48 protein-coding genes, 1 pseudogene and 2 riboswitches (2 of these 51 only partly in view) are annotated in these 57,671 nt (G+C 35.5%); of the genes and pseudogenes, 42 read left to right on the plus strand and 7 right to left on the minus strand.

Annotated elements, in window-relative coordinates; all coding sequences use genetic code 11:
• A protein-coding gene (locus tag LPC09_RS06520) for a dimethylarginine dimethylaminohydrolase family protein (protein WP_231309265.1) crosses the window boundary here: on the minus strand, window positions 1-175 show its start. It extends 674 nt beyond the left edge of the window; the window shows 175 of its 849 coding nt (coding positions 1-175); the start codon lies at window positions 173-175; the stop codon falls past the left edge of the window.
• A gap of 344 nt (window positions 176-519) precedes the next feature.
• Here LPC09_RS06520 and LPC09_RS06525 point away from each other — a divergent pair, with 344 nt between their 5' ends.
• The 16 genes from LPC09_RS06525 (at window position 520) to LPC09_RS06600 (ending at window position 17,485) form a co-directional block, all read left to right on the plus strand.
• Window positions 520-1,830 carry an ABC transporter substrate-binding protein gene (locus tag LPC09_RS06525; RefSeq protein WP_231309266.1) on the plus strand — a complete coding sequence of 437 codons (1,311 nt, stop codon included), beginning with the start codon at window positions 520-522 and terminating at the stop codon, window positions 1,828-1,830.
• A gap of 189 nt (window positions 1,831-2,019) precedes the next feature.
• Window positions 2,020-2,880: a carbohydrate ABC transporter permease gene (locus tag LPC09_RS06530; protein ID WP_212137457.1), complete on the plus strand. Its 861-nt coding sequence runs from the start codon at window positions 2,020-2,022 to the stop codon at window positions 2,878-2,880.
• Window positions 2,880-3,695, plus strand: coding sequence for a carbohydrate ABC transporter permease (locus LPC09_RS06535; RefSeq protein ID WP_098796739.1), 816 nt, complete (start codon window positions 2,880-2,882; stop codon window positions 3,693-3,695). The genes LPC09_RS06530 and LPC09_RS06535 overlap by 1 nt, the downstream gene beginning before the upstream one ends.
• A 102-nt stretch (window positions 3,696-3,797) precedes the next feature.
• Window positions 3,798-4,820: a LacI family DNA-binding transcriptional regulator gene (locus tag LPC09_RS06540; protein ID WP_231309267.1), complete on the plus strand. Its 1,023-nt coding sequence runs from the start codon at window positions 3,798-3,800 to the stop codon at window positions 4,818-4,820.
• A 205-nt stretch (window positions 4,821-5,025) separates the two neighbouring features.
• A complete protein-coding gene (locus LPC09_RS06545; RefSeq protein WP_098796730.1) occupies window positions 5,026-6,699 on the plus strand; it encodes a glycoside hydrolase family 13 protein in 1,674 nt (557 codons plus the stop codon).
• 156 nt (window positions 6,700-6,855) lie between these two features.
• On the plus strand, window positions 6,856-7,569 hold the full coding sequence (locus tag LPC09_RS06550; protein WP_098796727.1) for an MBL fold metallo-hydrolase: 714 nt from the start codon (window positions 6,856-6,858) through the stop codon (window positions 7,567-7,569).
• Window positions 7,570-7,593: 24 nt separating this feature from the next.
• Window positions 7,594-8,166, plus strand: coding sequence for a TetR/AcrR family transcriptional regulator (locus LPC09_RS06555; RefSeq protein ID WP_098796724.1), 573 nt, complete (start codon window positions 7,594-7,596; stop codon window positions 8,164-8,166).
• A gap of 251 nt (window positions 8,167-8,417) precedes the next feature.
• Entirely contained in the window at window positions 8,418-9,770 is a 1,353-nt protein-coding gene (locus LPC09_RS06560; protein ID WP_098796721.1) for an MATE family efflux transporter, read from the plus strand.
• Window positions 9,771-10,149: 379 nt separating this feature from the next.
• Window positions 10,150-11,247: a glutamate 5-kinase gene (gene proB, locus LPC09_RS06565; protein ID WP_231309268.1), complete on the plus strand. Its 1,098-nt coding sequence runs from the start codon at window positions 10,150-10,152 to the stop codon at window positions 11,245-11,247.
• A gap of 11 nt (window positions 11,248-11,258) precedes the next feature.
• Window positions 11,259-12,506 (plus strand): glutamate-5-semialdehyde dehydrogenase, encoded by a 1,248-nt coding sequence (locus LPC09_RS06570; RefSeq protein ID WP_231309269.1) that lies wholly within the window; start codon window positions 11,259-11,261, stop codon window positions 12,504-12,506.
• Between the two features lie 251 nt (window positions 12,507-12,757).
• Window positions 12,758-13,609, plus strand: coding sequence for an HAD family hydrolase (locus tag LPC09_RS06575; protein ID WP_231309270.1), 852 nt, complete (start codon window positions 12,758-12,760; stop codon window positions 13,607-13,609).
• Between the two features lie 52 nt (window positions 13,610-13,661).
• Window positions 13,662-13,856: a YwbE family protein gene (locus LPC09_RS06580; protein WP_121660899.1), complete on the plus strand. Its 195-nt coding sequence runs from the start codon at window positions 13,662-13,664 to the stop codon at window positions 13,854-13,856.
• A 148-nt stretch (window positions 13,857-14,004) separates the two neighbouring features.
• Entirely contained in the window at window positions 14,005-15,018 is a 1,014-nt protein-coding gene (locus LPC09_RS06585; protein ID WP_231309271.1) for a DUF3231 family protein, read from the plus strand.
• Between the two features lie 688 nt (window positions 15,019-15,706).
• Complete coding sequence (locus LPC09_RS06590; protein ID WP_231309272.1) at window positions 15,707-16,534, plus strand: DUF2935 domain-containing protein; 828 nt, start codon at window positions 15,707-15,709, stop codon at window positions 16,532-16,534.
• 165 nt (window positions 16,535-16,699) lie between these two features.
• Window positions 16,700-17,119 (plus strand): SRPBCC family protein, encoded by a 420-nt coding sequence (locus LPC09_RS06595; protein ID WP_231309273.1) that lies wholly within the window; start codon window positions 16,700-16,702, stop codon window positions 17,117-17,119.
• Window positions 17,120-17,485 (plus strand): ArsR/SmtB family transcription factor, encoded by a 366-nt coding sequence (locus LPC09_RS06600; RefSeq protein WP_231309274.1) that lies wholly within the window; start codon window positions 17,120-17,122, stop codon window positions 17,483-17,485.
• Window positions 17,486-17,528: 43 nt separating this feature from the next.
• Here the strand turns inward: LPC09_RS06600 and guaC are convergent, their stop codons facing one another.
• Window positions 17,529-18,512 (minus strand): GMP reductase, encoded by a 984-nt coding sequence (gene guaC / locus LPC09_RS06605; protein ID WP_231309275.1) that lies wholly within the window; start codon window positions 18,510-18,512, stop codon window positions 17,529-17,531.
• Between the two features lie 241 nt (window positions 18,513-18,753).
• Window positions 18,754-19,200 (minus strand): hypothetical protein, encoded by a 447-nt coding sequence (locus tag LPC09_RS06610; RefSeq protein WP_231309276.1) that lies wholly within the window; start codon window positions 19,198-19,200, stop codon window positions 18,754-18,756.
• A gap of 126 nt (window positions 19,201-19,326) precedes the next feature.
• Here LPC09_RS06610 and LPC09_RS06615 point away from each other — a divergent pair, with 126 nt between their 5' ends.
• The 5 genes from LPC09_RS06615 (at window position 19,327) to LPC09_RS06635 (ending at window position 26,043) form a co-directional block, all read left to right on the plus strand.
• The gene (locus LPC09_RS06615; protein ID WP_231309277.1) at window positions 19,327-19,656 is read left to right on the plus strand and encodes an aminotransferase yhxA; all 330 of its coding nucleotides are present in this window, start codon (window positions 19,327-19,329) and stop codon (window positions 19,654-19,656) included.
• Complete coding sequence (locus LPC09_RS06620) at window positions 19,656-20,774, plus strand: glutathionylspermidine synthase family protein (RefSeq protein ID WP_269217422.1); 1,119 nt, start codon at window positions 19,656-19,658, stop codon at window positions 20,772-20,774. The genes LPC09_RS06615 and LPC09_RS06620 overlap by 1 nt, the downstream gene beginning before the upstream one ends.
• 147 nt (window positions 20,775-20,921) lie before the next feature.
• Window positions 20,922-21,326, plus strand: a complete 405-nt coding sequence (locus LPC09_RS06625) for a DUF350 domain-containing protein (protein WP_098796699.1) — start codon at window positions 20,922-20,924, stop codon at window positions 21,324-21,326.
• An 804-nt stretch (window positions 21,327-22,130) separates the two neighbouring features.
• On the plus strand, window positions 22,131-24,875 hold the full coding sequence (locus LPC09_RS06630) for a GTPase domain-containing protein (protein WP_231309278.1): 2,745 nt from the start codon (window positions 22,131-22,133) through the stop codon (window positions 24,873-24,875).
• Between the two features lie 133 nt (window positions 24,876-25,008).
• Complete coding sequence (locus LPC09_RS06635; RefSeq protein ID WP_098796697.1) at window positions 25,009-26,043, plus strand: SepM family pheromone-processing serine protease; 1,035 nt, start codon at window positions 25,009-25,011, stop codon at window positions 26,041-26,043.
• Window positions 26,044-26,346: 303 nt separating this feature from the next.
• Here LPC09_RS06635 and LPC09_RS06640 read toward each other — a convergent pair whose 3' ends face one another.
• The 4 genes from LPC09_RS06640 to LPC09_RS06655 form a co-directional block, all read right to left on the minus strand.
• Window positions 26,347-27,426: a Gfo/Idh/MocA family protein gene (locus LPC09_RS06640; RefSeq protein WP_098796696.1), complete on the minus strand. Its 1,080-nt coding sequence runs from the start codon at window positions 27,424-27,426 to the stop codon at window positions 26,347-26,349.
• A gap of 27 nt (window positions 27,427-27,453) precedes the next feature.
• Window positions 27,454-28,191: a ThuA domain-containing protein gene (locus LPC09_RS06645; protein WP_098796695.1), complete on the minus strand. Its 738-nt coding sequence runs from the start codon at window positions 28,189-28,191 to the stop codon at window positions 27,454-27,456.
• A gap of 18 nt (window positions 28,192-28,209) precedes the next feature.
• Window positions 28,210-29,370 (minus strand): Gfo/Idh/MocA family protein, encoded by a 1,161-nt coding sequence (locus LPC09_RS06650; RefSeq protein WP_098796694.1) that lies wholly within the window; start codon window positions 29,368-29,370, stop codon window positions 28,210-28,212.
• Window positions 29,371-29,473: 103 nt separating this feature from the next.
• Complete coding sequence (locus LPC09_RS06655) at window positions 29,474-30,502, minus strand: LacI family DNA-binding transcriptional regulator (RefSeq protein WP_098796693.1); 1,029 nt, start codon at window positions 30,500-30,502, stop codon at window positions 29,474-29,476.
• Window positions 30,503-30,907: 405 nt separating this feature from the next.
• Between LPC09_RS06655 and LPC09_RS06660 the strand changes: the two are divergent.
• The 21 genes and pseudogenes from LPC09_RS06660 to uca all read left to right on the plus strand — a co-directional run.
• Window positions 30,908-31,599: pseudogene (locus LPC09_RS06660) on the plus strand (response regulator transcription factor).
• Entirely contained in the window at window positions 31,577-33,781 is a 2,205-nt protein-coding gene (locus tag LPC09_RS06665; RefSeq protein ID WP_098796691.1) for a HAMP domain-containing sensor histidine kinase, read from the plus strand. The pseudogene LPC09_RS06660 and the gene LPC09_RS06665 overlap by 23 nt, the downstream one beginning before the upstream one ends.
• A 138-nt stretch (window positions 33,782-33,919) precedes the next feature.
• Entirely contained in the window at window positions 33,920-34,705 is a 786-nt protein-coding gene (locus LPC09_RS06670) for an alpha/beta fold hydrolase (RefSeq protein ID WP_098796690.1), read from the plus strand.
• 228 nt (window positions 34,706-34,933) lie between these two features.
• A complete protein-coding gene (ppc, locus tag LPC09_RS06675) occupies window positions 34,934-37,696 on the plus strand; it encodes a phosphoenolpyruvate carboxylase (RefSeq protein WP_098796689.1) in 2,763 nt (920 codons plus the stop codon).
• A gap of 384 nt (window positions 37,697-38,080) precedes the next feature.
• Entirely contained in the window at window positions 38,081-39,451 is a 1,371-nt protein-coding gene (locus tag LPC09_RS06680) for an NAD(P)-dependent oxidoreductase (RefSeq protein WP_231309279.1), read from the plus strand.
• Window positions 39,452-39,485: 34 nt separating this feature from the next.
• Entirely contained in the window at window positions 39,486-40,772 is a 1,287-nt protein-coding gene (gene preA, locus LPC09_RS06685; RefSeq protein WP_098795987.1) for an NAD-dependent dihydropyrimidine dehydrogenase subunit PreA, read from the plus strand.
• A gap of 15 nt (window positions 40,773-40,787) precedes the next feature.
• Window positions 40,788-42,206: a dihydropyrimidinase gene (hydA, locus tag LPC09_RS06690; RefSeq protein WP_231309280.1), complete on the plus strand. Its 1,419-nt coding sequence runs from the start codon at window positions 40,788-40,790 to the stop codon at window positions 42,204-42,206.
• Between the two features lie 132 nt (window positions 42,207-42,338).
• A complete protein-coding gene (locus LPC09_RS06695; RefSeq protein ID WP_231309281.1) occupies window positions 42,339-43,817 on the plus strand; it encodes an NCS1 family transporter in 1,479 nt (492 codons plus the stop codon).
• 19 nt (window positions 43,818-43,836) lie between these two features.
• Window positions 43,837-44,055: a hypothetical protein gene (locus LPC09_RS06700; RefSeq protein WP_098795984.1), complete on the plus strand. Its 219-nt coding sequence runs from the start codon at window positions 43,837-43,839 to the stop codon at window positions 44,053-44,055.
• Window positions 44,056-44,185: 130 nt separating this feature from the next.
• Complete coding sequence (locus tag LPC09_RS06705; RefSeq protein ID WP_231309282.1) at window positions 44,186-45,802, plus strand: PucR family transcriptional regulator; 1,617 nt, start codon at window positions 44,186-44,188, stop codon at window positions 45,800-45,802.
• 95 nt (window positions 45,803-45,897) lie between these two features.
• Window positions 45,898-46,047 (plus strand): hypothetical protein, encoded by a 150-nt coding sequence (locus tag LPC09_RS06710; protein WP_231309283.1) that lies wholly within the window; start codon window positions 45,898-45,900, stop codon window positions 46,045-46,047.
• A 156-nt stretch (window positions 46,048-46,203) separates the two neighbouring features.
• Window positions 46,204-46,839: an FMN-dependent NADH-azoreductase gene (locus tag LPC09_RS06715; RefSeq protein ID WP_231309284.1), complete on the plus strand. Its 636-nt coding sequence runs from the start codon at window positions 46,204-46,206 to the stop codon at window positions 46,837-46,839.
• Between the two features lie 185 nt (window positions 46,840-47,024).
• Window positions 47,025-48,488 (plus strand): CoA-acylating methylmalonate-semialdehyde dehydrogenase, encoded by a 1,464-nt coding sequence (locus LPC09_RS06720; RefSeq protein WP_231309285.1) that lies wholly within the window; start codon window positions 47,025-47,027, stop codon window positions 48,486-48,488.
• Window positions 48,489-48,600: 112 nt separating this feature from the next.
• On the plus strand, window positions 48,601-49,962 hold the full coding sequence (locus tag LPC09_RS06725) for an aspartate aminotransferase family protein (RefSeq protein ID WP_231309286.1): 1,362 nt from the start codon (window positions 48,601-48,603) through the stop codon (window positions 49,960-49,962).
• Between the two features lie 250 nt (window positions 49,963-50,212).
• Window positions 50,213-50,317, plus strand: a riboswitch (guanidine-I (ykkC/yxkD leader).
• Window positions 50,318-50,447: 130 nt separating this feature from the next.
• A complete protein-coding gene (locus LPC09_RS06730) occupies window positions 50,448-51,452 on the plus strand; it encodes an ABC transporter substrate-binding protein (protein WP_231309287.1) in 1,005 nt (334 codons plus the stop codon).
• 21 nt (window positions 51,453-51,473) lie between these two features.
• Window positions 51,474-52,292 carry an ABC transporter permease gene (locus LPC09_RS06735; protein ID WP_231309288.1) on the plus strand — a complete coding sequence of 273 codons (819 nt, stop codon included), beginning with the start codon at window positions 51,474-51,476 and terminating at the stop codon, window positions 52,290-52,292.
• 1 nt (window position 52,293) lies between these two features.
• The gene (locus tag LPC09_RS06740; RefSeq protein ID WP_231309289.1) at window positions 52,294-53,088 is read left to right on the plus strand and encodes an ABC transporter ATP-binding protein; all 795 of its coding nucleotides are present in this window, start codon (window positions 52,294-52,296) and stop codon (window positions 53,086-53,088) included.
• A gap of 274 nt (window positions 53,089-53,362) precedes the next feature.
• Window positions 53,363-54,712: an APC family permease gene (locus LPC09_RS06745; RefSeq protein ID WP_231309290.1), complete on the plus strand. Its 1,350-nt coding sequence runs from the start codon at window positions 53,363-53,365 to the stop codon at window positions 54,710-54,712.
• Between the two features lie 108 nt (window positions 54,713-54,820).
• Window positions 54,821-54,953: riboswitch (guanidine-I (ykkC/yxkD leader) on the plus strand.
• A gap of 70 nt (window positions 54,954-55,023) precedes the next feature.
• Window positions 55,024-55,764 carry an urea amidolyase associated protein UAAP1 gene (locus tag LPC09_RS06750; protein WP_231309736.1) on the plus strand — a complete coding sequence of 247 codons (741 nt, stop codon included), beginning with the start codon at window positions 55,024-55,026 and terminating at the stop codon, window positions 55,762-55,764.
• Window positions 55,765-55,803: 39 nt separating this feature from the next.
• Window positions 55,804-56,454 (plus strand): urea amidolyase associated protein UAAP2, encoded by a 651-nt coding sequence (locus LPC09_RS06755; protein WP_231309291.1) that lies wholly within the window; start codon window positions 55,804-55,806, stop codon window positions 56,452-56,454.
• A gap of 55 nt (window positions 56,455-56,509) precedes the next feature.
• A protein-coding gene (gene uca / locus LPC09_RS06760) for an urea carboxylase (RefSeq protein WP_231309292.1) crosses the window boundary here: on the plus strand, window positions 56,510-57,671 show its 5' end (the start). 2,471 nt of this gene lie beyond the right edge of the window; the window shows 1,162 of its 3,633 coding nt (coding positions 1-1,162); the start codon lies at window positions 56,510-56,512; the stop codon falls past the right edge of the window.

Raw genomic sequence — 57,671 nt, forward strand, 5'->3', positions numbered from 1 at the left:
AGTCTTTATGTTGCTGTTGAGCAAGTTTTGTGTCGATATTTTCTTCTAAAAATCTTTTTTGGATTTCATTTATTGGTTCTTTAATCGTCATAAATTCTGGTGAACATAAAACCACTTTTTTTAGAGTGTTATATTCAGAATTACAAGAGCATTTTATGTAATCAAGATTTTCCATGTTTTCCTCCTCATTTCATTCTTAATGTGTAATATTCCCTAACTCAGAAAATTATTAAACGTTTGCAATTTAATCAAGCTTAGAAAAAATAATAATTTTTTGTTGTACAAATAAAAAATCTATGATATATTTCTTTATGCAAGGTTAGTGCAAACGATTTCGCAAGCTGTTGCACAATATAACATAGGAAAATTCTCACGGTAGCCTTATTAGTCATTATGAAATAGTAGATTAAGAGGTTGTAAGTAAGGATCTCTATGTTTTTTTAAAAGGGTTTGTGCAAACGTTTCCTCACTCGCCTGAAATAGCGCAAGAGCGCAAATAAATAAAACGGGGGTAAAAAAATGGGAAGTAAAAAAATATTTTTAAGCTTTTTCTCGATTCTATTTCTTGTAAGCGTTGTATTAGCTGGTTGTTCCGGCAGTGACTCTTCTTCTGAAAAAGAAGGATCAGGTTCTGAAGGAGATCAAGTAACTCTAGATATTTTCCAATTTAAAGTAGAATTCAAAGATCAGTTTGAAGCAGTAGCAGAGCAATACCAAGAAGCTAATCCAGGGGTAAAGATTAATATCCAAACTGTAGGTGGCGGAGAAGATTATGGTGCAGCGTTAAGATCTAAATTTGCATCTGGTGACGAGCCTGCAATTTTCAATATTGGTGGTCCGACTGACGTCATTGACTGGGAAGATAGTTTAGCTGATTTAACTGACTCTGCTGCAGCTGGTGCGGCACTTGAAGGTACACTTGACGGTGTAACGAAAGATGATCAAGTACTAGGCTTACCATTCAACCAAGAAGGTTATGGTCTAATTTATAACACTGAAATTTTTGAGAAAGCGGGAATTAACCCTGCAGATATTAAAGATATGGCTTCTTTAGAAGCAGCTGTTAAAACTTTAGATGAAAAGAAATCAGACCTAGGTTTAGAAGCAGTATTTGCATTACCTGCAAAAGAAACTTGGGTAACAGGTTTACACTTATCAAACGCATTTATTTCTCCAGAATTTGATGGAAACGTAACAAGTGCATTTGAATCTAAAACAGTTGATTTTAAATATGGCGATGCAATGAAAAACTTTATTGATCTTCAAAATAAACACTCAGTTCAACCTGTTGTAAGTCTTGATTATTCTCAACAAGTTGAAGAATTATTCTCTACTGGAAAAGTAGCAATGATTCAACAAGGTAACTGGGTATACGGTTCAATCGCTGGAATTGACGAAGAGTTAGCAAACAACAAGGTTGGGATCTTACCTATCCCGGTTCCAGGATACAAAGAAGATGCAATTCCAGTAGGAGTTCCAATGTACTGGGCTGTTAACAAAAACAAAGATGAAAAAGTAATTGAAGAAGCTACAAAATTCCTAGATTGGTTATACACATCTGATGAAGGTAAAGAAGTTGTAATAAATGATTTCAAATTTGTTCCAGCTTATGAAGGCTACGATGCATCAAAAATTACAGATCCACTTTCAAAACAAGTCTATGAGTATGCAGAAGCAGGAAAAACAATTGGATGGGTATTTATGGGTTATCCAGCGAACTGGGGTCAAGATAAACTAGGCGCTAATATCCAAAAATACTTAGCTGAAGAAGCTACTTGGGAAGAGATTGTTGAAGATTCAAAAGCTGCTTGGGCAGAGTCTAAAGAATAAGGTGGAGATGGATAAAGCAAAGTAGCAGATTGTTGCTACTTTGTTTTATTAATCCATGTAAGGAGTGGCTTTGTTATAAGCTGCTCCATAAACAAAGGTGCTTATAACCTTCGTTTATGGAGCGACTTATAGATTGAGCGCTTGACTACTACATTAAAAAAGCAAAAAAGTGTTGGAGGGATTCACATGATGCGTACTCGGGATCTATCATATTGGTTATTCTTAGCACCTGTCCTGTTTGCATTGGCAATGGTTATAATCATACCTTTAATAATTGGTGTTTATTATTCATTTACAGATTGGAACGGAATTAAGATTGGTTCATTTGTTGGACTTGAGAATTATATTGATGCTTTTAAGGATGAAGAATTTCTAGCATCACTTTGGTTCACAACGAAGTTTTCCGTTGTATCTGTTTTATTAACAAATGCTATTGGATTAGGTTTAGCGTTAATTGTCACAACAAAAATTAAATCAAGTAAATTCTTAAGAACTATTTTCTTTATGCCTAACTTAATTGGTGGATTAATTTTAGGTTTTATCTGGCAGTTTATTTTCATTAAGGTTTTTGCCGGAATTGGAGATGTATTAGGTATAGAATCATTAAAAGGCTGGTTATCAACGACAGAAACTGGATTTTGGGGATTAGTCATTTTAATGAGCTGGCAAATGTCAGGCTATATCATGATTATTTATATTGCTTACTTAGAGGGTCTGCCAAGTGAGTTACTTGAAGCTTCTGAGATTGATGGAGCAGGACCTTTCCAACGATTCAGATATATTATTTTCCCACTTGTTGCACCAGCATTTACAGTAAGTATGTTCTTAACTCTATCAAACTCGTTTAAGCTATACGATCAGAACTTATCCTTAACAAGTGGTGGACCGTATAATTCAACACAAATGGTTGCGATGGAAATCTTTAAAACAGCTTTTGGTGAAAGAGATATGGCTTACGCTCAAGCAAAAGCAGTTGTCTTCTTTATTATTGTTGCCGTCATCTCATTAACTCAGGTGTATATGAACAAGAAGAAGGAGGTTGAAGTATAATGAGAAGTAAATATCAATTTCCTGTTGAAATCTTGGGTGTTGTTTTAGGGATTATCTGGTTAGCACCTTTTTACTTAATGATCGTTAACTCGTTAAAAACAAAGAGAGAAATCTTTACTGATGTATTGAAGTTACCGGAAGAGTTTACACTTGATAATTATTTTCAAGCTTTTGAAGAGCTTGACTTTATTCAAACATTTTTCAACTCATTACTTATTACTGTGATTAGTGTTGCGATTATCATTATTTTCTCATCAATGGCAGCCTATGCACTTTCAAGAAACAAGAGCAAAACAAGTACCATTCTTTTTATGCTATTTGTAGCGGCGATGTTAATTCCTTTCCAGTCAGTAATGATTCCGCTTGTTACTGTGTTTGGACAAATCGAAATGTTAAACAGAGTCGGATTAATCTTCATGTATTTAGGTTTTGGTAGCAGTTTATCAATTTTCTTATTCCACGGTTCATTAAATGGAATTTCTAAATCATTGGATGAAGCTGCAACAATTGATGGATGCAATAAGTTCCAGGTTTTCTGGTACATCATTTTCCCAATATTGAAGCCTATTACTGTAACGGTCGCAATTCTAAATATCATTTACATTTGGAATGATTACCTATTGCCTTCATTAGTTATAAATCAAGAAGGACTTCAAACAATACCTTTAAAAATGTTTTTCTTCTTTGGTGAATATACAAAGCAATGGCACTTAGCTCTTGCGGGCTTAACAATTGCGATTATTCCTGTTATTATCGTGTATTTCTTTGCACAACGTGAAATTATTAAAGGAATTTCTGAAGGTGCAGTAAAATAATTGAAGTGAAAGTAGAAAAGCGTTTCCATTATCCTTCTCGACGTATTATGATAGAAATAAGAATTGGTGTTTCTAACACCTGCAATTAGTAAGGAGGCAGCAATGATCGTAACAATTAAAGATGTTGCAAAACGAGCGAATGTAGCTCCTTCAACTGTGTCGAGGGTTATTGCAAACAGTCCTCGTATTAGTGAGCAAACAAAAAAACGAGTTCGAGAAGTAATGGAGGAACTAGGATATCATCCAAATTTTCAGGCGCGCAGCTTAGTTGCAAAAAGTACTCAAACAATCGGTGTGGTTATGCCAAATTCAGCGTACTATGCCTTTCAAAATCCCTTTTTCCCGGAAGTATTAAGAGGGATTAGTACAAGCGCACATGAAAATAAATATGGAATTTATTTATCTACAGGATCGGATGAAAACGAAATCTTTAATGAAGTTGTATCGATGGTCCAAGGTAGACGTGTTGATGGCATTGTCCTTCTATATTCAAGAATTAACGATAAAACAATGAAATTTTTACATGACTCAAATTTTCCTTTTGTTGTTGTGGGCAGACCTTTTGAAAATGAGGAAAGAATTTCATTTGTTGATAACGATAATATTTATATAACAAAACAAGTCACAAAATATTTAATTGAACTTGGGCACCGTCATATTGCATTTGTTGGAGGTAGTCTTCATTTTGTCGTAACTATTGATCGTTTAAATGGATATAAGTTGGCACTAGAGGAAGCTGATATTCCGTTTAATGAAGAATATATGGTCCACGAAGAATACATTAAGGAAAACGGGAGAGAAGCGATCAGGCTTCTTATGTCCTTAGACTCTCCACCAACGGCACTTGTGACGCAAGATGATTTAATTGCATATGAAATGATTAGTCATTTAGAGGATATGAATGTAAGTGTTCCAAATGATATCTCTATTATAAGCTTTAACAATTTAATGCTTTCTGAACATTCAAAACCGCCTTTAACTTCAGTTGATATTTGCATTTATCAACTAGGCTTAGAAGCAACAAATTGCTTAATTGAGAAAATGAACAAACCAGATTCTTTGCCGAAAAGAATTACAATTCCTACTAAATTCATTGAACGTAAATCATGTGAAAAAAAGAAATAGGTTTATTGTAAAAAGGATAATTGATCGCAATGTATTGAAATGTGTACATACATTTGATCATTTGTCCTTTTCTTTTATAACATGAACGGTTCTGCATTCACATAATAATAAATGTGTATGCCTCATGATAATGGAGAAAACTAGGAAAATGAACAGTACAGAAAACTATGAGCCCAAAATTAATTCGCATAAGAGAGGAAGTAACATGAACAAGATATGGTGGAAAGAAGCGGTTGCCTACCAGGTGTATCCTAGGAGCTTTATGGATTCAAATGGTGATGGAATTGGCGACCTTCAAGGAATGATTTCAAAATTAGATTATATTAAAGACTTAGGAATAGATGTTATATGGATTTGTCCAATGTATAAATCGCCTAATGATGATAATGGCTATGATATTAGTGATTATCAAGACATCATGGAAGACTTCGGAACGATGGAAGACTTTGATCAGTTGTTAAAAGAAGTTCATAGCCGAGGGATGAAATTAATAATCGATTTAGTTATTAACCACACAAGTGATGAGCATCCTTGGTTTATTGAATCACGCACATCTAAAGATAGTGAAAAACGTGATTGGTATATTTGGAGAGATGGTCTAGGCGGAAAAGAGCCAAATAACTGGGAAAGTATTTTTAGTGGTTCAGCATGGGAATATGATGAAAAAACAGAGCAATATTACATGCATATTTTTTCAACAAAACAACCTGACTTAAATTGGAGAAATCCTGAAGTTCGCCATGCACTATACGATATGATCAACTGGTGGCTTGATAAAGGAATAGATGGTTTCCGTGTTGATGCAATTAGTCATATTAATAAAGAAGAAGGATTAGTGGATATGCCAAATCCAGAGGGACTAAAATATGTTCCTTCTTTTGATAAGCATATGAATGTTAAAGGTATCCATACCTACCTGCAAGAATTAAAAGAAGAAACGTTCTCGAAATATGACATCATGACTGTTGGTGAAGCAAACGGAGTCAAAGTGGAAGATCACGAAGATTTAGATCAATGGGTTGGAACGGAAAATGGTAAATTTAATATGGTGTTTCAATTCGAGCATTTATCATTATGGAATGCAACAAAAGAAAATAGTTTAGATATTTTAGGACTAAAAAATGTTCTAACAAAGTGGCAAAAAACTCTCGAACATAATGGATGGAATGCCCTTTTTATAGAAAATCATGACCAGCCACGCCGTGTTTCAACTTGGGGAAATGATAAGGAATACTGGTATGAGAGCGCTACGGCACTTGGTGCTATGTACTTCCTCATGCAGGGAACTCCTTTTATTTATCAAGGGCAAGAAATTGGGATGACAAATGTGAAGTTCAATTCGATTGAGGAATATAATGATGTTGCCGATCGAAATATGTACCGAATTAAGCGTGAAGAAGGCGTACCACATGAAGAGATTATGGAAGTAATCTGGTCATCCAGTCGTGATAACTCAAGAACCCCAATGCAATGGTCTTCAGAGCCAAATGCAGGCTTTACAACGGGTACACCATGGTTAGGTGTAAATGAAAATTACCATCATATTAATGTTGAAGTACAACAACAAGACAAAGGATCTATTCTACATTTTTATAAGAAAATGATTAAGATTAAAAAGGAAAATGATGTGTTTACGTATGGAACATATGAGTTGATCTTAGAAGATCATCCACAAATTTTTGCGTACACACGAACATTAGAGGATGGAAAAGTTGTCATTCTCACAAACCTTACGGGAGATTCAGCAACTTGGGAAGAAGATTTAGAATTTAATGTTGAATCAAATCAACTGCTACTTTCCAATTATGAAGTAAAGGAACATCAAGCAATATCAAAATTTGAACTGAAACCTTATGAAACAAGAGTTTATTGGGTTTAATGTTTAATGAAGGCATATTACTTTTAGTGATATGTCTTTTTTTCTGTTTTAGAATAATCATTTAGAAAATAATGGTTGTAAAACTAATGGAGTTAGTTTATTATAAAACTAATAGTGTTAGTTTTAATCCTAATTTAGTAAAGGAGAGGGATCATAATGAAGGTAACAAAGGTAGGGAATGTTTATCAATTAACGTTTTTACCAGGCTTCTTTCCAGTAAATTGCTATATGATTGAAGAGAGTTCAAGCCTTACTCTAATAGATACAGGGCTTCCTAATAGTTATAAAGGAATTGTTAAGATAATTGATTCCATTGGTAAGCCACTTAAAAACATCATGCTAACACATGCTCATGGAGATCATGTTGGTTCGTTAGTTAGTCTTAAAAAACAATTTCCTGATGTACCCATATCTGTTTCGAAACGCGACTGCCGTTTATTAAGAGGTGATACATCCTTAGAAGATAATGAGCCACAAACGCCTATAAAAGGTGGTATTCCAAAGAATATTAACTTAGTACCTGAACAGCTTTTAAAGGAAGGAGATCAAATAGGCTCATTAGTTGTTATTACAACACCTGGGCACACACCTGGATCTATTTCCTTTTTTGATACGCGTGATCAAGCAATTATTGCTGGAGATGCTCTGCAAACTAGAGGAGGAATTGCAGTAAGTGGTCAGATTCGTCCGTTCTTTCCGTTTCCTGCAATGGCTACATGGCATAAAGAAACATCTCTTGAAAGTGTTAAAAAGGTTAAAGCATTACAACCACGTTTACTTGCTGTAGGTCACGGTGAAATGATTGAAAATCCAGGAGAATCTATCCAGCTTGCTCTTGATCAGGCAGAAAAGAGATTAGCAACTAATTAAGAAATAATAGAAAGGTAGAGACGTATGCCTAGAATGGGACTTGACTTACAAACAATTTTACAAGCTGCAGCAGAAATAGCAGATGAACAAGGAATAGAGGCCGTGACGTTAGCAACTTTGGCTAAAAAACTTAATGTTCGTTCTCCTTCTTTATATAATCATATCGAAGGGTTAACAGGACTTCGAAAAAAATTAGCTATTCATGGTATGGAATTACTCTATAACAAGCTAGCCGAAGCTGCAATTGGTCGGTCACAGGATGATGCCATTCATTGTGTTGCCGATGCATATATTGCATTCGCACGTAAACACCCTGGACTTTATGAATTAACATTAAGTGCATCAGATCCAGATGACCAAAACATTCAACTGGCAGGGAAAAGAATTGTTGACTTAACTGTTCAAGTATTAAATGGGTATGGACTTGAAAATGATGAAGTCATTCATGCTGTTCGTGGTATCCGAAGTATATTACATGGCTTCTCTTCACTTGAACAAAAGGGAGGATTTGGTTTACCTCTTGATCTTGATAATAGTCTACATTTATTAATTGATAGTTTTTTAGCTGGTATTCATAAAATGAAAAACGGGGGATAAGTGTTAGAAATGATAAAAAGTAAATCGGAGATAAATTTGAATAATCGAAGATAAACTTCCAATAATCGAAGGTAAACATGGTGTTCATCATTTTTTAATAGTCATAAATATAAAAATCTAAACTGTAACTTCCTCGTGAACCTCAAATCATACCTTGTGCAAGGTAGCAAAGGTCTGTGATAACATAAAAGCAATCAAAAAGTGAATAGTAGTATTAGCTAAAATTCACTTTCGAGGGGAAGTTAGTAAATATGAAGGAACAGCATGATTTTACGAACGGAAATATTGTTAAGCAAATCTGGATTTTTTCACTTCCAATTATGCTGACAAACTTATTGCAGGTTTCTTATCAATTTATCGACAGCTTATGGGTGGGGAATTTACTTGGTGCCACTGCATTAGGTGCAATTGCTGTATCGGGAACCGTCATTTTTACGATTTTATCGTTTATTATTGGTATAAATAATGCTACATTGACCATTCTTTCTCAACAAAAAGGTAAGCAAAATGAAGCAGGATTAAAAAACTATATTAACGCCTTTATCGTTGTCTTGACAGCTATGTCGGCTTTGTTGGGTGCAATCGGCTTCATTCTATCTGAAGAGATTTTAAAATGGCTTTCAACACCATCGGCAATGATTCCGGAAGCAACTGCCTATCTCCAAATTAATTTTATTGGAATACTTTTTCTATTTGGTTATAACCTTATTAGCACCGTCTTAAGAGCATTAGGAGATAGTAAAACACCGATTCGATATGTCATGATTGCTGTGATATTAAATGCAGTGTTAGATCCACTTTTCTTGTATGTGTTTGATATGGGAATAGAGGGAGCTGCTTATGCGACTATTTTATCTCAGGGGATTTCATTTATATACGGTGTTTTTGACACAATAAAAAGAGGATTAATTCCATTTATTTTTCCTAAGTTGCCTACAGCTGATGAAGTGGCAACTATTATGAAGCTAGGGCTACCTTCAGGATTGCAAATGACTGTCATATCAGCGGGTGTGATGGCAATTATGAGTGTTGTTAACTCGTTTGGAAGTGATGTTGTAGCAGGCTTTGGTGCTGCACAACGATTAGACAGTGTGATTATGCTGCCTGCAATGGCACTTGGAACAGCTGTAAACAGTATGGCAGGTCAAAATATTGGGGCCAATAAATGGAGCCGTGTTCATGATATAGCAAAATATGGTGTTTTATTTAATTTGTTTATTATGATTATGATTAGTACAATCGTATTTTTTTGCGCAGAAATGGCTGTTAGACTTTTTATTAAAGAACAAGATGCTTTACAATTCGGAAAAGAATATTTACGTATTATTGCCTTTTTCTACCCGTTTTTAGGTATTAATTTTATTTTAAATGGCATTGTGAGGGCTGCAGGCGCCATGTTCCAAGTACTAATATTGAATATTATTTCTTTCTGGATACTAAGGTACCCCCTTTCATATTTTTGTTCCTTATGGCTGGGTGACAAAGGAATTGCCGTTGGAATGGGGGTTAGCTTTGTGATAAGCAGTGTGATTGCTTTTGGATATTATAAGCTTGGGAAATGGAATAAAATAGAACTGGAACCTTCAAGAGTAGCTCAAAAATAATTCATCTTCATCTTGACACCACGAAAAATACTCGGCATAATAAATTAAAATAAAATGGAACGTTATAAAAAGAGGACCAGTATGCGAGGCCTTTTCAATTCAGAGAGTGAAGTTTAGTAGCTGAAAGACTTCATATTGAAAAGCCGCAGAACCTACCTTTTGAGTCCTGTGCAAACATAGGCGCATCCCTAGCGTTATAGGGTAAGTGGGATGTTGAAAAAACATCCAATCAAGGTGGTACCACGGAAGCAAAGCTCCTTTCGTCCTTATTATATAGGGATGATTGGGGCTTTTTTGTACGATTAGAAGCTTTCGTCATTAGGATTTGGCGATAAGACAAGTTTTTTTAATTGAACGAAGAAAAGTGGAGGAGAAGAACATGGATAAAAAGCGAATTGTTGTCAAAATTGGAAGCAGCTCTTTGACAAACTCAAAAGGGCAAATTGATCACGAAAAATTTACTGATCATGTTCAAGCTGTCGCAGCATTACGTGAGGAAGGGCATGAGGTATTATTAGTTTCATCAGGTGCTGTTGCAGCCGGATTTGCTCGTTTAGGTTATCCAACTCGTCCGTCTACGTTAAAGGGAAAACAAGCTGCTGCAGCTGTAGGCCAAAGCTTGCTTGTTCAATCTTATATTGAGCAATTTAGTCAATTTAGCATTGTTCCAGCCCAAATTCTTCTTACACGTAAAGATTTCTCAAAACAAGAGCGTTATAAAAATGCCTATGCCACCTTAACTGAATTGTTAGAACGGGGGATATTACCGATTATTAATGAAAATGATACGGTTTCAGTTGAGGAGCTTACCTTTGGTGACAATGATATGCTTTCCGCCCTTGTTAGCGGTTTAGTTCATGCAGATCAGCTCATTATCTTAACTGATATTAACGGACTGTATGATTCAAATCCTACTAAAAATCCTGATGCCAAAAGAATTGATTTTCTATCAGAAGTAACCGATGAGATGCTTAGTGCGGCAGGTGGCTCAGGTTCTAAGGTGGGCACAGGTGGAATGAAATCAAAACTAATGGCAGCCAAAACAGCGATATCACTTGGTGTTCAAGTATTTATTGGGTTAGGTAAAGGGAAAAACAAGCTTGTAAATATTATCAATGGACAAGGAAATGGTACTTATATCGGTAAGGATGGATTGCAATCGATCAATAATAGTCGTCAATGGATCGCCTTTCATTCTGAAATATCCGGTACTATTTATGTTGATAAAGGTGCTGAAGATGCCTTGCTTTATAAAGGGAAAAGTCTTCTCCCAGCAGGTATTTACGATATAAAAGGGTCATTTCAAAAAAATGAAGTTGTAGAAGTAGTCGGTCCAAATGGCTTACTTGGTAAGGGAGAGGTTCTTTTTTCATCAGGTGAGTTAAAAGCAGCAATGGGAAAAAGAAGTGAAGAACTAAGTAAAGATGTTCTATCTTCAATAGTGGTCATTCACAGAAATAAATGGGTAAAAGCATAGGAGGTTAAAAAATGGGTGAGGTTTTAGTGAAGGGGAAAGCGGCAAAAGAAGCTAGCTTTGCATTGGTTGATATTTCAACAGAGGAAAAAAACGAAGCATTAGCTAAAATTGCCGATCAATTGATTGTTGATCAGAGTTTTATTATAGAAGAAAATAAGAAAGATCTTGAAGCCGGAAAGCAAAATGGATTGAACGATAGTGTGTTAGATAGAATTATGTTAAATGAAAAACGAATTGGTGATATGTCTGAGGCAATTCGTTTATTAATTGAGCTAAAAGATCCAGTCGGTGAAACGATTGAAACAATTGAAAAAGAAAATGGTCTGCTTATAAAGAAAAATCGAGTACCAATTGGCGTTATTGGAATGATTTATGAAGCAAGACCAAATGTAACAGTCGATGCTGCTACGTTGACTTTGAAAACAGGGAATGCTGTAATTTTACGAGGCAGCTCTTCAGCTAGCTTTTCAAATCAAGCCTTGATGAATTCAATTCATAAAGCGCTTGAAAAAAGTAACGTTCCAATTAATGCGATACAACTTATTGAAGACACAAGTAGAGAAACAGCAAAAGAACTATTTCATCTTAAAGAATATTTAGACGTTCTTATACCACGTGGAGGAAAAAATCTAATTGATACCGTCGTGAGAGAAGCAACAGTACCTGTATTAGAAACAGGCGCAGGAAACTGTCATGTGTTTATTGATGAAACAGCTGATTATCAAATGGCTGAAAGCATTGTAGTTAATGGTAAAACTCAGCGTCCGTCAGTATGTAATGCAATTGAAACTATATTAATAGAAGAAAAATGGTTTGCACAACATGGTAAAGATCTTTTAGAAAAGTTAGCTAATCTTCAGGTTGAAATTTATGGAGATGAGACTGTTCGAAGTGTCTTTAACTCCGCGAAACTAGCTACGGAAGAAGACTGGTACACAGAATATCTTGCATTATCAGTAAGTGTGAAGGTCATTAAAAATGTGGACGAGGCGATCTCTCATATTAATAAATATGGAACAAACCATTCTGAAGCAATTGTGACAAAGAATGAGGAAAATGCAACAAAGTTTCTTAATAGAGTCGATGCTGCAGCTGTTTACCATAACGCTTCAACACGTTTTACAGACGGATCTGAATTTGGTTATGGTGCTGAAATTGGAATCAGTACTCAAAAGTTACATGCCAGAGGGCCTATGGGGTTACAAGCATTAACATCTAGCAAGTTTTTTGTTTATGGTACAGGTCAGGTTCGGGATTAATAGAAAGGTGCCTAGTGCAAAAATTAAAAATGTATAAGAAATGACCATCAAATTAAATACTATTGATGGTCATTTTTGTTTTTATGTAGTTATCCTCAAACAATTTATACTTATGTTTGAAGTTCATCGTACTCCTTTGTGTGAGTCTTAATATAGTATAATTAAAATTTTAAATAGGATGATATATTTGAGCAGTTTACAAGCTCAGTGTATACTAAGCAATAACTCAATTGCATAAGGGGGAGCACAGTATGGAATTCAAGCCAAAAGCAATTTTCTTAGACATGGATGGGACCATTTTAAACCATCAAAACTTTGTGAGTGTTAACACAAAGGAAATCATTGATAAGATAAGACAAAAGGGAATTTATGTTTTCATTGCAACAGGGAGAGCTGTTGATGAAATAGAAAGAGTCGTACCAGAGGGATTTGAAGTAGACGGGGTTGTTACATCTAATGGAATGTCAGGATACTTAGGTGAAGAATCTCTTTTTGAACATTCACTTGAGCGGAAGTTAGTTGAAAAAATTATAGAAAGAGCAAGAAATCATAAAATATATTATGAGCTTTTTCCGTATGGATCTTCCCGTGTAACATTGAAGCAAGATCAAGAGTATGTTGAAGCCGAGATTAGTGGTGATAAACCTGAAAGTGTCGGAATAAATGAATGGCTTTCAAGGCAACAAGCAATCAAGGAAGAAATTGAATGGGCAGAAAAGATAGAAGGAGAAAAATTCTCTAAATTTTATTTCTTTGCTAAATCAAAAGAGCAAATTAATAAGTGGAAAGATGAGCTTGATGAAGTAAAAAAAGAAATAGACTTTACTACCTCTATTTCATCTCACCATAATGTTGAGGTAATGGTGGCAAATGTAAACAAAGCAACTGGCATTCAGCAAATGTTAGAGAAATTTGGTGTGTCAGTTGATGAAACTCTTGCAATCGGTGATAGTGACAATGACATACCTATGTTAAGGTTAGTAAAATATCCAGTTGCAATGAAAAATGCATCAGATCACATTAAAGAGCTAGCTGTAGATGTAACTGAGTACACTTGTGATGAAGATGGGGTATATCACTATCTGAAATCTAAATTTGAATGAAGTTATATGTGCATTTGCGTCTATTTTAGAAAAATAAAAGGAGCAATTAGTTATGTCAGGGACAATAAGAGAACATATAAAACCGGGAATAAAGGTGAATGTCGTACAAAAGCAAGATCAGCGTACAGGAAAATTAACTGAAGGAGTTGTTGCGAAAATTTTAACAAACTCCTCGTCTCATCCACATGGTATCAAGGTTATGCTCCAAAGCGGAATTGTTGGTCGAGTGAAAGAAATTATTGATTGATATGTTGAGTTGAATTTTATGGTGGCTATCTTGAATTGAAGATATTTCGTTGAATTGTAAAAGTGTAAATATTTGTAATTAGCAATTATCCTCAATAATTTAATATATTTTTAGACATTCTAAAAATAAAAAAGTTAGGTGAGCACAGATGAATTACCACCATAAACCTAAACTCACATCAACCGAAATTTCATTTTTATGGACAACATTTATTCAAGATTCTCTGGCCATTTGTATTTTAGAATATTTTAAAGCAACAAGAATGGATGAAGACCTTGATCCAAGTATTGACTATGGCTTACACGCTTCAAATTCTCATCTTAATCATATAAAGACAATATTTAATAATGAAGAAATTCCAATTCCTATTGGATTTAAAGTAGAGCAAGATTTTTTCACAAATGGTTCTAGACTATTTCCGGATGTTTATATGTTCCGCTTTCTTGAACATATGGCGCGTGGAGGGTTAACCAACTATGCGATGGCAAGATCAACTACATATCGAAAAGATGTTAGACAGTTTGCTCAAAGTTGTTTAGATCATTCTTCAAATCTTTATGATTTAGTGATTGAAACAGCACAAAATAAAGGGATCTTAGTTAGAAGCCCATCAATTGCTTACCCTGTTAGAGTTGAATATGTTCAGAAGGCCAAATTCTTTTCAGATGGATTTCTTGATGAAGATCGACCGTTATTAGGTGTGGAAATTTCACATTTAGGAACCAATATTGAGGCGAGTTATGTAGTAGCAACAACATTACTTGGTTATGCTCAAGTAGCAAGTGATAAAAAACTTAGTCAGCTTTTTGTTAGAGGATATGAGATTGCAAAAAAACATTCTGAGATTTTTTCTTCGATTCTTCGAAAGGAAAACGTTCATGCACCTGCAGATTGGGACAGTTCCATTACTAATGCAACAAAACCTGGTTTATCTGACCGCTTAATGGTAAATAATATTGCCTCGATGATTAGCATAGGAATGAGTAATTATGGGACCGCAGTTGGGGCAACGTTAAGAAAGGATCTGTTGATTCATTATGCCAGACTTTCGGCAGAATTGGGTCAATATGCAGAAGATTTAGCTGAGTTAATGATTCGAAATAGATGGATGGAAAAGCCACCACAAGTTATAAATAGAGAAGAGTTAATCAATAAAGATTGAACTAAAAAAAGTCTTCAAATTTAAAATTGGAAGACTTTTTTTGTGTGATTTTTTAAGTGAAATAAGTTTGTTTACTCAGAAGTAAAATTCAATTGACTTCTTCTGAAAATCTTTTCATAGAGTACTTGAAATCCATACATCAAAATGGATTTTACTAAAAATAAAAGAGAAAGTTGGAGCCTTGAAAGTTTTACAAGAGTTACGTATCCAATTTTTTTAAACCAGGATATAGCTATGTAAGTAAAAATTGAGTCGATGATTATATTTATAAAAATATATAAGTTGAATTTTCCAAAAGTGTATTTAAAAACCCATAACGAGCCAATAAAGAAAGGTCCAATTATTAATGGTAGCTCAGCTAAAACATTAGGCTTTACCGAAAACGGAAACCACCACCATTTTTTCTTTTGTGCTAACGACCCTTCTGCTAACAGGTATAAGCACATAAATAGAGAACCTGGGAGAAATCGTTTCAATGTTTTTTTATTTAATAATGGTAAAGAAAGCCAAGGTAATATGGTCATTAAGGTGATGTACAGTCTAGTGTGCCGCATTTATAAACATCCTTTTCCCTATTCGTATATCATTATTTTTCCAAATTTAAATGAGATTATGTAAATATTTGAAGATCAAATCATTTCTTTCAATATTTTATCGTAAATATATACATAATAGGGGAGGGAGCAGTATGAATGATAATTTGATACCCGTGTGGGATGAACATTTGTTTTGGTTAGAAATTCTGCAAGATCATGCCTATTTTGTTAGAGATCATCTGTCTGTGAGTGAAGTTGAATATGTTCGTACATCTCAGCAGTATATTTATCTCTTTGGAGAACTTATTACCTTATTAAATTCAATTCCACGAAAAGGTCTTTATTATGATGAAGTAATGATTTCTTTTGCAAAAAGAGCATGGCCGGTGGTAAAAGGTTATTTTGAGTTTGAGGGGAACCTGCAATCACTTAGAATTGATAATAAAGTGAATTTAAATTTATCTCCAACTTATTTGAATGGTACACTTGCTGAAAATCAGGAATATTTACGTATATTGACTTTCCTAGTACAAGGACAAGAACCTGTACCTCTTCCATTAGCAGATTTAATGGATTTGTGGTTGGAAGATCAACTAGGACATGTACTTCTATTTGAAGATTTACTAGATCCGATAGAATTAATTGCAACTAAGCAGGCGGAAGCCTATATAAATAGGTATCAAGCATTTATTATACAAAATCGGCATTTAAAAGGCTATTTACGATTTAAGGAACCGAATTTTGCACGGCAAAGAGAATTTGCCAATGATGTAGGGCAAACGACGATTGAGATGAGTAAGTTTATTTATAGTATGATGATTAAATATAAGGAAAACAAACTTTTGAATAAAACAACACTTCGTTTTCTAGAACATCATTTTCCAGAAACCTGTTATTTTATTAAAAAGTTAAGTTATTATGCACCAGGATTAAGTGACGAAGCTAGTAAATGCTCTCTTAAGAGACCATCTTATTCATAAAAGGACAAGAAAGGTACGTTGCAGACAACGTACCTTTCTATTGTACAATCATTGACAAGAAAAAAGTAAATCAGTAAACATTATGAATTTGACATATAACCATTTAGTGTTATATTATTCAAATGACACCAAATGGTTATATTTAATAATAAAGGAGAAAATGATATGGAAATGTTACAAGATATAAAGAAAACAATTACTTTTGAAGCACCTATTCAAAAGGTATGGAACCAAGTATCTACAGCAAAAGGTATTGAAGCTTGGTTTATGCCTAATGATTTTGAACCGATTGTTGGTCACGAGTTTCATATTCAATCCCCATTTGGACCTTCTCCTTGCAAAGTTTTAGAGGTAGATGAGCCGAATAAGATTTCTTTTTCATGGGATACAGATGGATGGTTTGTAACATTTAGCTTAAAAGATTTAGGTGATAATAAAACAGAATTCACACTCATTCATGGTGGGTGGAAAGCTGATGATGACGTTATTTCAAAAGCAAATGAAAAGAGTTCAGTTATTCGTGATCGGATGGACAATGGTTGGACAGGCATTGTTCATAATCTTAAAAAGGTTGTTGAGGGATAAGTGGCAGCTGCAGTAAAGTATGATGTTTTTCAAGCAATAGCCGATCCAACTCGTAGAGATGTTTTGAGATTACTGACACACAATGATATGGCTATCTCAGAAATCTCCTCTCATTTTCCTGTTAGTAGAACAGCAATTGTAAAACACCTTCATGTTCTTTCAGAAGCAAAATTAGTTAGTTCAAGAAAAGTAGGGAGAGAAAAGCTATACTCACTACAGCCAGAATCATTAGCAGAATTAAAAGACTGGCTTTTTTACTTTGAACAGTTTTGGACAAATAAGCTGTCTATGCTTAAATCTGTAGTGGAAAATGGTGAGAATGTTACTTTAGGAGATGTAATGTTGAAAAAAGATAGTAAAGAGTAAGTAGAAAAGAGCTAGTACAAATTTGTACTAGCTCTTCTTTGTATTAATAAACTTTATCACCATTAAAAATGGAGTTCTTGACAACAACATAATCCACGTGACGAATAGCGTCTAAGCTAGTACCGCCAGCATATGAGATGGAGGATTGAAGGTCTTGTTCCATTTCAGTTAATGTATCTTGTAGTGCACCTTTGTGTTCTACATACATTTTTTTTCCTTCAACATTTTTCTTTTCACCTTTTTGATATTCAGATGCTGAACCAAAATACTCTTTGAAAAGCTTTCCGTCTTTTTCTATTGTTTGGCCTGGAGATTCTTCATGACCAGCAAATAGAGAACCTATCATCACCATAGTTGCACCGAATCTAACTGATTTTGCGATGTCACCGTGTGTACGAATACCACCGTCAGCAATAATGGGTTTACTTGCTGCTTTAGCACACCAGCGAAGTGCTGCTAATTGCCAGCCACCAGTTCCGAATCCTGTTTTGATTTTTGTAATACAAACTTTTCCAGGTCCAATTCCAACTTTAGTAGCATCAGCACCTGCATTCTCTAATTCTCTAACCGCTTCAGGAGTACCAACATTACCAGCAATAACAAAGCTTTGTGGTAAATACTCTTTAATATGTTTGATCATTTTGATTACCGCGTTAGAATGACCATGGGCAATATCGATTGTAATAAATTCTGGTACAAGCTTTTCTTCAGCTAATTGTTGAACGAAATCATACTCTTCTTCTTTCACTCCAACACTAATTGAAGCTATTAACCCACGTGCATGCATATCTTTAATAAAATCTTGGCGTTTCTCTGGCTCAAAACGGTGCATCACATAAAAATATCCATTTTCAGCTAAGTAAACAGCAATTTTTTCATCGATAATTGTTTGCATATTTGCAGGTACAACAGGTAATTTAAATTTATGCCCGCCTAATGATACAGTCGTATCACACTCAGAACGGCTATTAACCACACATTTTGCAGGAATTAGTTGGATATCTTCATAGTCAAATACGTTTTCCATTGTATAACACCCCTAAATACGAATATTAAAAGTTTTTGATAATATAATTGTTCGTCCCTTAGGTAATTTACATCATTTTTGAAGGGTTGTCAAAGACTTTTTAAAGCATTTTCATTAAATTCAGGTAATTTTATATAAAATTGGCTGTCATAAATATGAAAATAATAAAACCTCACAAACTTCAATACTTTGTTTGTGAGGTTTTATCGCCTAAGTTTCAAAAAGGAAGAACTTACATTTACTATAAAGTTGTTTTACTCATATACATCACGTACGTAGATCGATCTTCATCTATCTCCGCAGAAATCTTTTCATACTCTTCATTTTGAATCCATAAATAATCATTTCCAAGAAGTGATAATGCTTCTTCATGGGAATATAAATCATATGTAAAGATGAGAGGTGACTCACTAAACTCTTTGAAGTCCCTGACTTCAAGTGTAACATGTGAATAGCGATCAGCTTGATCAAAAACATATTCATCAGTGTCTTCTTCCACATAAATGACATAATATTCTTCTTCAAGGCTTGAGGAGGTTTTTTGATAAACCTTTTTTCCTTTAATAAAAAAATCACATAAACGACGACAGTAGATTTCGTATGGATCAGCAAACTCATAATGATATAAAGCTGGATATCCATTGCGTTCATCATTTAGCCGATATTCCAATTTATAACTTTTTTTCATATTTACCTCCAAATTTGTGATTGTTTTTACTATACTATAAAAGGGTAGTTCATGACGGGGGAATTTTCCGGAATCTTGTCAAAAATATTGGTACAATTCTTATGCTTTTTAAGGAGGGGTGTTTTCTTGAGCAAAACAAGTAAGCTATTAACTGGTATTATTTCCGCTTCGATGATTACGGCAGCAGGCTGTGGGAATAATCAATCATTACCGCCTGTCCCAGAAGATTCAGAATGTGGCGATTGGGAGTGGGAAGCGGATGAAGGTGTCTGGGAATGTGATGACGACTATTCTTCACATTACGGACACTATTATTATGGGGGTAAATATTATTCTACGAAAAGCAACCTTAAATCAAGCTCTGCTTATAAAAGCTATCAGTCTAGCAGTTCATTTAAAGGAGGGGGCTCTAGCTCGGGCTTTGGAAAGGGATCTAGTGGAGGATTTGGTGGGTAATGTCTCAACCATTTAATCTAACAGAACATCAAAACAACCGAAAAAGAATGTATCAAAAACTAGATTCCTTCTGGCATGACCTTTATGAAAGTGAATATGCATTATATGATATAGCCCTTATGACAAGTGAAGAAATCGAGGAAATACGCCTAGCCACAAATCGCATTGGCCATATTTTTTTAAAAATGGGGAATCTACTTAGAAGGTCTCCTGATGAATCTTTGCTTCAGCTGGATATTCCAAAGAATATGCTTCCGTTCATCCGACATCGTGCTCTGCCAATTGACACAGTAATATCCAGGGTCGACTTAGTTAAAACAAGTGAAGGTTTAAAGGTACTTGAGTTAAATAGCGATACACCAACATTTGAAAAAGAAGTCTATGATGTGAATAGCTTTTTATGCCAAGAATTTGGGGTTGATGATCCAAATGAGGGGTTGTCCGAAAAGCTTGGAAGTGAAATGAGAAAAGCGATAGCTGAAGCTCTACATCGCAGCAAACATAATGAATCTCCATATATTGTTTTTACCTCCCATGAAGAACATGAGGAAGATAAGTTCACAACGATCTTTCTAAAAGATCGGGCTAATGTAGGAGCAAATTATGTTCCATTACATAAATTAAGGATTCAAGAGGGTGAAGGGCTATATGATGACGAAGGAAACAGAATCGATGTATTGTATCGTCAAACCTACCCGTTGGAGCATTTAATTGAAGATGTGAGTGAAGGGTCAGGAGATCCGATTGGTGAGCAATTACTTCAACTTGTTTGTTCCAATAAGTTAATTATGTTAAATCCGATTTCGGCATTTCTCCTTCAATCAAAAGCAGTTCAGGCTGCTATTTGGGGGATGAAGGAGCTTGATTCTCCTTATTTTACAGAAACAGAAAAACAATGGATTTCTCAATATTTTTTACCAACATACCTTGAGGAAGATATTTTTATTGAAAATGGATTGAAATATGTAAAAAAACCTAGTTTTGGTAGAGAAGGAGATACGGTTTCTGTGTTCCAAGGCACTGAAAAACTATTTGAGGACAAACATAAATCGTATGAGAAATCACTACCAGTTTATCAAAAATATGTGGACCTTCCCTCTCAAAAAATCAAACGATGAATGGTATTCTTGAAGGAAAAGTATTAATAGGAAGTTTTCTTATTAACGGAAAAGCAAGTGGAATAGGACTAAGAGCAGGCAAGCAAATTACAGACAATAATGCCTACTTTTTACCTTTAGGAATTAAAAAAGGAAGGGAATGAGAAGATGACATTTTTAGATTTATTTTTATCAACGGTTTCTTATATTGGATTGGCGATTGTTTTGTTGATTATTGGTATTATTTTGTTTGAAGTAACAACAAAGAACAAAGAATTTGAACTAATTAAAAACGGGAATAAAGCAGCTGTTTATGCGTTTGGTGGTAGAATTTTAGGGCTTGCGATTGTTCTTTATTCATCAATCTCTAATTCTGTCAATATTTTTGATATGGTGATTTGGGGAAGCATTGCGATTGTCATGCAAATTATTATTTTCTATTTAGCAGAGCTATTAACTCCTAAGTTTAATATTACAAAAGCAATTGATGATGATAACCAAGCGGTTGGATTATTTTTATTATTTTTGTCGATATCAATCGGACTTATTATTGCAGCATCATTAACATATTAATAGAAAAAAGCGGGGGAACTAAGGTTTTATAGGTTCGGTTTTAAAATGCAAATTAGAAATAGCCATACTTTCGAACGGTAATTCGCACTTAAATTAACAGATCATTTGATTAGCAAAAATGCTTGGAACATTGTGTCTCCAAGCATTTTTTACATTATTTTGCACTCTATAGTTGAATTTTTACTAAATTTTAAAAAATAAACGGAAAAATTCCGTTTAAATTGAGAAATATCAACATTCCCCACAGAATAAGGGGAATTTATCCGCTTATATGAACGTAATCTTTTGATTTAGTTATGAATAGAGAAGTTAACCGGAATATATCCGCTTATATCGGCTATTTAAGCACCTACTATATACCTTAAGTGGAATTTCTCCGCCTATCAAATCCTATACCCTCAAGAAAACCTCAACAATGGGCTGCTAATTAAGTATTGTACTCGAAAACCGAACTACTTAAACTAAGGTTTTTACCGCTTTTTTCTTGTTGTTTTGCAAATGTCCTAAACTGACACTTTATTGTCAAAAAAATACCCTAATAAAACCAAGCCCCAAAGCGTATTGTTATGTGAAGGGATTGTTTTTTTATTCGTATTAGGAAGCGAAGTTAGGATAAGTGTTTTACTATAAAAGATAGAGGGAAAGGTACAAGAGTAGTTTCGCTCTTTTACAACATTTTCTGTTAAAATAAACCAATAAGCCTCATTAATAATGAGGTTAATACTCGTATACATTTTTCTAATCTTTTCGAATTTATACGAATTCTACTTCAGTTTAAATTTAAAAGGATTGCAGGAGGAAAATATGACAAGAGAAGATCAACTAATTGAAAAGACATTTTTTGAAACATTTTTATCTGATGGTGATAATAGGCGTCCATCACGGATACTTGGTCAGGCCTATTTTGAGGAACAAAATCGAGAAGAAAGCTTCGATTTATCATATATTCGTTTTGCTCAAGGAGAAATCTATTTTCATGATTTGGATTATGAGGCTGCCATCTTTAAATGGGAAAATATTAAAAATGAATTAGAGCCTTGGGCAAAAATGAATATAGGCGATGCCTACTCTCAGCTAGGATTATTATCTGCAGCAGAGGATATGTATAATTCGATTGAGACAAGTGAAGATACATTAAAAAGTGAGGTTGCTTTAAAGCTCTTTTTTCTTTATAAAGAAAGAGGAAAAACGGAGCATGCATATGAAACAATTAAAAAAGCTGTTTTACTGGATCCGGATTATCCAAATGTAACAAGAATTGCACGCGATTTTTACGAAGAAAATGAAGATGAAGAGAATGCTGTTAAACTAGCTGTTGATGAACTTATTCGTACCGAAAAAGAAGAATGGTTTTCAGTCATCACCTCATATGTAAAAGCAGGAAACACAAAAAACTTTTCACCAGATTTTTTTGCAGATGCTTTACTTTCCATTCATGGTGTTAATAAACATTCCTTCATCTCTTTTACTCATGCATTATGGAATAGTTATAGAAATGAAGAGTCATATCTTCAATGGATCAATACAATTAATGAGTTGTTTATGATTGTCCAACATGAAGAGGAGTTTCAGTGGAATTCAATTGTTCAACTTTATGAAGAAACGTTTATTGAATTAACAGATGGTCGCTATTTTCTACAAATTCTTCAAGATATGATGCCTAATCTATTATCTTGTTGGTTGAAGCTCTCAACAAGAGAAAATGGGTTAACTCCAGCTGCCACGGTATTAGCCTGGAATGAAATTTTCCCTGGCCATATTAATCAGGATAGTATATATCGTGCAGAAGCAATTATTTTTGAAGTGGAGAACAACCAAAGTGGAATGCAGCAAGCTCTACAATTATTTAAAACAGTGAAAAAATGGGCGGAAGGACATTCTCTTGCTGTTGATTATAAAACTGTATGGTGGTTAGAAGAATTACTAAATTCGAATATTAAGCAGCATTTTTTACTTGCAGGATTCGAAGGAAGCGGAAAAACAACATTTATGCACTCATTATTGGGTGAAAAACGGTATAAAGGTACAACAACTTCTATGGTCGTTTACCATGATGATGACGAACTTTCTATTAGTCAGATTACAAGTACAGGACATCGTTATCTTGAGAACCAACGTGAAATGCTTGAGGAGATGGAGGAAGCTTCTTTATTTCAAGTAAAGCAACCATGTATCTTTTTACACGAAAATCAATGTGCAATTATTGATACACCAGCTTTAAACAGCAGTTATAGAAATGAATTTTTTAGCAAATTATTATTAGCCGATGGAGTATTTTTTGTTTTGGACGGAGCCGATCCTCTTTCAGATGAGGAGTACAATGTATTAAGTCAAATGAAAAAATTTGCTCCAGAAATAAAAGTTCATTTTATCCTAAACAAGGTAGATCTAATTGCAAGTGATGCAAATACACAAGCAATGATTAATGATATAAAAAGAAAAGTGATAAGTATATATCCAGAAGCAGATATTCTGCCATATTCTTCTTTACATCCATTTAGTCAGCAATCCAGCAAACTTAACACGTTTGTAAACGCATATTATCCTTTTGATATGAAAGAAAAACCAAACAAAAGAACAGCCAATGTGTTAGCGATAATTCGAAATGTTCTCTCTGAATTGCTTCATAAAAGAGAAGAAATGGAAAAAGGCTTTATCTATTCTATTCAATGGAATGAAGATATTTTAGGTAGATTAAAAGGCTTGAGTTTAAAACTAACAGATCTTCAACATGAAAAAGTGGAGGCCATTATTGCCGCTTATAGGTCCTTACTAAAAGAAGGCAAAACAGAGTTGATGGAAACCATTCCAAAATTGTTAAAAGAAAGCTCAGAATATATCAAAGAAGATAGTGACTTTAAACAAATTCATATAAACTTAAATGAGAAAATGAATGAAAAAATACAAACGTATATTGAAGGAACATTACTTCCAACCGTTTATAATCAGCTTGATACCTGGGTATCAGCTTCTCACGATGAATTTCTTGAAAGTCAATCTTTCTTAGTTGAGATGAGTGAAACGTTCAATGATATTTATCAAGAGAATAAGCTTTCTTTACAGTGTGATTTTGCGCTATTAGATGATTGGCGTAGAGATTTAGACAGAATGACAGGTCGAATTCAGTTTGAAAAAGAAAACATAATGCTTAAGAAAAAACCTGCTCAGTTGTTATTAAAAGGTGCTGGCAGGCTATTAGGAACAATGAACCAAAGCAACAATATGCTTTATAATCAATACAAGAAATATGTTGAAAATGAATCATATGAAGAAGTAACAGCCTCTATTGCGAATAAGTTATTTTTACCATTTGAATTATTTGAAAAGGGCTTAAGTCAAGATGTTTCATCCTTTTTCCAAGGTGCAATTCAAGAGGTAAAGGATACGATTGCTGAAACAGAAAACATTATCCAAGATGGAAAAGAAAGCTTGGATAACATGAGATCTAATCCTGAGGTCTTTTATGATCCGTTAAAATTATTTGAGGTAAACCTACTTCAGCAGGAATTTAGCTTACAAGCTAAAAAAGATTACAGTCGAACAAGTTGAATGTAGAAGAGACTATTCCTTAGGGAAGGTCTCTTTTTTATGCAAGTTAATTGAGAAAAGAATATAATGAGGGTAACATTAATTCATAACGATTAAGGCACGTAAGTCATAACTACCTGAGGAGAGTACATATATGGTGAAACATAAAAAGATTAACTTGAAAATCCCCCTTCTAATCATGCTTTTATTAATTATTGTGGCTTTCATTCCAACACCTTACTACCTATATCAACCAGGTTCGATCGAAGCATTGCAGCCAAAAATTAAGGTGGAAGATGGGTACACAAAGGAAGACGGAAGCTTCCATTTAACAACTATTTTGTCAATAAAGGCAATGAATCCTTATATATTGGCTTATGGGCTAGTTGCTCCACATACTGATATTGTAGAGGCAGAGGATGTTAAAGGGGACTTAACAGATCAGGAGTATAATAGATTACTCGAATTTATGATGAAGAATTCAAAACAAAATGCGTTAGTTGCCGGTTTTAAGCAAGCTGGAGAAGAGGTTAAGATTGAATATCATGGCATTTTTGTTAGTGCAATATTGACAGACTCTCCAGCAAAAAATGCTCTTCAAGTAGGAGATGTAATCACAAGTATTGATGGCATTAAAATGTATGAGGCAACTGAATTTATTTCGTATATAGAACAAAATAAAAAGGAAGGTGATTCAGCTACATTAACAATCTCTCGCGGAGGAGAAGAAATAAAGAAAACAGTTGAAATGGTGAAACTGGACCCATCAACTAGTAAAGTAGGAATTGGTATTGTTCCTGAGGAAGATTTTACGGCAACGGTTTCTAGAGAGGTTGAAATTGAAAGTGATGATATTGGTGGTCCTTCAGCAGGTCTTATGTTTTCCTTAGAAATTCTTAATCAGCTAATTGCTGAAGATTTAACTAAAGGTTATAAAATTGCCGGAACTGGAACAATTGATCATAACGGAAATGTAGGTCAAATAGGTGGAATCACTCATAAAATTACAGCAGCCTATGAAGACGGAGCTGATATCTTCTTTGCTCCGAAGGACATAACTTCCTATGATCGAAATGAACAAGAGGTTATAGCAGAGGTGGAGAAGAATGGCTATGAGGTAGATGTTGTGCCAGTAGCAACATTGTCTCAAGCTGTTGAGTATTTAGAGGGGCTAGAGGAGAAAAGTTAAATATGTTTTGTGGAAGAAGTCTGTTTAGGGCTTCTTTCTTTAGTTTTTAAACTAGTGGTTAAGTTGAAATGTGTGTTGGTTGCGTCAAATTTGAGGAGTCACGTCAAAACTGCAATTGGTCCAGTCAAAAAGGCCTGTGGTCAAGTCAAATCGCATGTTGGTCACGTCACCACATTCCAAGCAATCTCGTCACAGCCTCCAAAAAAATACAAACAAGCCCCACCATCTTCAACGTCTTCATAAAAACAATGGGACGCTCTAACGAACAGTCAGAGCGTCCCATTGTTTTAAACAACCATAACACTAAAAATCCAACAATTCAGGCCGTTCACATGTGCTTTCCATTTTATAATGAATACCACTGTTAGAGGAATCGTGGAATCCATGCATAGCTTCTAACACATGATAAGCTAGATCACCATTTGCCCGGAACTTACCTCCATGTAAAATGGCTTTTGCCATGTCAGCTACACCTAGGCCTCGGCTGTTTTTGATATAGTCAGATGTTACTGGTACATCAGTGAATTCTTTTTCACCACGTTTTCTAATACGCACTGGCCCTCCAAATGTATTTGGATCAGGAACAAGTAGGGTACCTTCACTCCCGTATATTTCAATTGGGGGAAGGGAGGTGCCGCCCATTGCATCAAAACTTGTCGTAAGAGTTGCTACAGCACCAGACGCAAAATCTAAAACACCGGAAATATGAGTTGGTGTTTTGACTGTAAGCTTTTCACCTGATTTTGGTTCACTTGTTATGATTCGTTCGGAATAGCTAATACGGGCTGAACCTGAAAGCCGTTCAATTGGTCCTAAAAGAGATACCAATGTAGTTATATAGTACGGCCCCATGTCAAACATTGGGCCACCTCCAATTTCATAGTAAAACCCAGGATCTGGATGCCAGTGTTCGTGGCCACGGCTTATCATAAAGGCGGAGGCTCCAATTGGCGTTCCAATTTCTCCTTTCTCAATAAGAGAGATGCTTGTTTGAATGCCGCCTCCTAAAAAAGTATCAGGTGCACTTCCAACAAAGAGATTGTTCTTCTTTGCGGTTTCTAAAATTTGCTTACCTTCTTCACGAGTTATGCTAAGTGGTTTTTCTGTATAAACATGCTTGCCAGCCTCGAGTACTTTAATACAGACTAAGGCATGGGCTTTCGGGATCGTTAAGTTTATAACTAATTGTATCTCAGAGTCATCAAGTAACTCTTGAACAGAATAAGCATGGGGGATTCCGAATTTTGTTGCTTGTGATTTGGCGCGTTCCAAATCTAGATCAGCACAGGCAACAAGGTCAAGATGTTCGAACTTTTGACAGTTTTCCATGTAAATGGAGCTAATATTTCCACAGCCAATTATTCCTATTTTTAGCTTTTTCATTTAGAGACCCTCCAGAAATTATTAAATCTACTGACTGTCACCCATTCCAGTGTAATTACGACTGTTTTCATTACTAGATAAAACTAGTTCTTCAGCACGTTTTTTGCCGTTTGCTGCCCATAAGAAACCTTTCCTCATGATATGAGTAACCTCTGGCATGGAAATTATATTAGCTTTATGACCTAATGAATTATAAAAAACATTTCCATGTCCCCAACGCTTTGTCCATACAACAGGCATATCTACTGCTTTGTTTGTTGCGTGAGGACCATCAACAACTGGAAAACGTGTTGTAGCCAGTACTTCAACAGCAGGGTCTACATGAAGATAATATTGTTCACTTACTACCTTAAAATCAGATAGACCTTCTAAAAGAGGACTTGTCGAATGCTTGATATTGACCATATATTCAACACCATCATTACCAGGGTGTGCAACCCAATTTCCACCGGTCATAAACTGCCAGTCAACATTATTGCGAAAAGAATCACACATTCTTCCATGACATCCGGCTAAGCCAACACCGTTTACTACAGCATCTGAAATATTGAAAACATATTTCTTATCTATTTCACCCATTGTCCAGTGTGGAACGATTAGGTCAAAGGATTTTAATTTTTCTGGATCTGCGTAAGATTCAAGGGAGGAAGATACTTCTACAGAGAAGTTTTCTTCTTCGAGAATAGATTTGAAAATTTGAGCAACTTGCTCAGGTTCATGTCCGTCCCAGCCTCCCCAAACGATTAATGCGTTTTTATCACTCATTCTTTTTTCTCCTCTCTATTAAACTTCCGAAACAGTTATCCATTGTCGTTTTTCAATAGATAAATCAACAGCCTCTAGAACTTGTTGACATTTCACACCATCGTGAAAATTTGGAACAGGCTGACGGTCTCCCTTAATCGCATCCATTAGCTCTACTATTTCATGGATAAATGTGTGCTCATAACCAATTGTATGTCCAGGCGGCCACCAGTTTTCTGCATAAGCATGTGAAGGGTCTGTTGCTAACACACGTCGGAAGCCCTGAACATCATCTCTGTCTTCAGTGAAGTAGACTTGTAATTCATTCATTCGTTCAAAATCAAAGATGACGCTACCCTTGCTTCCATTAATCTCAAAGGAATTTGTACAGCGATGACCTGTGCCGTAACGAGTAGCTTCAAAGCTACCTAATGCTCCATTTGCAAAACGCGTCATAAACAAAGTAGCATCATCAACCGTGACCTTTCCTTTCTCTTCTTGAGTTTGACCACCTGATGAAAGCCCTGTTGTGTTTGTTGGGAGAGGTCTTTCTTTAATAAATGTTTCGCTCATCCCAATTACCTCTGTCATATCACCAATTAGATAGTGAGCTAAGTCAATTAAGTGTGCTCCTAAATCTCCATGCGAACCTGAGCCGGCTATATCTTTTTGAAGTCTCCAGGCAAGAGGGAAGTTAGGGTCAACCAGCCAATCTTGTAAAAACCATGCGCGATAATGATAGATATCACCTAATTTTCCTTCCGCTATTAATTTTTTTGCCAGCATAACAGCTGGAGCAAATCGATAATTAAAGCCGACCATATGCTTAACACCTGCTGCTTCAACAACCTCAAGCATTTCACGTGAATCCTTCAATGTAAGCGCTAACGGTTTTTCGCAGAAAACATGTTTTCCTGCTCTAGCTGCTGCAATGGTTATTTCTTTATGTACATCACTAGGAGCATTAATATCTATTAAATCAAGATCGCTTCGTTCAATAAGAGTTTTCCAGTCTGTTGAGTATTCCTCCCAACCGAATTGTTTTGCAGCTTGTGCAATACCTTCTGGATTGCGTCCACAAATTACTTTCATTTCAGGTTGCATACTGTTTGGAAAGAAAAGAGGAAGATCACGATAAGCATGACTATGTGCCTTCCCCATAAACTTGTAACCAATCATCCCAACTTTTATTGTCTCCATAATATTTCCCCTTTTTTAAAGTTTGGTAGAAAACAAGTTACTTCGTTTGATAACGTTTAGTGTCATTTCTGAGGTGAAAGAAGGAGCATAGGTTTATATGACACTAGTTTTTGCGTGAGGATTGTCTTTCAATTAAAGTGACAGGCAGTCTTAGGCTAGTATTTTTGTTGTCACCGTGCGAAATACAGTTGAGTACCTTTTCAGCAGCCATTTGCCCCATTTCATATAAAGGTACATTTACAGTACTTAATGGTGGAGAAGTCATTCTCGATATTTCTGAGTTATCATAGCCGATAATGAAATAATCCTGTGAAGCGAGCAAACCTCGTTCATTCAAACCTTGCATAAGTCCAATAGCCATTCGGTCATTTGCTGCAAAAATCGCTTTTGATGTATGCAGGAAAGAGTGAATTTGCTCAGCTACCATATAGCCGCTTTTTCGGCTATAATTTCCTTCAAAAATAAGGTCATTACTAAATGGTATGCCTTTATGTTGTAATGCTTTCCTATAGCCTACAAGTCGATCGATACTATTTGAAAACTCTTTTGGACCATTTAAGAAGATAATTCTTTCAAAACCTTTATTAAGTAAAGAAGTTGTTGCTTGATAACTTCCATCTACATGATCTCCATCAATAAAGTGAAAGGTATGTTCTGAAAAAGTTTGATTAATTAAACAATATGGCAATTGTTGTTGATGTAGATCTTCAAGTGCCTTTATTTCATTCGGAGTATTTTTAGCTCCTAGAATAATGCAGCCATCTACTCGCTGAGATTGAAAAAGCTGAACATAATCTTTTGGTTGATCAGGAGTTTGAAATAATAGTAACAATCCATAACCAGATTCTCCTAGTTTTGCACCAATTCCACTAACTAGCTCTGAAAAATAGTGGGTAGACATTAAGTTGACCTTAGGTAGATAAGGTACAATCACTCCAATATTGTTGCTTTTACCTTTAGCAAAGTTTTGTGCGATTACGTTAGGATAATAATGAAGCTCTTTTGCAGCTTGCAATACTTTTTGCTTAGTTTCTTCTCGCAATGGAGCTATGTTGTTAAAGACCCGTGAAACCGTGGCCTCAGAAACACCTGCTAGCCTTGCAACATCTTTTCTATTAGCTAATTTATTCACCCCCTGTAAACATTATGTACACGCGTTCATTTTCTCTGTTTTTAGGTGAAATGTCAATGAAAACCAGGAAATTAAAAATAAAAATAAAAAAATTAAAATTTTTAGGTTTAACATGTTTTTAGTCGGGTATATAGCAAAAGACAGTATCCCCCCTGATACTTTCTATATGAAAAACTTGAGGAGCCTTCATACATAGTATGGAGGTTTTTTCTTGTGCCTTTCTTTTGTGTTCTCTTTCACCCTCCGGTAGAGGATTCTCGTTTTCACGCTAAACAACTTAAACATAGCTTAAATTCTTAAGAATTTCTTCATATTTTCCCTACCTTTAATTTAAGAACTTTTGTTTATACTGAGTTCATCCTTAGCAGATAGCGCATGGTATACTTTGGAAAGGAGGAAAGAATGATGAATAATTATACCGTTTTAGTAGTAGATGATGATAAAGAAATACGTGAAGCAATTGAAATATACTTGAGAAATGAAGGCATGACTGTGTTATTGGCAAAGGATGGCGTTGAGGCAATTGAGTGTTTACAGGAAAACGAAGTTCATTTAATTGTTTTAGACATTATGATGCCGAGAATGGATGGAATTTCTGCGACTTTTAAAATACGTGAAAAGAAAAATATCCCAATTATATTTTAAGTGCTAAAAGTGAGGACACTGACAAGATCTTAGGATTACAGGTAGGGGCTGACGACTATGTTACAAAGCCATTTAATCCTCTCGAACTTATTGCAAGAGTGAAATCACAGCTTAGAAGATATGTAAAACTAGGTCATTTTGAAGGAAGAAATCAATTAATTGATCTTAATGGTTTAATGATCGATCAAGAAGCAAAAGAAGTGACGGTAAATGGAGAAGCAGTAAAATTAACTCCAATTGAATATAAAATTGTGGAACTATTAATGGTAAACGCAGGTCGAGTGTTTTCTATTTCTGAAATTTATGAAAAGGTATGGCAGGAGCCTTGCTATAATGCGGAAAATACCGTGGCTGTGCATATTCGTAAAATTAGAGAAAAAATCGAAATCGACCCTAAAAATCCTAGATATTTAAAGGTGGTATGGGGCATTGGATACAAGATGGAAAAATAGGATCATCCTAATCTTATGGCTTGTTTTATTTACTTATGGAGTAAGTGGTGTATTAACAGCACTATTAAATGATCAAGACTATATGAAAACAAGCTACTTTAAAACCTCGCAATATAAAGATACGGTGGGCACTTATGTTAGCTATCTACATGCGTTTGAAATAGATTATCAAACAAAGGAAGATATGAAAAAGGCTATTACCGTATCAAAGGAAGAAATAGATGAGCATCGTTTCATGTATGGTGAATTGTCCGATCAGATTAGTAGCATAGAGCAACAATATGTATCAAGGATTCAAGAAGCACAGGCTAATAATAATCAAGATCAAGCAGATTTGTATATTAAAGAAAGAGATGCAAAAATAGCGGACATTACGAAAAATTTTGAAAGTGATGAGTACGTTGAAGAAAAAATTAGAAAAGAAAAAGCACAAAGAGTAGATGAGTACTATAAAGAGCTGGCAACATACCGGCAGGATTTTCGTATTTATGATGAGGCTTTTTCTTATTACTTGGTAAATACCTCAACTGGAGAGATTTATACAAATCTACCTACGAAGGATCAAGAAGAAGTAGACAAGTATATGTCATCAGATAAAATGCTTCATATTGATCAATTTCCTTCAAAAAGTAATGGCTATTTAGATATAGCTGAGCTTTCGTTTATATATGGATACGAAGATCTTATTTCTGAAGATCAAGCAAATTCTTTGTATGAAGGGAAAATCGGTCTTCGAGAAGGAGTTTCAAGTTCTAATGCCATAATGGTTTCATATGAGCAATATGATCAACAAAGAAAGTTATTTTGGATCTATACAATTGGTTCAATTGTGGCATTTTTTGTTAGTTTATTTATAGGTAGAAAAATACAAATTTTAAATAAAATAAGTTCTCATAAATTACGAGAAACTTATAATAGACTTCCACTTGATCTAGCAGTTACTCTCTCAGGAATCACAGTAATAATTTCACTAGTATTTATTACAGACTTTCCAAATTTATACAACTATTACACGTTTAGAGATGTATTAAATCAACTCTTTATCATGAGTGTATTTCTTGGGTTAACAATTATCCAATTGATTTTCTTATTTCCAATTGTAAAAGATTTATCTAAAAACAGAGAAATCCTAAGAAAAACAATGACTGGGAGACTTTTAAAAATTGTAAAAGAAGCTTTTTATAACCGTCGAGTTGGAACTCAAGTATTACTTCTTTTAGGGTTTGTTTATCTGTTTGGTCTTGGAGCAGGTCCGATTTTTATTGAACCTGAATTTATGATTGCATATGTTCCAGCATTTTTCATTATTGGTATTCCTGTTTTTATTATGATCGTAAGAAAAGTTGGATATTTTAATAAAATTACCCGCAATGCACGTGCTCTTGCTTCTGGTCAATTTGAACCAGATTTAAAAGTGGCTGGGAAATCTGTACTTGCAAAATTAGCGGAAGATATAAATACAATGAAGCATGGAGTGAAAACATCACAAAAAGCGCAAGCGAAAAGTGAGAGGTTAAAAACGGAACTAATTACAAATGTTAGTCATGATTTGAGAACACCTCTAACTTCCATCATTACGTATTCAGAGTTGTTAAAAAATCCAGAGTTAACTGAAGATGAACGTAGCACATATATTGAAATCATTGACCGGAAATCTAAAAGGTTAAAAGTGTTAATTGACGATTTATTTGAAGCATCGAAAATGGCAAGTGGCAATATTGAACTATCAAAAACGAAGGTGGATATTGTTCAACTTCTTCAACAATCATTGGCAGAATATAATGAAACAATCCAGGCGTCTACAATCCATTTTAGAATTTCAAATCCAGATTCACCTGTTTATGCTTTTATCGACGGACAAAAGTTATGGAGGGTATTTGATAACTTAATTGGTAACATTCTTAAATATTCGCTTGAGCATACTCGTGCTTATATAGGTATAAAAGAAGCTAATAGTCAAATCACCATTAGCTTTAAAAACATCTCAAAATATGAGCTTAGTGATGATGTGGATGAATTATTTGAACGTTTTAAGCGAGGAGATACTTCACGTCATACAGATGGATCTGGATTAGGACTTGCTATTGCCAAATCGATTATAGATTTACATGAAGGACATTTAGATATTGATGTTGATGGTGATTTGTTTAAAGTTACCATTTTATTAGAAAAAATAGAATAACAAATAGTCAGCTCCGGAAAGGGGCTGACTATAATTTTTTTCCTTACAATATTTTAACTGGTCACTTACTTATTCTTTACATTCATATATTAAAATTTAAGTACCCACTTTTTCTAAATGTTGTTTTGGAGGTGTTTTATGCGGGAAAGTATCATCTTTATCCATGGCTTAACTGGCACAAAGCGTGCATTTAAGAAACAAATAGAGTACTTTAATCAGGATTATCATACTTATACATATGATTTACTTGGTCATGGAGAACATATAGGAAAACATGTTCATTTTACTTTGGATAATTTAGTAAAACAATTAGAAGAATTTTATAATCAAAATGGCATAAAGGAAGCCCATATTTGTTCCTTAAGCTATAGTTGTTATCCAAGTGCTATATTTGCAAACAAATGGAAAAAGCGAGTGAAAAGCTTGTGCTTTATAGGTGGACATTATAATGCACCTTCCAGGCTATTAGATGTTCTTCGATTTTATTGGGAAACTCGTAATGAAGATTACGATACATGGCTGAAAAAATATTCTAATGATCTTTACCCTAAAGAAAGCATACTAGATCCTTATTCAGCTATTTCTAAAAAAATCTACTATAAGTTCGGGTTAAAGTTAGATGATCAAATTTTAAGAAATGCTATAGGGCATCGCCTGAATTATGACTTGAGAAGCCAATTAGCAGGTTTTTCGATCCCGGTGTTATGGGTAATGGGTGAGCATGATAGTTTATATAAATCCACGTTAACTGAATTGAAAAGTATTATTCCCCACGTGATTTATAAGGAAATAAGGCATGCTGGTCATGCTGCAAATTTGTTCAGACCAAGTTGTTTTAGAGAGGTATACGAGAACTTTTTAGTTCACCATACAATGGAAAAAACGAACCAACAAAAAATGCTTAACATCATATCATCATGTTAAGTGTTTTATGAATGAAAAATATATTCTTACCAATCGACAAAAAATGACATATACTAATAGAAGGCGCTTTCTTTCTGCCAATGATATGAAAATAAGATCAAAAACATATGATTAATCTCATATAGATATCAATTTCAAACATTTTTAATGAAATTCCATTAAAAAGATGATATGATAGAATTATCTTAATATTTAATAGAATAATAAATTCTAAGGGAAGGTGACATAATGACAGCAAGAACTGAAATAAATGACAGCAGTCTTCCGTTACGTCGTGATGTGAAATCACTAGGACATATTCTAGGAGAAATTATTGTTCATCATGGGGGAACGGAGCTACTTGATAAAGTTGAAAAGTTAAGGATGATGGCGAAATCGCTTCGAAATAACTTTGACGAGCAAACATATAAGGAACTAAAGGAAGAAATTTTAAACCTGGATGCACCTATGCGAAAACAAGTTATTCGTGCCTTTTCAATTTATTTCCATCTAATTAATGCCGCAGAATCTAATCACCGAATTCGTCGCCGTCGTGAATATCAGCTCCAAGATGATCATGTTGTTCAACCAGCATCAATTGAAAGTGCCATTTTATCGTTAAAAGATAATGAAATTGATGAGAATACCATTCAAAATGTATTGAACACGTTATCATTAGAGTTAATCATAACAGCGCATCCAACAGAAGCAACAAAGCGCTCGGTTATTGAAATTCAAAAGCGAATTGGTAATATTCTGAAGAGCTTAGATAATAATATGCTTACTAATAAAGAACGTAAACAGCTTGAGGATAGCTTATTAAATGAAGTAACAATTCTCTGGCAAACAGACGAACTTCGTCATCGTAAACCAACAGTAATGGATGAAGTACGTAACGGCTTATATTATTTTGAACAAACATTTTTTGATGTACTTCCAGAGATTCATCAAGATCTGGAAGAAGGTCTTTCTGAACAATTCCCAGGACATAACTGGGATGTGCCGAACTTCCTTCGCTTTGGATCATGGATCGGTGGAGACCGTGATGGTAACCCAAATGTTACACCTGAAGTGACTTGGGAAACATTAGAAAGTCATCGTGAATTAGTTCTAAAGAAATATAAAGAATCATTAATAGAAGTAATGAAACGCTTTAGTCACTCAAGTACACGGGTCCAAGTTAGTGAAGAACTTCTTTCAAATGTAGAGAAAGAAGAACAAGCATACTTATCAAATGATAAAAAATGGCCTGTTGAAACAGAAGTATATCGTCGAAAAATTGCCATTATATTAGCGCGCCTTGAAGAAGTAGGAAAATCAGATATCGGATACAAAGCGTCTGATGAATTACTAGAGGATTTATATCTTATTCAACGTAGTGTAGATACACATCAGCCTGCAAAACGTGAATTAAAGATGTTGAAAAAATTTATTCGTCAAGTACAACTGTTCGGTTTCCATTTAGCTACACTTGATATTCGTAACCACAGTGGGGAGCACGAAGCAGCAATTACAGAAATATTACGTAAAGTAAAAGTTACAGACGATTATTCAGCTCTTAGTGAAGAAGAAAAAATTAAAACATTAGAGAGTGTATTAAAAGATCCTCGTCCTGTTTTATTATTAAATGAAGATTACTCAAAAGAAACGCAAGAAATGATTAAAGTTTTCACAATGATCAAAAAGGCACATGATACATTTGGGAAAAAATCAATTCTTGTTTATCTTATCAGTATGACTCAATCTGCAAGTGATTTGCTTGAAGTATTGGTACTTGCAAAAGAAGCAGGTATTTACCGTCTTCATGCTGATGGTACAGTGGAAAGTCATTTAAATGTTGCTCCACTTCTGGAAACAGTAGATGACTTAATTGCTGGTCCAAAAATTATGGAAACATTATTTAATATGGATGTTTACCGTAACCACCTAAAAATTCATGGAGATTCCCAAGAAATCATGCTTGGTTATTCTGATGGAAGTAAAGATGGTGGAACGGTTACAGCAAACTGGAAGCTTTACAAAGCTCAGCTCGAAATTCATGATATGGCAAAGAGTTATCAGATTGGCTTGAAATTCTTCCATGGACGTGGTGGATCACTAGGTCGTGGAGGCGGTCCATTAAACCGCAGTATTCTTTCTCAGCCTGCTGAAACACTAGGAGATGGTGTGAAGATAACTGAACAAGGTGAAGTGCTTTCTTCTCGCTATCTTATTGAGGATATTGCTTACCGAAGCCTAGAACAAGCAACATCTACATTACTTGAGGCATCTGTTAATCTTTCAAAGAATTCAGAGCAACAACATTTACGTGAAAAAGTTTGGGAAGATGCAATGGAAGAAATTTCAAATGTTTCTCTTAAAAAGTATCAATCACTTGTTTTCCAAGATCCAGATTTCCTAACGTACTTTACAGAAGCAACACCATTAAATGAACTAGCTGAATTGAATATTGGTTCACGTCCGATGAAACGTAAAAACCGTAATCGTTTTGAAGACTTACGTGCAATTCCTTGGGTTTTTGCATGGACACAAAGTCGTCAATTATTACCAGCGTGGTATGCAGCAGGTACAGGTTTAGAAAGCTTTGCTTCAGAAAGTGAAGATAACTTAAAGCTTCTGCAACGTATGTACAAGGAATGGACTTTCTTCCGTTCTACAATTGATAATCTGCAAATGGCTCTAATGAAGGCAGATATCACAACAGCTAAAGAATATACATCTTTAGTTAATGATAAGGAAATTGCTGACCGTATTTTCGGTAATATCGTTGAAGAATTTGAAAAAACTAAAACGATTCTTCTTCAAATTACAGGTGATGATGAGCTACTAGATCATACACCAAATATTAAAGAATCTGTACACCGAAGAAATCCATATGTAGATCCATTGAATTTCCTACAAGTAGAACTCATTAAGGAACTTCGTAAACAAGAAGAACCAAATGAAGAGCTCTTAACGGAAGTGTTATTAACAATAAGTGGAATTGCAGCTGGATTACGTAATACTGGTTGATTTATAATGTTAAAAAAAGGCTGTCGATCTTAGATCGGCGGTCTTTTTTTGTGGAGAATCCTATTAAACACTTCTTATTCTATATTTACTATAAATCCATTTAAAGTAAAAAAATAGAAAGTTGTTATAAAATCTCACAAAAAACTGATAGTTTCTAGTTACCTAGTAAGAAGATAAGAAAATAATCTTACAAAATGCAAAAGAAACAAATAGAACGTTTTAACATTTTGTAAGGTGTCGAACAAAATATAAGAAAGTACAATCATTATATGATGAATACGAAAAGAGAAAGGAGTGAAGGGTAACTACTATTTATTTCGTTAAATACGGTATAAGAAAAGCTTCCTTAATAATAGAAAAAGTGGGGAATAAGGGGGACTATAGGTGAATCGAGAAAGGAAAGAAATTTCGTTAACTGACCTAAAACAAAATTTCGAAGAAGTGGAAAAAGGACTTTCAAATCGAGAAGCCTTGGAAGAAGCAAATCGATGTTTATACTGTTATGACGCTCCTTGTATCAAGGCATGTCCTACAGGAATTGATATTCCTTCCTTTATCAAAAAAATCTCAAGTGGGAATCTAAAAGGCTCTGCCAAGACAATTATGCAATCAAATCCAGTTGGCGCTAGTTGTGCCCGGGTATGCCCAACAGAGGAACTTTGTGAGGGGGCATGTGTCCTAAATTATTCTACTAAGCCAATCATGATAGGAAATCTACAAAGATTTGCAACAGATTGGGCCATTCATAATGAACAGGTTCTTTTTAAAGAAGGGAAGAAAAATGGCAAACGTGTAGCGATTATAGGAAGTGGTCCAGCAGGGCTATCAGCAGCTAGAGAGCTAGCTCGATTAGGTTATCAAGTCACCATTTTTGAGGCAGAGAAAAAGGCTGGAGGGTTAAACACATATGGCATTGTGTCCTTTCGTCTACCTCAAAAAGTTACGTATTGGGAAGTTGATCAGGTGAAAAAGCTGAATGTAGAATTCAAAACAAACACTAGGGTCGGTACTGATGTTTCTGTAGAAACGCTTCTCAGGACTTACGATTCTATCATTCTAGCGGCAGGTATGGCACAGGTTCCAAAGTTAAATATAGAAGGAGAAGAAGCTATTGGAGTTTACGATGCCATTCATTTTGTTAAAGAAACAAAATCAACAGAGATTCCGACGAACCTTATTGGAAAGAAGGTCGCGGTTATTGGAGCTGGTAACACAGCCATTGATGCAGCAACCTGTTCTGTAAGGTTAGGTGCAGCAAACGTAAAAATTATTTATCGTCGTACCTTTAAGGAAATGACTGCCTATGACTTTGAATTTGAGTTTGCTAAACAGGATGGAGTTGAATTTAGTTGGTTAACTGCTCCAAAAAGAATTATTTCAGATGAAACTGGAAAAGTCATTGGCCTTGAGTGTATCAAAATGGAATTATCTGAAAAAAGTGAGGATGGTAGAAGGTACCCGGTAGAGATTGAAGGGTCTGAGTATGTGATGGAAGTAGACGCAGTCATACGTGCAATCGGACAATCGAGGCATAATCAATTGCTGGAAAACCTAGAGGTTGAACATCAGGCTGGAGTAGTTATTCTTGCAAATGGTTCACAGCAAACGTCTAATCCAAAAGTGTTCGCTTGTGGTGATGTTATTTTTGGGAAAGGTCAAGGTGAGGCCATGGTTGTGTCAGCAGCACAACAAGGAAAATTAGCTGCCTATGAACTTCATCAAAAGCTAGGTAGTGAAGCTATTGAAACAGCATAGTAAAGTATGACTTAGGTAATAAGGAGGTATAAGTATGGCTGATTTACATATTAATTTTGCCGGAATTAAATCACCCAATCCGTTTTGGTTGGCCTCTGCTCCTCCCACAAATTCCGGATACCAAGTACAACGAGCGTTTGAAGCTGGTTGGGGTGGTGCTGTTTGGAAGACTTTAGGTGAACCGATCATTAATACTTCTTCACGCTTTGCAGCAGTTAGTTTTAATGGCCAAAGAGTAGCAGGTTTTAATAATATCGAGCTTATTACTGATCGACCACTTGAGGTGAACTTAAAAGAAATATACGAAACAAAGAAGAAATTTCCCCATCATGCAATTATTGCTTCAGTAATGGTTGAACCGAAACAGGAGAAATGGCATGAAATTATAAAAAGGGTAGAGGATGTCGGTGTAGATGGATTTGAACTAAACTTTGGATGTCCTCACGGTATGGCTGAACGGGGGATGGGTGCTGCTTCTGGTCAAGTCCCTGAATTAGTTGAAAAGCAAACATCTTGGGTAAAGGAGGTTGCCACATCCCCAGTTATTGTAAAGCTCACTCCTAATATTACAGATATAACTGTAACAGCTGAAGCGGCTGTACAGGGGGGAGCGGACGCCATTAGTATGATTAACACAATAAATAGTTTAGCAGGAGTGGATATTCATTCATGGAAAACAATCCCACATGTTGGTGGCAAAGGAGCGCACGGTGGCTACTGTGGGCCAGCAGTTAAACCAATTGCACTCAACATGGTAGCAGAATGTGCAAGAAATTCTAAAATTAATGTCCCTATTTCAGGGATAGGTGGCATTTCCAACTGGCAGGATGCAGTTGAATTTTTACTAATGGGAGCAACTGGAGTTCAAGTATGTACAGCTGCTATGCACCATGGCTTTCGAATTGTTGAAGATATGATTGAGGGTCTATCAAACTATCTAGATGATAAAGGGCTTAATTCTATCATGGAGGTTGTTGGAAAGTCTGTAACCAATTATTCTGAATGGGGAAATTTGGATTTAAACTATAAAGTAGTTGCTCGAATTAACAATGATACTTGCATTAATTGTAATAAGTGTCATATTGCGTGTGAAGATACATCACACCAATGTATTGACTTGCTAAGAGATCCGATAGGAAAGACTTCATTAAAGGTAAGAGAAGAAGATTGTGTAGGTTGTAATTTATGTTCAATTGTATGTCCAGTAGATGGGGCAATCGATATGGTAGAGGTGAAAAGTGAGCTTCCACCAATGAGCTGGAATGAGCGACAATCTGTATTAGCAACTATGACTAATAGTAGTGTTAACCTAGTAAAATGAAACGGGGTGTTTCTCTTGAAAAAGTTAATTACAAACGGAACGATTGTAACTGCAGTAGACACGTACCAGGCAGATATAGTAATAGAAAATGAGAAGATTATCGCAATCGGAAGTAATCTTCATATAGAAGTAGATGAAGTCATTGACGCAAAAGGGGCATATCTCTTTCCTGGAGGAATAGACCCCCACACACACCTTGACATGCCATTTGGAGGTACAGTGACGAAGGACGACTTTGAGACAGGCACGATTGCAGCGGCATTTGGTGGAACTACGACTGTTATTGATTTTTGTTTAACAAACAAAGGAGAACCATTAAAAAAGGCAATCAAAACATGGCATGATAAATCAAAAGATAAAGCAGTTATTGATTATAGCTTTCATCTAATGATTGGAGAAATTAATGAAGAAGTGCTAAGTGAACTTACTAGTGTTATAAACGATGAAGGAATTACATCATTCAAAGTATTTATGGCATACAAAGATGTGTTTCAAGCTGATGATGGAACATTATACCGTACATTAGAAGCAGCAAAAGAGCTTGGTGCGCTAGTTATGGTCCATGCTGAAAATGGTGATGTGATCGATTATTTGACAAAGAAGGCATTGGCGGAAGGGAATACTGAACCAATCTATCATGCACTGACAAGACCACCAGAAATAGAAGGTGAAGCAACAGGCAGAGCAGCAAAATTAACAGAGTTAACGAATTCACAACTATATGTGGTCCATGTTTCATGTCAGGATGCCGTAGAAAAAATCGCCGAAGCAAGAAGTAAAGGGGTAGATGTGTGGGGAGAAACATGTCCACAGTATTTAGTTCTAGATAAAACGTATTTAGAAAAACCAAATTTTGAAGGGGCAAAATATGTATGGTCACCACCACTTAGGGAGAAACATCATCAAGAAGTTCTTTGGAATGCTTTGAAAAGCGGTGAGCTTCAAACATTAGGTTCAGATCAATGTTCGTTTGACTTTAATGGGCAAAAATCCTTAGGCAAAAATGATTTTACAAAGATTCCAAATGGAGGTCCAATGATTGAGGATCGAATGACTATTCTATTCTCTGAGGGGGTGAAAAAAAATCGAATTACCCTAAATCAATTCGTTGATATCACCTCAACACGAGCTGCAAAGTTATTTGGCTTATTTCCTCAAAAGGGAACAATAGCAGTAGGTTCAGATGCTGACATTGTTATTTTTGATCCGAATGTAGAGAGAATAATTTCTGCAGAAACCCATCATATGGCTGTCGATTATAATGCCTTTGAAGGTATGGCAGTAACCGGAGAACCTGTTTCTGTTTTATCTAAAGGAGAATTTGTTGTTCGTGACAAATTTTTTGTAGGTAAAGCTGGAAAAGGTAAGTTTATAAAGAGAGCTAAGTATGGACAACATTCCGTCCGAGAACTGGAAATAAAGATACCATTGTAAAAAAACATCAAACAAAGAAGGCAATCGGCCTTTTGCTGATTGCTTTCAATCTACATTTCACCTCTTGTGCCTTTCCTGAATCTCTATCAACTGTATTTCAAGAAGAAATGATAAATCTAGGAGGTTATTAATATGGCAAAAAATTACTTGAAGTCTCCAGATCTATTACCGATATCTCATGATAAAAAGAAAATTGGAGCCGTTGGCTTTTCATTTATATGGGTTGGGATGGCTGTTGTATTAGCAGCTTTCGCTATTGGTGGAGCGGGTGTACAAAGCTTATCCTTAGGCTGGGTTGTTATTGCTACTATTATTGCCTCTTTGGCACTTGGTTTTCTAATGACAATGACAGGTGATATTGGGGTTGAACATGGTTTATCGTTTCCTGTTTATATGAGGGCACCTTTTGGGACAGTGGGAACACATATACCATCGATTGTTCGTGGTTTTGTCGCATCTTGCTGGTTCGGAGTTAACACATATTTTGGATCAACTGCTATGAACGCGATCTTGGCAACAATGGTTGGATTTGATAATTGGTTTGTATGCTTCATTATTTTTGGTGCTCTCCAAGTGGCGAATACAGCGTTAGGGATAAAAGCTGTTGAACGTTTTGCTGACTTGGCAGCACCTATCATCATTATTATTTCGGGATGGATGTATTTCACCTTATCAGATCAAGCATTACAACAGGGCCGTGAAGTATGGTCTTGGATTGAAAGTCCTGTAACAGGAGGGGCTGCAGTTACTGCATTTATCGTTGTTATTATGTCTAATATGGGGTTTTGGGGAACGCTAACAGCTGATATGCCTTCATTATCTCGTTTTGTAAAAGCGCCTTTACATGAAAGGAATTGGTTTAAGCGTAATAAAGCGCAAATAGCAGGAAATTTGATTGCATATCCAATCGTTCAAACATTTATGGTAATGATCGGTGCCGTTTCTTATGTGGCTGTGTCAAACTATGATCCTGTTGTAGCTTTACAACAATCAGCTAGCGGACTTATTTTAGGTATTCTTTTATTAATGATTGTGTTTGCTCAATGGTCAACAAATATAACAGCTAACTTAATACCAGCAGCAACAATCTTCTCAAATGTTGGAGGACCGAAAATTCCATTTTGGGCAGGTGTTGTCGTTGCAGGAATTGTAGGTGTCATCGTTCAACCTTGGAGTTTGTTTGGAATTATTACACAAATTTTATTAATTATTGGGGGAGTACTTTCCGCAATTGTTGGAATCTTAATTGCTGATTATTATTTGATTCGTAAGCGTCGGGTAAATGTACCTGATTTATATGAAAGTGATGGACAATACCATTACGCAAACGGAATAAACTGGGCAGGTTTAATTTCATGGATTCTTGGAGGAGGAGCTGCCGTCATCTTCGCGAATTACTCGTTTATTGTGGGATTTGTAGTTGGAGCAATTAGTTATTTGCTTTTAGGGAAGTATTGGTGGTTTGAGAAATATAAACAAGCAGAGTTAACAGATCCTAGCGACGAGAAATATTTAGGAATCTCTGTCGGTAGGAATTGGAAAATTGAAGTCGAGCAAGAGGTTGAAACGGATGTTGCTATCTCACCGAATCCAACGGCAGAGAAAGTGTAGACAGGAGGAATAGAGAATCATGTCTGAATATAAGGAATTTCTACAAGAAAAAGAAAAAATAGATAGCTTATTAGATCAGGGATTTCAGATTGTAGGTGTTATAGAAAATGTGAGTGGAGCGTTTGTTACTTTTGAAAAAGGAGATGACGGTGAAAAGGAAGTAAGGCAAATTCAAATTAAAATGGCAGAGGCAAGAAAATATTTTTCAACTCTATTATGGATAAAAAAAGCAACATAATCTTTAATAAAACAGGACGATAGATCAAGGTCCTGTTTTTTCTATTGTTAGTAAATATTACAACTTCATGGTTGTTCCATATATTTCTATTTATAATACTTGTTATTATGATAGAAAAGGTGGTTGGCCAATGAAATCATACATCTCAATTAAAAAAATATTAGAGAGAAAGCACTTTGAAGAAGCTGAAATTGTTGCTGGTGAAAAAGGATTAGGGCATCAGATAAAATGGGTTCATGTTGTAGAGTCTATTCAAATAAGTAATTTATTAAAGGGAAGCGAACTTATTTTATCTACTGGTCTTGGTTGGAAGGAAGAGCCTGAACAACTTTTTTCTTTTGTGAGACAATTAATCGATTGTCATGCTGCAGGTCTATGTATTGAAATGAATACTTATATTAAAGATATTCCACAAAACGTAATAGATTTAGCAAATTCTCATCAATTCCCAATTATATTATTCCATAAAGAAGTGCTATTTGTAGAAATTACTCACGATATTCATTCCCTCATCATCAATAATCAATATCAACTCCTCTCTGATTTAGAGCAATATTCTCAAATATTAAATAAAATGATTATAGAAATAGACCAACATAAAGATGTTTTATTATTCCTTCAGAAATATTTAGATGTACAGGTTTTTGCAGTATTTCATTCTGGGAAAATTGAAAGCTTTCCTAACATGACAGAAAAACTAAAGCAACAGGTGTTGAACAGAAAAAAGGCTGAGAATAATGAAAGATCAATAACTAAGCCTGTCCAGATCTTTGGTGATACATATGCAGAGATAACGATTGTTTCTACTGGTCGCCTGCTTAATGATTTCGATTCATTAATCTTAGATCGAACAACAACTGTTCTAGGGCAATTTTGGTTAAGAGATTTATATGTGAGTGAAAAAAGAATCGATAGTGAAAAGAATTGGCTGACAGATTGGATAGAAGGGGAGCTAAGGGAAGATGTATTAGTAGAGCAATTATCGAAGACAGAACAATCTTCTCCGTTTACAGGTGCCGTTGTTTGGGTTTGTAAAATAAAAGAGTTAACAGTAAGAACTGTTAACAAGGAATTTACCTATTTTAAATTAATGACAAGAACGGTGTTTGAACAATTCGGTTTTCATCTGTATTTCGTTGAAACAAAACAACATTTTGTTGTCATTTCATTGGATAAACGTAAATCAGATAGCTGGAGGCAAAGGATGATAAAAGCTTTTCAAAGAATTCAGCAACATGACTCATATAATAAAAATACTATACAGGAAATACCAGTTGGTGTAGGGCAATATGTAAAGAAAAACATCATGAATATAAACAAAAGCTATCTTTCAGCTAAAAAAACTCTTGAACTTCAAGAATTTGTAGCTGTTGAAAACAAAAGCATATTTTATCAGGATCTACATTTATATCGGATGTTAACACTTCTTAAAAACCAAGGGGATTTGGAAGAAACTGTTTATGAGTATTTGGAACCAGTTATTGAATATGATAGAAAGTATAATTGTGAACTATTATCGACATTAAAGGTATATATGGAATGTAATGGATCAAAGCAAGAAACATCAAAACGATTATTTATTGTAAGACAAACACTTTATCATCGTATTGAAAAATTAGAGGCAATCTTGGGTGGAAACTTTATGAATTCAAAGAAGAGACTTGAGCTTGAGTTTATGTTAGTTGCATATGATTACTTAACAACTCATAAAAAAGAAATGCATTTGAAATCTCCGGTAAGATTATAGTTTTAACAATTTATTAATATAAATAAATTATATCATAGTGTAAATACTAATATTTGTAAAATGAAATTTTCAACTAAAATAAGGAGGGTGTTAACATGAATCAAAAGCCTTTACATTACGATGGTAGTATTCCTTTTGCCTATGAAACAACAAATGAAGCAACTTTAACAGAAGCTTATGAAATGACAGATGAAGTAAGAAAAACTATTGGAGCAAATCCTTATACTTTTAACGAAACGGAATAAACTTGAAAGGATTTGTTTTCTAACTGAAGCAAATCCTTTAAAAATGCTTTTTTTCGCCTTATAACGAGACTTTTTAAAATTAGGACAATCTTAAATGATTATTTTTTATGTTTTCGTTCAAACTAAAATGACTACATAAAGAAAGGTAGATTAGATATGGCAAAAGTATTGTATATTACTGCTCACCCTCATGATGATAAAGTCTCGTTCAGTATGGCAGCAGGTAAGGCATTTATTGATTCTTATAAAGAATCAAATCCAAATGATGAGATCGTGCACATTGATTTATACAAAGAGCATATTCCTCACATTGATGTTGATGTATTTAGTGGTTGGGGAAAACTCCAAACAGGTAAAGGCTTTGAAGAATTATCTGATGATGAAAAAGCAAAGGTCAGTCGTCTTAATGAATTATGTGAGCAATTTATAAATGGAGACAAATATGTATTTGTCACTCCGTTTTGGAATTTTTCATTTCCTCCTGTAATGAAAGCGTATATTGATTCTGTTGCAGTATCAGGAAAAACTTTTAAATATACGGAGCAAGGCCCTGTTGGGTTATTAACAGATAAAAAAGCTCTTCACATTCAAGCAAGAGGTGGCATTTATTCAGAAGGTCCGGCAGCAGAAGTTGAAATGGGACATCGTTACCTTACCGTTATTATGAATTTCTTTGGCGTACCTTCATTTGAAGGATTATTTATTGAAGGTCATGCAGCAATGCCAGATAAAGCGGAAGAAATTAAACAGAATGGAATTGCCCGTGCAAAGGATTTAGCAAAAACATTTTAATTAAGCTCCTTTAAGTTGAATAGGTCTCAATATTTTAAGAGGATACCATTTGCGGTATCTTCTTTTTTGTATCCACCAAAATGTAGCATGATCGAGACATGTTGCTTTACAAAATGTCTAATGAACGAGTCTTTTTAATAATTGATAATAGGTTTATAACATGAGTCTAAAGGGAGGAGTATACAATGACAATTGTAAACGCAACATCACCAATAAAAAATTATGTTAATGGTAAATGGGTTTCTGCTAAAGGGAAATATGTAGCCGAGGTACACAACCCAGCCAATAGCGAAAAAATTGCGACGGTGCCTCTTTCGACAAAAGAAGATGTTGATCAAGCAGTGAAGTCTGCGAAAGTAGCGTTTCAAACATGGAGAAATGTTCCTGTGCCAAAACGTGCCAGGCTTTTATTTAAATATCACCATCTGTTAATGGAAAATCATGAGAAATTAGCAAAATTAATTGTTTTAGAGAACGGAAAAGCATTTAATGAAGCATATGGTGAGGTGCAACGTGGAATTGAATGTGTTGAATTCGCAACAGGTGCTCCAAGTCTTATGATGGGAGAATCACTTTCCAACATAGCAGAAGAAATAGATTCAGAGATGTTTCGGTATCCTCTTGGAGTTGTTGGAGGAATTTCCCCATTTAATTTTCCGATGATGGTCCCGCTTTGGATGTTTCCTTTAGCGATAGCATGTGGAAACACTTTTGTTTTAAAACCTTCAGAGAGAACACCTTTGTTAGCAAATAGGTTAGTAGAGCTGTTTACAGAAGCTGGTGCTCCTCCTGGAGTATTAAATATCGTTCATGGTTCTCATGAGGTCGTAAATGGAATGCTACAACATCCAGATATTTCGGCTATATCATTTGTAGGGTCACAGCCTGTTGCGAAGTATGTTTACGAACAAGCTGCTATGAATGGTAAAAGAGTTCAAGCCTTATCTGGTGCGAAAAATCATCATATTGTTATGAGGGATGCAAACATAGATAAAGCAGTACAACACATTATTGGGTCCGCATTCGGAAGTGCGGGACAGCGTTGTATGGCATGTAGTGCAGTTGTCATCATTGGAGAAGGAAAAGAGTTTGTATCAAAACTAAAACAAAAGGCTGATGAATTAATTCTTGGTAATGGATTGGATGAGGAAGTTCTTTTAACTCCTATTATTAGAGCATCGCATCGTGAAAAGGTTCTTTCGTATATTGAATTAAGCATTGAAGAGGGTGCGAAATTAATACGAGATGGAAGGGCGGAAATAGATAACAAAAAAGAAGGCTATTTCTTAGGTGCTACCATTTTTGATGGAGTGACACCTGATATGACCATCGCAAAAGAAGAAATTTTTGCACCTGTATTAAGTTTACTTCACGCGGAAAACTTAGATGAAGCTTTAGAATACTTACGGCAATCGAGGTATGGAAATGGCGCAACGATTTATACAAAGGATGCAAAGGCAATTCGGCAGTTTCGAGAAGAAGCTGACGCAGGTATGTTAGGAATCAATGTTGGTGTTCCGGCAACAATGGCTTTCTTTCCTTTTTCTGGTTGGAAAGATTCTTTTTATGGTGACCTACATGTTAATGGGAAGGATGGAGTAAATTTTTATACACGAAAAAAGATGATAACATCGCGATTTGATTTTTAAAGCTAGTAACTTAAGTGGTTGTTAGCCATTTGGTAAAGGCTGAGCATATTAAGGGTCGCATAAATGAAGGCCAACAGAAAAGATAGCCTTCAAGATTAGTAGGAGGATGGATATGAATTCCATTAACATGGCAAAAGATGATCTTAAAACAAAAGATGAAAAATATATTTGGCATTCAATGAAGTCATACCAGCCTGATGCAACAATGATTGTAAAAGAAGCAAATGGTGTGTGGATTACAGATATCAATGGAAAAAAATATTTAGATGCAATGGCCGGCTTATGGTGTGTAAATATCGGTCATGGGAGAGAGGAATTAGCTGAAGCTGCGTATGAGCAATTAAAAAAATTAGCATATTTTCCGCTAACGCAAAGTCATACTCCAGCTATTGAGCTTTCTGAAAAGTTAAATTCATTGCTTGGAGGAGATTATGTTATCTTCTTTTCAAATAGTGGATCTGAAGCTAATGAAGTAGCCTTCAAAATTGCTCGACAATATCATCAACAAACAGGAGAACATAATCGATTCAAGATCATTTCAAGATATCGGGCATATCATGGAAACACTGCGGGGGCATTAGCTGCAACTGGTCAGGCACAACGTAAGTATCGATATGAACCATTGGCACCTGGTTTTATTCATGTTCCACCACCTGATTCCTATCGAAAACCAGAGCACCCATCCTGTTCCCCTCGGGAGTTACCGTCCGTTCAAGCCATTGAACAGGTGATGACATGGGAATTAAACGAAACGATTGCAGCTGTCATTATGGAACCAATTATTACTGGGGGTGGCATTTTAATTCCTCCTGAACAGTACATGAGAGGTGTAAAAGAGGTATGTGAAGAAAGTGGTGCCCTCTTAATTGTTGATGAAGTTATTTGTGGTTTTGGTCGTACAGGTGAGGCATTTGGATTTCAGAACTATGGTGTACAGCCTGATATCATCACGATGGCAAAAGGAATCACCAGTGCTTATCTTCCTTTATCTGCAACGGCTGTTAAAAAAGAGATTTACGAAGCATTTAAAGGGACGGATGAATATGATTATCTTCGTCACGTAAATACATTTGGGGGGAACCCAGCCGCTTGCGCATTAGCATTAAAAAATCTCGAAATTATGGAAAGAGAAAAGCTGTTCTCTCGTTCAAAGGAAATAGGAGCACATTCGTTAAGTGCTTTAAAGACAAAACTGCAACATCATCCACTAGTAGGAGATATCAGAGGAAAAGGATTATTAATTGGGATAGAGCTTATTTCTGATAAATGCACCAAAACACCGCTTGAAGTCTCTTATGTGAATCAGGTAATCTCAGGATGTAAAGAAAAAGGACTTATCGTCGGTAAAAATGGAGCAACCGTAGCTGGTTATAATAATGTTCTTACTTTGTCTCCACCACTTAGTATAGAATTAGAGGATGTTCAATTTATGATTGAAACAATTGTTGAGGAAATAAACAAATTGCACGTATAAAATATGAAGGAGGACAGACTCGGTAATAGTGGTCTGTCTTTTTTTCGTTAAATGATTGGCAAGATTAGGTTATTTCCATTAGTGAAAAGCTAGACCTTGTCAGAAATTTTACACATGCCGTTTAAAGGCGAAGAAACCGTGTTAGATTATATAACACGGTCATTGCATGCACCTTTTATCCCATTTATACTTTGATATATCAAAGCAATCATTTTACTAACTTTATAAAGGTTCTCTATGATCTGAGAACGAAAAAGCTGCCTAGGGTTCCGTTGGGTTTACCAAGCTGGTCCGAGAGGGAGCGTATAGAAGCTATCCGTTTCTATATACACGGAAGGACAAAAGCCTGGGAGACGACCTCTCCTAGGCTTTTTATTTTTCCTCTTTTTATAATTTGAAAATTCCTAATATTCAACCAAATAAATGGAAGGAGAACTTAAGTAATGTACGACTCTACCAAAATTAAAAAAACAGGAGTGAGAAGCATGAAGAAACCATTTAACATACTTTTGTCATTATTGTTTGTCTTTTTATTAGCAGCTTGTGGAAATTCTAGTGAAGAGGCAAGTGGAGATAGCTCTAAAAGTGAACCAATAAAAATTGGGTTCAGTGCATTACCTAGCTGGTACTTATGGCATCTAGTCGAAGAAAAAGGATTCTTTGAAAAACATGGTGTTGATGTTGAATTAGTTTATTTTCCGGTTTATGCTGATTCCTTATCTGCCTTAAACACTGGAGAAATTGATGGAAACAGCCAAGCGCTAATTGACACAATTGCCCCACTTGAAAACGGTATTGAACTTAAATCGATTTTCATAACAGATAACTCAAACGGTGGAGATGGCCTAGTAGCAACAAAGGATATTCAATCTGTTGAAGATTTAAAAGGTAAGAAAGTTGGAACAGAAATTGGTACGATTGAGCATTTCTTTATGTTAACAGCACTTGAACAGGCTGGCTTAAAGGAATCTGATGTGAATTTTACTAACCTTACTGTTCAAGATGCAGGGACAACATTTATTGCTGGAAATTTAGATGCAGCTGGATTATGGGAGCCATTCCTTAGTACTGCTGAAACAGAAGGAAATGGACATAAATTAATAACCTCAGCAGAATTCCCGGGTCTTATTGCAGATCTCTTTGTAGCTCGCAAGGAAATCGCAGAAAACCGTCAAGAAGATCTTGAAAAAATAACGGCTGCTTGGTTTGAAGCAGTGAACTATTATTCAGAAAATGAAGAAGAATCGCTTGAGATTATTGCTGAAGCTGCCGGTATTACGGTTGATGAACTTGCTATTGGAATGGAAGGGTTTGACTTATTCACACCTGAGCAAAACCTTGCTTCTTTTGAAAAATCAGACAGCTATAAATCTATTGAATATACGGCCGAGGAAAATGCAAAATTTCTTCAAAAATTAGAGTTTATAAAAGAAATTCCAGATATGACATTATTACTTGACTCTAGTTTTATTGAAAATAGTCATGAGTAGAACCGGAAAGAGGTGACAAATATGGAGACTGCAAAAAAGAAAGGTCACTTGAGAACATTATTTCGAATTCATGAGGAAATTCCAAAGTCTTGGTATTTAGTCGGAATAGGATCGGCATTTATAGGACTTTTTCTATTCTGGTATCTATTGAGCATTATGGGAGTTGTAAAGGAAGTGTTTCTACCTTCACCATTTGTCGTGGTTGAATCGCTCTTTACGTCCCTTGCTAATTCTGATTTTTGGAACCAAATAGGCATTAGTGTTTACCGTGTTTTTATGGGATTTTTATTAGCTTGTCTCATTGGCATTCCACTAGGAATTTTTGCTGGGACGTTTAAAATCGCGGAATCGATTGTTGTACCTATGTCTGAATTTATCCGGTATATGCCGGCAGCAGCATTTATTCCACTTATTATGGTATGGGCTGGGATCGGTGAAACTGCTAAGATTCTTGTTATTTTTATAGGATGTTTCTTTCAGTTGTTGCTAATGGTAGCGGAGGACACTAGCAGAGTGAATAAAGATTTGTTATCTGCATCTTACACATTAGGAGCAAAACGAGGTCAAGTCATTTCGAGAGTAATCATACCAGCGATTTTACCAAAGTTAATGGTAACCATGCGTCTTATTATGGGATGGGCTTGGACGTATTTAGTTGTAGCAGAGCTTGTAGCAGCAAACAGTGGCCTTGGTTATACGATTATGAAGGCACAACGTTTTTTAGATACTGAGTTAATTTTTGTTGGAATCATTGTAATTGGTTTATTAGGTTTAGTTATCGATCGCTGCTTTGCACTTTTAACGAAAAAATTATTCCCTTGGGCAGAAGGAGGTCAATAGAATGTTAAATGCAGTAAAACAAGCAGAGCCACTTCTACAATCGGAATTAGAGATTAGTATAAAAGGACTATCAAAGGTGTATCAAACAAAAGCAGGAAGCTTCCAAGCACTAGAAGATGTGTCAATGTATGTGAAAAATGAGGAGTTTGTTTCCATACTAGGTCCTTCTGGTTGTGGTAAATCTACAATTCTACGGATATTAGCAGGATTAGAAGATTCTACGAGTGGAAGTGTAAAGGTTTCAGATCAAGAAGTAGTAGGACCTAGCGTAAACAGAGGGATGGTGTTTCAATCTTATACACTATTTCCATGGTTAAATGTTCGCGACAATATTGAATTTGGCCTAAAACTAAAGGGAATGGGTTCAAAAGAACGAAAGGAAATCTCTGATCGATATTTAGAATTAGTAGGTCTTGAACGGTTTGCTAATTCATATGGAAAAGAGCTCTCGGGAGGTATGAAGCAAAGGGTGGCAATTGCTAGATCATTGGCTAATAATCCAGAGGTTTTGTTAATGGATGAGCCGTTTGGTGCGCTCGACGCACAAACAAAGCAATCAATGCAGCAGTTATTACTTGATATTTGGAAAAAGGAAAAGACTACTATTGTTTTTATTACACATGATATTGATGAGGCTATTTTTTTATCGCAACGAATTTATGTGATGCAAGCAAGACCAGGGAAAATTATCGAGGAAATTGATGCAGACCTACACCTGTTTAAAGAGGGTGAATTAGTGGAAGTGGATCAATTTATGAAGCTGAAGAAGCATATTGTCTCGTTATTAAAGCATTAAATGGTTACTTTTTACATGGTGTGGTAAAGGCAGTGGTGCTTGAATGGTGCTACTGCCTTTTAGTTTACAAATGCGATTCTTTACCGAAACGAAGTATTAATAGCGTGTAGGAGGAACAGTTTGTCACAAAATCTAACGCACTATTTGAAATGTAAGATTTTGTGACATTATAATAGTACACAAGTAAAGACATTATTTATTGCTTTAAAGTATAGTAGTGAAATTGTAGGTTTTTCGATCTGAATATTCAGATAAAACGGGAGAGGGTTGAAGAATGACACAAACAACTGAATTCAAAAAATCTCTAAATTTATTTGGTGTTGTTTTCCTTGGACTTGCCTGGATGACACCAATGATCTTTTTTACAGTGTACGGTGTTGCGTTTGAAGCAGCGGGTGGAATGCTTGCTGCTGCTTATGTTGTAGCATTTATAGCGATTTTTTTTACAGCTTATAGCTATAGCAGAATGGTAAAGGCTTATCCGATTTCTGGCTCAGCCTATACCTATACGAAGAAAGCAATCAATCCAAAGATGGGGTTTCTTGTTGGCTGGGCTCTTTTGCTTGATTATATTGTTTCACCAATTATTGCTTGTTTAACATTTGGCCTATTCTTAAATGCTCAGTTTCCGAGTATACCAGTTTATGTATGGATTGTCTTGTTAAATGTCATTTTGGCATTTGTGAATATTATTGGGATTAAATCAGTAGCAAGAGTAAGTGGGTTTTCTGTTATTTTTCAGATCATCTTTATTATCTTTTTTTGTGCCTTTGTAACAAAGGATATACTTGTTGGCGGAGACGGATCAGGTTTATTTTCTTTTCAACCGTTCTTTTCCAGTGACTTCTCCGTTTCCACGATTTTCTCAGGAGCAGCACTTATCTGCTTTTGTTTTTTAGGATTTGATGCGGTAACCACAATGGCAGAGGAAACAGTTAATCCTCGTAAAACAATACCTAAAGCAATTTTTCTAATCGTTATTATTGCTGCAGTGTTATACATTTCTATCTCTTATTTAACACAACTAGCCTATCCTAACTTTATGTTTGAAAATGTTGATACAGCTTCTTTTGAGCTTATTCAAATGGTTGGTGGAAATCTATTAAGTGCTCTTTTTACAACCGTATTAATTGTGGCAACCTTTACTCAAGGAGTTTCATCCGTTACAAGTGTAACGAGGTTTTTATTTGCATTAGGGAGAGAGTCAATCTTGCCGAACAAAGTTTTTGGTTATTTACACCCTAAATATAAAACACCCGTGATTAACATTATCTTTGTGACAATCATTTCGTTTTTCTCCATAGCTATTGATTTAGATACAGCTGTAACATTTGTTAGCTTTGGTGCCCTTACGGCATTTACGTTCGTCAATTTATCTGTTATTTCACATTATTATGTAAAAAGTAAAATGCGGTCTGCTAAACAAACTTTTCTTTATCTCATTTTTCCTTTCGTAGGTGCTTGTTTTATTGGATGGTTATTAACTTTGTTAGAAGCACAAACACTCTTAATTGGAATTGCTTGGATTGTAATGGGATTTATTTACATTGGAATCCGAACAAGCATGTTTAAAAAGCCGATTTCTACTTTAAAGGAAGGAAAGGTAGCAATTGAAAATAGATAATTTTTAAAAAGTGTGTTAGAAAATCTGACATAGTGTTTGGAAGGTTGTAATAGGGTGGTCTATAATAAATTTACAGAACAAATTAAATAAAGCTTCTCAGATGAGAAGGAAAAAGCTGTCTAGGGTTCCGTTCTTGTTGCGAATATCCCCTCATTCAATACAAGGAGTCTGGTCCGAGAGAGAGCGTATAGCTGATACCGCATGTTAGCTATATACACGGAGGGATAAAAGCCTGGGAGACGAAAATCTCCCAGGCTTTTATCTTTTTTATTTTCTCTACTCGATATTATTCAAAGGAGGAATTCTTTATGATAAATAGCATTTGGAATAAAACAATCCCAGCAGGTGGGAAATGGTCAGGAACAATTGGAAAAGGGAAACTTGTAAAATTTACAGCTTTAGGTAAGGGGGCAAATCTTTCAACAATCATGTATCATGCAAATCAGTTAACAGAGCGTTATAACATGCCGGATACGTTAAAAGCTCAACATACTTCTCACCTAACAAAAGGTCATATGCTAATGAGTGATAACGGGCGGGTGTTAACGAGTATAGTGGAAGATAGTCTAGGCTGGCATGACAGTATTTCAGGATATACGTCACGTAAGGAAACAGATGAGAAATACGGGATCACAACCTATCAAGAGCTTAGGAATAATTGGCTAAGAAGCGGTGAAGAAAATTTTGCTGTAGAGCTTGTTAGAAATGGATTAGGTGTACGTGATTTAGTTCCGGTATTAAACCTATTTTCAAAGGTATTTTGTGATGAAAATGGCGATATGCACTATGTCGAGGACCATTGCAAAGAAGGAGCAACTGTTACATTAAGAACTGAGATGGATACATTATTCATTTTCTCGAATACACCAAATCCATTAGATCTTCGTAACGAATATCCTTCAGTACCAATTCAAATAGAAGTATTCGATGCAGAGCCAGTTAAAGATGATGATGTGTGTGTGAACTTCCGTCCGGAAAACAGAAGAGCTTTTGAAAATACATGGGAATACCACACACTACTTAGTGATTCAAAATCAGTTGTACTGAAATAAAAGAGATGTCGAAGATGATTTTATAAGGAGGAGAAAACCATGGCGGTTTTAAATTATACAGAAAGCTCACGAAAAGTAGAAGAAGCAATTTATGATAAAGTGATTCCTTCTGGAGAAGGCTGGATGCATGAGCTAGAGCCTGGTCAGGTTTTAAGAATAGTAGATTTAGAGGGAAATCAAGCAGCGGATACCCTGTTCTATCATGCTGAAGACCCAGAAGATCATTACAGTGCAGTCGCGACGATGCTAGGTCAAAAAAATATTTATTTATCAACAGGAACAGTTTTACGTTCTGAATCAAATAAAGAGCTTCTTAAAATTGTGGCGGATACTTGTGGGCGTCATGATACATTGGGAGGAGCTTGTTCAGCACAAAGCAATACAGTGCGATATGCACATGATACATTGCCGATGCATAATTGCCGAGATACGTTTATGCTTCAGCTATCTAAGTTTGATGAAAGATATACGAAGCGTGATCTAGCACCTAATATTAACTTCTTCATGAATGTACCAGTAACACCTGATGGCGGTCTAACATTCGCAGACGGTGTATCAGCACCTGGTCGTTATGTTGAGGTGCAATCAATTGTTAAGACTATTGCTCTAATTAGTAATTGCCCTCAACTAAACAATCCATGTAATGCGTATAACCCTACACCAATACGTGTGTTAATTTGGGATAAATAAACGGAATATTTTGAATATAACTATCATCATAGAACTTTAGTAAGGAGAGGTTTTCATGTTTAAAAAAGTACTCATCGCCAATCGCGGTGCCATTGCAGTAAGAATTGAACGGACACTAAAAAAGCTAGGCATTCAATCGGTAGCGGTCTATACGAAAGCTGATCAAGACAGCCTACATGTTGATTATGCTGATGAAGCGGTTCTCATTGGAGAGGGACCGGCAAAAGACAGTTATTTAAATGCTGAACTTATTCTTAAAACAGCTATTGAAACAGGAGCAGAAGCGATTCATCCTGGTTATGGCTTTTTAAGTGAAAATGCTGAATTTGCTAGAATGTGTCAAAAAAAGGGAATTGCCTTTATTGGGCCTACACCAGAGCAAATGGAGATGTTTGGTCTAAAGCATTCTGCACGCGAAATCGCTGAAAAAGCTGGTGTACCTATGTTATCTGGAACGGATTTAATTGACTCTCTTGAAACAGCATTAAATCATGCAAATAAAATTGGCTACCCTGTCATTTTAAAAAGTACAGCAGGCGGTGGCGGAATTGGAATGCGTGTTTGTGACAATGAGGATGCGCTCAAAGCGGCCTATGATGGTGTTCGTCATTTAGCGGAAACGAATTTTAACAACGCTGGCTTATTTTTGGAGAAATACATTGAGAAAGCACGACATGTTGAGGTGCAAATCTTCGGTAATCGTTTTGGGGAGGTAGTGACATTAGGAGAGCGTGATTGCTCGATTCAACGTCGTAACCAAAAGGTTATTGAAGAAAGCCCAGCTCCTAAGCTTTCAGAAGATGTTCGCCAAAAGATGTTTGCTGCTGCAAAGAGTTTAGCTGAAGAGGTAGGCTATCGCAGTGCAGGTACAGTTGAGTTTTTATATGACCCCGAAAGCTGTGGTTTTTACTTCTTAGAGGTAAATACACGCTTACAGGTTGAGCATGGAGTAACTGAAGAGGTATTAGGTTTAGATTTAGTAGAGTGGATGGTAAAGGAAGCAGCAGATAAGTTGAAGAATTTACAGACCCTTGTTTCTGAACCAAAAGGACACAGTATCCAAGCACGAATTTATGCAGAAGATTGCTTTCATGATTTCCGTCCAAGTGCGGGGCAGTTAGACCAGGTGATTTTATCAGATCTTGCTCGCAATGAAACATGGATTCGTGATGGAATAACTGTTACATCTCTTTATGATCCAATGCTTGTAAAAATTA

Origin of the sequence: Metabacillus sp. B2-18, assembly GCF_021117275.1 — a bacterium.
Taxonomy (GTDB): domain Bacteria; phylum Bacillota; class Bacilli; order Bacillales; family Bacillaceae; genus Metabacillus.

Bases quoted from the DNA above. Each gene is read 5' to 3' on its own strand.
- LPC09_RS06525 (WP_231309266.1), top strand. From the start codon at position 520: ATGGGAAGTAAAAAAATATTTTTAAGCTTTTTCTCGATTCTATTTCTT.
- LPC09_RS06530 (WP_212137457.1), top strand. From the start codon at position 2,020: ATGCGTACTCGGGATCTATCATATTGGTTATTCTTAGCACCTGTCCTG.
- LPC09_RS06535 (WP_098796739.1), top strand. From the start codon at position 2,880: ATGAGAAGTAAATATCAATTTCCTGTTGAAATCTTGGGTGTTGTTTTA.
- LPC09_RS06540 (WP_231309267.1), top strand. From the start codon at position 3,798: ATGATCGTAACAATTAAAGATGTTGCAAAACGAGCGAATGTAGCTCCT.
- LPC09_RS06545 (WP_098796730.1), top strand. From the start codon at position 5,026: ATGAACAAGATATGGTGGAAAGAAGCGGTTGCCTACCAGGTGTATCCT.
- LPC09_RS06550 (WP_098796727.1), top strand. From the start codon at position 6,856: ATGAAGGTAACAAAGGTAGGGAATGTTTATCAATTAACGTTTTTACCA.
- LPC09_RS06555 (WP_098796724.1), top strand. From the start codon at position 7,594: ATGCCTAGAATGGGACTTGACTTACAAACAATTTTACAAGCTGCAGCA.
- LPC09_RS06560 (WP_098796721.1), top strand. From the start codon at position 8,418: ATGAAGGAACAGCATGATTTTACGAACGGAAATATTGTTAAGCAAATC.
- proB (WP_231309268.1), top strand. From the start codon at position 10,150: ATGGATAAAAAGCGAATTGTTGTCAAAATTGGAAGCAGCTCTTTGACA.
- LPC09_RS06570 (WP_231309269.1), top strand. From the start codon at position 11,259: ATGGGTGAGGTTTTAGTGAAGGGGAAAGCGGCAAAAGAAGCTAGCTTT.
- LPC09_RS06575 (WP_231309270.1), top strand. From the start codon at position 12,758: ATGGAATTCAAGCCAAAAGCAATTTTCTTAGACATGGATGGGACCATT.
- LPC09_RS06580 (WP_121660899.1), top strand. From the start codon at position 13,662: ATGTCAGGGACAATAAGAGAACATATAAAACCGGGAATAAAGGTGAAT.
- LPC09_RS06585 (WP_231309271.1), top strand. From the start codon at position 14,005: ATGAATTACCACCATAAACCTAAACTCACATCAACCGAAATTTCATTT.
- LPC09_RS06590 (WP_231309272.1), top strand. From the start codon at position 15,707: ATGAATGATAATTTGATACCCGTGTGGGATGAACATTTGTTTTGGTTA.
- LPC09_RS06595 (WP_231309273.1), top strand. From the start codon at position 16,700: ATGGAAATGTTACAAGATATAAAGAAAACAATTACTTTTGAAGCACCT.
- guaC (WP_231309275.1), bottom strand. From the start codon at position 18,512: ATGGAAAACGTATTTGACTATGAAGATATCCAACTAATTCCTGCAAAA.
- LPC09_RS06610 (WP_231309276.1), bottom strand. From the start codon at position 19,200: ATGAAAAAAAGTTATAAATTGGAATATCGGCTAAATGATGAACGCAAT.
- LPC09_RS06620 (WP_269217422.1), top strand. From the start codon at position 19,656: ATGTCTCAACCATTTAATCTAACAGAACATCAAAACAACCGAAAAAGA.
- LPC09_RS06625 (WP_098796699.1), top strand. From the start codon at position 20,922: ATGACATTTTTAGATTTATTTTTATCAACGGTTTCTTATATTGGATTG.
- LPC09_RS06630 (WP_231309278.1), top strand. From the start codon at position 22,131: ATGACAAGAGAAGATCAACTAATTGAAAAGACATTTTTTGAAACATTT.
- LPC09_RS06635 (WP_098796697.1), top strand. From the start codon at position 25,009: ATGGTGAAACATAAAAAGATTAACTTGAAAATCCCCCTTCTAATCATG.
- LPC09_RS06640 (WP_098796696.1), bottom strand. From the start codon at position 27,426: ATGAAAAAGCTAAAAATAGGAATAATTGGCTGTGGAAATATTAGCTCC.
- LPC09_RS06645 (WP_098796695.1), bottom strand. From the start codon at position 28,191: ATGAGTGATAAAAACGCATTAATCGTTTGGGGAGGCTGGGACGGACAT.
- LPC09_RS06650 (WP_098796694.1), bottom strand. From the start codon at position 29,370: ATGGAGACAATAAAAGTTGGGATGATTGGTTACAAGTTTATGGGGAAG.
- LPC09_RS06670 (WP_098796690.1), top strand. From the start codon at position 33,920: ATGCGGGAAAGTATCATCTTTATCCATGGCTTAACTGGCACAAAGCGT.
- ppc (WP_098796689.1), top strand. From the start codon at position 34,934: ATGACAGCAAGAACTGAAATAAATGACAGCAGTCTTCCGTTACGTCGT.
- preA (WP_098795987.1), top strand. From the start codon at position 39,486: ATGGCTGATTTACATATTAATTTTGCCGGAATTAAATCACCCAATCCG.
- LPC09_RS06695 (WP_231309281.1), top strand. From the start codon at position 42,339: ATGGCAAAAAATTACTTGAAGTCTCCAGATCTATTACCGATATCTCAT.
- LPC09_RS06700 (WP_098795984.1), top strand. From the start codon at position 43,837: ATGTCTGAATATAAGGAATTTCTACAAGAAAAAGAAAAAATAGATAGC.
- LPC09_RS06705 (WP_231309282.1), top strand. From the start codon at position 44,186: ATGAAATCATACATCTCAATTAAAAAAATATTAGAGAGAAAGCACTTT.
- LPC09_RS06710 (WP_231309283.1), top strand. From the start codon at position 45,898: ATGAATCAAAAGCCTTTACATTACGATGGTAGTATTCCTTTTGCCTAT.
- LPC09_RS06715 (WP_231309284.1), top strand. From the start codon at position 46,204: ATGGCAAAAGTATTGTATATTACTGCTCACCCTCATGATGATAAAGTC.
- LPC09_RS06720 (WP_231309285.1), top strand. From the start codon at position 47,025: ATGACAATTGTAAACGCAACATCACCAATAAAAAATTATGTTAATGGT.
- LPC09_RS06725 (WP_231309286.1), top strand. From the start codon at position 48,601: ATGAATTCCATTAACATGGCAAAAGATGATCTTAAAACAAAAGATGAA.
- LPC09_RS06730 (WP_231309287.1), top strand. From the start codon at position 50,448: ATGAAGAAACCATTTAACATACTTTTGTCATTATTGTTTGTCTTTTTA.
- LPC09_RS06735 (WP_231309288.1), top strand. From the start codon at position 51,474: ATGGAGACTGCAAAAAAGAAAGGTCACTTGAGAACATTATTTCGAATT.
- LPC09_RS06740 (WP_231309289.1), top strand. From the start codon at position 52,294: ATGTTAAATGCAGTAAAACAAGCAGAGCCACTTCTACAATCGGAATTA.
- LPC09_RS06745 (WP_231309290.1), top strand. From the start codon at position 53,363: ATGACACAAACAACTGAATTCAAAAAATCTCTAAATTTATTTGGTGTT.
- LPC09_RS06755 (WP_231309291.1), top strand. From the start codon at position 55,804: ATGGCGGTTTTAAATTATACAGAAAGCTCACGAAAAGTAGAAGAAGCA.